Origin of the sequence: Lysobacter sp. CFH 32150 (assembly GCF_022758295.1) — a bacterium.
In the GTDB taxonomy this organism is placed as follows: domain Bacteria; phylum Pseudomonadota; class Gammaproteobacteria; order Xanthomonadales; family Xanthomonadaceae; genus CFH-32150.
Map to the genome: position 1 here is coordinate 113,562 of NZ_JALDWJ010000004.1, position 55,993 is coordinate 169,554.

Annotated in this window: 56 protein-coding genes (2 of these 56 only partly in view); 34 read left to right on the forward strand and 22 right to left on the reverse strand. The window is 65.2% G+C overall.

The window, feature by feature from the left end; genetic code table 11:
* From mnmE to rpmH, 4 genes are all read right to left on the reverse strand, one after another.
* On the reverse strand, positions 1-1,132 hold the 5' portion of the coding sequence (mnmE, locus tag MO486_RS08635) for a tRNA uridine-5-carboxymethylaminomethyl(34) synthesis GTPase MnmE (protein WP_242906703.1). 224 nt of this gene lie to the left of the window's left edge; the window shows 1,132 of its 1,356 coding nt (coding positions 1-1,132); its start codon is at positions 1,130-1,132; its stop codon lies beyond the left edge, outside the window.
* 69 nt (positions 1,133-1,201) lie between these two features.
* A complete protein-coding gene (yidC, locus tag MO486_RS08640) occupies positions 1,202-2,890 on the reverse strand; it encodes a membrane protein insertase YidC (RefSeq protein WP_242906301.1) in 1,689 nt (562 codons plus the stop codon).
* Between the two features lie 40 nt (positions 2,891-2,930).
* Complete coding sequence (rnpA, locus tag MO486_RS08645; protein WP_242906303.1) at positions 2,931-3,365, reverse strand: ribonuclease P protein component; 435 nt, start codon at positions 3,363-3,365, stop codon at positions 2,931-2,933.
* A gap of 25 nt (positions 3,366-3,390) precedes the next feature.
* Positions 3,391-3,531, reverse strand: a complete 141-nt coding sequence (rpmH, locus tag MO486_RS08650) for a 50S ribosomal protein L34 (protein ID WP_156640208.1) — start codon at positions 3,529-3,531, stop codon at positions 3,391-3,393.
* 228 nt (positions 3,532-3,759) lie between these two features.
* Here rpmH and dnaA point away from each other — a divergent pair, with 228 nt between their 5' ends.
* The 11 genes from dnaA (at position 3,760) to MO486_RS08705 (ending at position 15,456) form a co-directional block, all read left to right on the forward strand.
* Positions 3,760-5,085, forward strand: a complete 1,326-nt coding sequence (gene dnaA / locus MO486_RS08655; RefSeq protein ID WP_242906309.1) for a chromosomal replication initiator protein DnaA — start codon at positions 3,760-3,762, stop codon at positions 5,083-5,085.
* A 226-nt stretch (positions 5,086-5,311) separates the two neighbouring features.
* Positions 5,312-6,412 carry a DNA polymerase III subunit beta gene (gene dnaN, locus MO486_RS08660; RefSeq protein ID WP_242906314.1) on the forward strand — a complete coding sequence of 367 codons (1,101 nt, stop codon included), beginning with the start codon at positions 5,312-5,314 and terminating at the stop codon, positions 6,410-6,412.
* Between the two features lie 70 nt (positions 6,413-6,482).
* Positions 6,483-7,568: a DNA replication/repair protein RecF gene (recF, locus tag MO486_RS08665; protein WP_242906315.1), complete on the forward strand. Its 1,086-nt coding sequence runs from the start codon at positions 6,483-6,485 to the stop codon at positions 7,566-7,568.
* Between the two features lie 121 nt (positions 7,569-7,689).
* Positions 7,690-10,179 (forward strand): DNA topoisomerase (ATP-hydrolyzing) subunit B, encoded by a 2,490-nt coding sequence (gene gyrB, locus MO486_RS08670; RefSeq protein WP_242906316.1) that lies wholly within the window; start codon positions 7,690-7,692, stop codon positions 10,177-10,179.
* Between the two features lie 104 nt (positions 10,180-10,283).
* Positions 10,284-11,087, forward strand: coding sequence for a M48 family metallopeptidase (locus tag MO486_RS08675; protein ID WP_242906317.1), 804 nt, complete (start codon positions 10,284-10,286; stop codon positions 11,085-11,087).
* Positions 11,088-11,231: 144 nt separating this feature from the next.
* Positions 11,232-12,368 carry a tetratricopeptide repeat protein gene (locus MO486_RS08680; protein WP_242906319.1) on the forward strand — a complete coding sequence of 379 codons (1,137 nt, stop codon included), beginning with the start codon at positions 11,232-11,234 and terminating at the stop codon, positions 12,366-12,368.
* A 144-nt stretch (positions 12,369-12,512) separates the two neighbouring features.
* Positions 12,513-13,181, forward strand: a complete 669-nt coding sequence (locus tag MO486_RS08685; protein WP_242906321.1) for an energy transducer TonB — start codon at positions 12,513-12,515, stop codon at positions 13,179-13,181.
* Between the two features lie 82 nt (positions 13,182-13,263).
* Entirely contained in the window at positions 13,264-14,031 is a 768-nt protein-coding gene (locus MO486_RS08690; RefSeq protein ID WP_242906323.1) for a MotA/TolQ/ExbB proton channel family protein, read from the forward strand.
* A 27-nt stretch (positions 14,032-14,058) separates the two neighbouring features.
* Complete coding sequence (locus MO486_RS08695) at positions 14,059-14,487, forward strand: biopolymer transporter ExbD (protein ID WP_242906324.1); 429 nt, start codon at positions 14,059-14,061, stop codon at positions 14,485-14,487.
* Between the two features lie 15 nt (positions 14,488-14,502).
* The gene (locus MO486_RS08700) at positions 14,503-14,913 is read left to right on the forward strand and encodes a biopolymer transporter ExbD (RefSeq protein WP_242906326.1); all 411 of its coding nucleotides are present in this window, start codon (positions 14,503-14,505) and stop codon (positions 14,911-14,913) included.
* 144 nt (positions 14,914-15,057) lie between these two features.
* Positions 15,058-15,456, forward strand: coding sequence for a biopolymer transporter ExbD (locus tag MO486_RS08705; protein ID WP_242906328.1), 399 nt, complete (start codon positions 15,058-15,060; stop codon positions 15,454-15,456).
* 130 nt (positions 15,457-15,586) lie between these two features.
* On the opposite strand, the gene MO486_RS08710 is transcribed toward MO486_RS08705, so the two are convergent.
* The 3 genes from MO486_RS08710 to cls form a co-directional block, all read right to left on the reverse strand.
* Positions 15,587-16,366 (reverse strand): pyridoxine 5'-phosphate synthase, encoded by a 780-nt coding sequence (locus MO486_RS08710; RefSeq protein WP_242906332.1) that lies wholly within the window; start codon positions 16,364-16,366, stop codon positions 15,587-15,589.
* A gap of 100 nt (positions 16,367-16,466) precedes the next feature.
* The gene (locus tag MO486_RS08715) at positions 16,467-16,733 is read right to left on the reverse strand and encodes a hypothetical protein (RefSeq protein ID WP_242906334.1); all 267 of its coding nucleotides are present in this window, start codon (positions 16,731-16,733) and stop codon (positions 16,467-16,469) included.
* Between the two features lie 106 nt (positions 16,734-16,839).
* Complete coding sequence (gene cls, locus MO486_RS08720) at positions 16,840-18,273, reverse strand: cardiolipin synthase (protein WP_242906338.1); 1,434 nt, start codon at positions 18,271-18,273, stop codon at positions 16,840-16,842.
* 69 nt (positions 18,274-18,342) lie between these two features.
* Here cls and MO486_RS08725 point away from each other — a divergent pair, with 69 nt between their 5' ends.
* The 9 genes from MO486_RS08725 (at position 18,343) to MO486_RS08765 (ending at position 28,806) form a co-directional block, all read left to right on the forward strand.
* A complete protein-coding gene (locus tag MO486_RS08725) occupies positions 18,343-19,464 on the forward strand; it encodes a PA0069 family radical SAM protein (RefSeq protein ID WP_242906339.1) in 1,122 nt (373 codons plus the stop codon).
* Between the two features lie 213 nt (positions 19,465-19,677).
* Positions 19,678-19,827, forward strand: a complete 150-nt coding sequence (locus MO486_RS08730) for a hypothetical protein (protein ID WP_242906347.1) — start codon at positions 19,678-19,680, stop codon at positions 19,825-19,827.
* A gap of 251 nt (positions 19,828-20,078) precedes the next feature.
* Complete coding sequence (locus tag MO486_RS08735; protein ID WP_242906348.1) at positions 20,079-21,218, forward strand: cytochrome P450; 1,140 nt, start codon at positions 20,079-20,081, stop codon at positions 21,216-21,218.
* A gap of 284 nt (positions 21,219-21,502) precedes the next feature.
* Entirely contained in the window at positions 21,503-22,741 is a 1,239-nt protein-coding gene (locus MO486_RS08740; protein ID WP_242906349.1) for a cytochrome P450, read from the forward strand.
* Positions 22,742-22,749: 8 nt separating this feature from the next.
* On the forward strand, positions 22,750-24,126 hold the full coding sequence (locus tag MO486_RS08745; RefSeq protein WP_242906350.1) for an MATE family efflux transporter: 1,377 nt from the start codon (positions 22,750-22,752) through the stop codon (positions 24,124-24,126).
* Positions 24,127-24,160: 34 nt separating this feature from the next.
* The gene (locus MO486_RS08750; protein ID WP_242906351.1) at positions 24,161-25,528 is read left to right on the forward strand and encodes a pitrilysin family protein; all 1,368 of its coding nucleotides are present in this window, start codon (positions 24,161-24,163) and stop codon (positions 25,526-25,528) included.
* Complete coding sequence (locus MO486_RS08755) at positions 25,525-26,805, forward strand: pitrilysin family protein (protein WP_242906352.1); 1,281 nt, start codon at positions 25,525-25,527, stop codon at positions 26,803-26,805. The genes MO486_RS08750 and MO486_RS08755 overlap by 4 nt, the downstream gene beginning before the upstream one ends.
* Before the next feature lie 382 nt (positions 26,806-27,187).
* On the forward strand, positions 27,188-28,369 hold the full coding sequence (locus MO486_RS08760) for a PAS domain S-box protein (protein ID WP_242906353.1): 1,182 nt from the start codon (positions 27,188-27,190) through the stop codon (positions 28,367-28,369).
* Positions 28,369-28,806, forward strand: coding sequence for a response regulator (locus MO486_RS08765; protein WP_242906356.1), 438 nt, complete (start codon positions 28,369-28,371; stop codon positions 28,804-28,806). The genes MO486_RS08760 and MO486_RS08765 overlap by 1 nt, the downstream gene beginning before the upstream one ends.
* A gap of 27 nt (positions 28,807-28,833) precedes the next feature.
* Here the strand turns inward: MO486_RS08765 and MO486_RS08770 are convergent, their stop codons facing one another.
* The gene (locus MO486_RS08770) at positions 28,834-29,538 is read right to left on the reverse strand and encodes a 2OG-Fe(II) oxygenase (RefSeq protein ID WP_242906357.1); all 705 of its coding nucleotides are present in this window, start codon (positions 29,536-29,538) and stop codon (positions 28,834-28,836) included.
* Between the two features lie 10 nt (positions 29,539-29,548).
* Entirely contained in the window at positions 29,549-30,607 is a 1,059-nt protein-coding gene (locus tag MO486_RS08775; RefSeq protein ID WP_242906365.1) for a class 1 fructose-bisphosphatase, read from the reverse strand.
* A 113-nt stretch (positions 30,608-30,720) separates the two neighbouring features.
* Between MO486_RS08775 and MO486_RS08780 the strand changes: the two genes are divergently transcribed.
* The 6 genes from MO486_RS08780 (at position 30,721) to MO486_RS08805 (ending at position 34,623) form a co-directional block, all read left to right on the forward strand.
* Positions 30,721-31,554, forward strand: a complete 834-nt coding sequence (locus tag MO486_RS08780) for a hypothetical protein (RefSeq protein WP_242906366.1) — start codon at positions 30,721-30,723, stop codon at positions 31,552-31,554.
* 89 nt (positions 31,555-31,643) lie between these two features.
* Entirely contained in the window at positions 31,644-32,027 is a 384-nt protein-coding gene (locus MO486_RS08785; RefSeq protein ID WP_242906367.1) for a VOC family protein, read from the forward strand.
* A 63-nt stretch (positions 32,028-32,090) separates the two neighbouring features.
* Complete coding sequence (locus MO486_RS08790) at positions 32,091-32,789, forward strand: YafY family protein (RefSeq protein ID WP_242906368.1); 699 nt, start codon at positions 32,091-32,093, stop codon at positions 32,787-32,789.
* A gap of 123 nt (positions 32,790-32,912) precedes the next feature.
* On the forward strand, positions 32,913-33,389 hold the full coding sequence (locus tag MO486_RS08795; RefSeq protein ID WP_242906369.1) for an AAC(3)-I family aminoglycoside N-acetyltransferase: 477 nt from the start codon (positions 32,913-32,915) through the stop codon (positions 33,387-33,389).
* Between the two features lie 107 nt (positions 33,390-33,496).
* A complete protein-coding gene (locus MO486_RS08800; protein WP_242906371.1) occupies positions 33,497-33,895 on the forward strand; it encodes a GFA family protein in 399 nt (132 codons plus the stop codon).
* Between the two features lie 62 nt (positions 33,896-33,957).
* Positions 33,958-34,623 (forward strand): CPBP family intramembrane glutamic endopeptidase, encoded by a 666-nt coding sequence (locus MO486_RS08805; protein ID WP_242906373.1) that lies wholly within the window; start codon positions 33,958-33,960, stop codon positions 34,621-34,623.
* A 25-nt stretch (positions 34,624-34,648) separates the two neighbouring features.
* Here the strand turns inward: MO486_RS08805 and MO486_RS08810 are convergent, their stop codons facing one another.
* From MO486_RS08810 to MO486_RS08820, 3 genes are read right to left on the reverse strand one after another with little or no spacing between them, the layout of a single operon-like run.
* Entirely contained in the window at positions 34,649-35,005 is a 357-nt protein-coding gene (locus MO486_RS08810; protein ID WP_242906375.1) for a terminase, read from the reverse strand.
* Positions 35,006-35,051: 46 nt separating this feature from the next.
* Positions 35,052-35,690 (reverse strand): response regulator transcription factor, encoded by a 639-nt coding sequence (locus tag MO486_RS08815; RefSeq protein ID WP_242906377.1) that lies wholly within the window; start codon positions 35,688-35,690, stop codon positions 35,052-35,054.
* Positions 35,687-36,808 (reverse strand): histidine kinase, encoded by a 1,122-nt coding sequence (locus MO486_RS08820; RefSeq protein WP_242906379.1) that lies wholly within the window; start codon positions 36,806-36,808, stop codon positions 35,687-35,689. Before MO486_RS08820 ends, MO486_RS08815 begins: the two co-directional genes overlap by 4 nt.
* Before the next feature lie 199 nt (positions 36,809-37,007).
* Here MO486_RS08820 and MO486_RS08825 point away from each other — a divergent pair, with 199 nt between their 5' ends.
* Complete coding sequence (locus tag MO486_RS08825) at positions 37,008-37,721, forward strand: hypothetical protein (protein ID WP_242906381.1); 714 nt, start codon at positions 37,008-37,010, stop codon at positions 37,719-37,721.
* On the opposite strand, the gene phhA is transcribed toward MO486_RS08825, so the two are convergent.
* Positions 37,718-38,611, reverse strand: a complete 894-nt coding sequence (gene phhA / locus MO486_RS08830) for a phenylalanine 4-monooxygenase (RefSeq protein ID WP_242906383.1) — start codon at positions 38,609-38,611, stop codon at positions 37,718-37,720. The two genes, MO486_RS08825 and phhA, sit on opposite strands and share 4 nt — an antisense overlap.
* A 105-nt stretch (positions 38,612-38,716) precedes the next feature.
* Here phhA and MO486_RS08835 point away from each other — a divergent pair, with 105 nt between their 5' ends.
* From MO486_RS08835 to MO486_RS08845, 3 genes are all read left to right on the forward strand, one after another.
* Positions 38,717-39,196 carry an Lrp/AsnC family transcriptional regulator gene (locus MO486_RS08835; RefSeq protein ID WP_242906384.1) on the forward strand — a complete coding sequence of 160 codons (480 nt, stop codon included), beginning with the start codon at positions 38,717-38,719 and terminating at the stop codon, positions 39,194-39,196.
* 17 nt (positions 39,197-39,213) lie between these two features.
* On the forward strand, positions 39,214-39,846 hold the full coding sequence (locus MO486_RS08840; protein WP_242906386.1) for a DUF2238 domain-containing protein: 633 nt from the start codon (positions 39,214-39,216) through the stop codon (positions 39,844-39,846).
* Between the two features lie 100 nt (positions 39,847-39,946).
* Positions 39,947-42,268, forward strand: a complete 2,322-nt coding sequence (locus MO486_RS08845; protein ID WP_242906388.1) for a TonB-dependent receptor — start codon at positions 39,947-39,949, stop codon at positions 42,266-42,268.
* Between the two features lie 147 nt (positions 42,269-42,415).
* On the opposite strand, the gene MO486_RS08850 is transcribed toward MO486_RS08845, so the two are convergent.
* Together MO486_RS08850 and MO486_RS08855 are read right to left on the reverse strand one after the other, a co-directional pair.
* A complete protein-coding gene (locus tag MO486_RS08850) occupies positions 42,416-42,955 on the reverse strand; it encodes a porin family protein (RefSeq protein ID WP_242906406.1) in 540 nt (179 codons plus the stop codon).
* 84 nt (positions 42,956-43,039) lie between these two features.
* Entirely contained in the window at positions 43,040-43,816 is a 777-nt protein-coding gene (locus MO486_RS08855; RefSeq protein ID WP_242906408.1) for a rhomboid family intramembrane serine protease, read from the reverse strand.
* A gap of 263 nt (positions 43,817-44,079) precedes the next feature.
* Here MO486_RS08855 and MO486_RS08860 point away from each other — a divergent pair, with 263 nt between their 5' ends.
* Positions 44,080-45,249: a class I SAM-dependent rRNA methyltransferase gene (locus tag MO486_RS08860; RefSeq protein ID WP_242906410.1), complete on the forward strand. Its 1,170-nt coding sequence runs from the start codon at positions 44,080-44,082 to the stop codon at positions 45,247-45,249.
* A 123-nt stretch (positions 45,250-45,372) separates the two neighbouring features.
* Entirely contained in the window at positions 45,373-46,731 is a 1,359-nt protein-coding gene (rmuC, locus tag MO486_RS08865; RefSeq protein WP_242906412.1) for a DNA recombination protein RmuC, read from the forward strand.
* Between the two features lie 53 nt (positions 46,732-46,784).
* On the opposite strand, the gene MO486_RS08870 is transcribed toward rmuC, so the two are convergent.
* The 7 genes from MO486_RS08870 to MO486_RS08900 are packed head-to-tail and all read right to left on the reverse strand — an operon-like array spanning position 46,785 to position 51,532.
* Entirely contained in the window at positions 46,785-47,366 is a 582-nt protein-coding gene (locus MO486_RS08870; protein WP_242906414.1) for a hypothetical protein, read from the reverse strand.
* Positions 47,367-47,392: 26 nt separating this feature from the next.
* On the reverse strand, positions 47,393-48,472 hold the full coding sequence (locus tag MO486_RS08875; protein ID WP_242906416.1) for an MlaA family lipoprotein: 1,080 nt from the start codon (positions 48,470-48,472) through the stop codon (positions 47,393-47,395).
* Between the two features lie 17 nt (positions 48,473-48,489).
* On the reverse strand, positions 48,490-48,798 hold the full coding sequence (locus MO486_RS08880; RefSeq protein WP_242906418.1) for an STAS domain-containing protein: 309 nt from the start codon (positions 48,796-48,798) through the stop codon (positions 48,490-48,492).
* On the reverse strand, positions 48,782-49,456 hold the full coding sequence (locus tag MO486_RS08885; protein ID WP_242906420.1) for an ABC transporter substrate-binding protein: 675 nt from the start codon (positions 49,454-49,456) through the stop codon (positions 48,782-48,784). Before MO486_RS08885 ends, MO486_RS08880 begins: the two co-directional genes overlap by 17 nt.
* Positions 49,453-50,007 (reverse strand): outer membrane lipid asymmetry maintenance protein MlaD, encoded by a 555-nt coding sequence (gene mlaD / locus MO486_RS08890; protein WP_242906422.1) that lies wholly within the window; start codon positions 50,005-50,007, stop codon positions 49,453-49,455. Before mlaD ends, MO486_RS08885 begins: the two co-directional genes overlap by 4 nt.
* Before the next feature lie 5 nt (positions 50,008-50,012).
* A complete protein-coding gene (locus MO486_RS08895) occupies positions 50,013-50,765 on the reverse strand; it encodes an MlaE family lipid ABC transporter permease subunit (RefSeq protein WP_242906424.1) in 753 nt (250 codons plus the stop codon).
* Positions 50,765-51,532, reverse strand: coding sequence for an ATP-binding cassette domain-containing protein (locus MO486_RS08900; RefSeq protein WP_242906705.1), 768 nt, complete (start codon positions 51,530-51,532; stop codon positions 50,765-50,767). The genes MO486_RS08895 and MO486_RS08900 overlap by 1 nt, the downstream gene beginning before the upstream one ends.
* Positions 51,533-51,733: 201 nt before the next feature.
* Between MO486_RS08900 and recC the strand changes: the two genes are divergently transcribed.
* Both recC and MO486_RS08910 read left to right on the forward strand, forming a co-directional pair.
* Complete coding sequence (gene recC, locus MO486_RS08905; protein ID WP_242906426.1) at positions 51,734-55,093, forward strand: exodeoxyribonuclease V subunit gamma; 3,360 nt, start codon at positions 51,734-51,736, stop codon at positions 55,091-55,093.
* A protein-coding gene (locus MO486_RS08910) for an exodeoxyribonuclease V subunit beta (protein WP_242906429.1) crosses the window boundary here: on the forward strand, positions 55,090-55,993 show its 5' end (the start). The gene runs 2,705 nt beyond the window's last position; 904 of the gene's 3,609 nt are visible here — the first part of the coding sequence; it begins with the start codon at positions 55,090-55,092; the stop codon falls past the right edge of the window. Before recC ends, MO486_RS08910 begins: the two co-directional genes overlap by 4 nt.

Below are 55,993 nucleotides of genomic sequence, written 5' to 3' on the forward strand. Positions count from 1 at the left end.
CGCCGCCTTCACCCAGCGACAGCGCACGCAGGCGCGCATGCAGGGTTTCCAGTCCGGCGCCGGTGCGGGCGGAAACCAGCAGGCCATCGCCATCGACACTCGGGCCGGTTTCGAGCAGGTGCGCTTCGAGCAAGTCAGCCTTGTTGTGCAACCACAGCCGCTGCGGCACGGCGGCGATCGCCTCGGCAACCGCGGCGCGGCCACTGGCGGGATCGCGCGCATCGAGCACGACGATGGCGAGGTCGGCCCGCGCCAGCTCGGCGTGGGCGCGGCGCATGCCTTCACGCTCGATCACGTCGCCGCCGCTGCGCAGGCCGGCGGTGTCGACCAGGGTCAGTTCGACGCCGTCGAGGCGGATGGTCTCGCGCAACAGGTCGCGGGTCGTGCCGGCGATGTCGGTGACGATTGCGCGTTCGCTTCCGGCCAGCGCGTTGAGTAGCGAACTCTTGCCGGCGTTGGGCGGTCCCACGATGACTGCGTGCACGCCATCGCGCAGTTTCTGGCCGCGCTCGGCCTGCGCCAGCAGGGCGGCGAGCGCGGTACCGGTCGCGGCGAGGCGTTCGCGCAGGATCGGGCCGCCCAGGGTTTCGATCGACTCATCGGCGAAATCGATCGCCGCTTCGACATGCACGCGCAACGCCAGCAGTTCGGCCGCAAGCGCTTCGACCTGTTGCGAAAACACGCCGTCGAGCGCGCGCCGCGCCGCACGCGCGGCACGCGCGTCGGATGCCGCGATCAGGTCGGCAACCGCTTCGGCCTGGGCCAGGTCGAGTTTGCCGTTGACGAAGGCGCGTTCGCTGAACTCGCCCGGCCGCGCCATCCGTGCACCGAGCACGCAGCAGCGCGCCACGATTTCCTGCAGCACGATCGGGCTGCCGTGCGCCTGCAACTCGACCACGTCTTCACCGGTGTAGCTGGCCGGCGCGGCAAAATACAGTGCGATGCCGTCGTCGATGGTGTCGCCGTGTTCGTCCTGGAACCGCACGTAGTGCGCGTGCCGTGGCGTCAGTGCGTGTGCGCAGATGGTTTCGGCAATGACGCGACTGCGCGGACCCGAGAGGCGCGTCACGCCAACGCCGCCCGCGCCGGGCGCAGTGGCGATCGCGACGATGGTATCGGTGGCCGTCGGCAACATATCGTTATGGTCGCAGAAACACGAAGCCCGCCAACAGGCGGGCTTCGGTGCGTCATCAATCTCGCGTCAGGCCTTGGCAGGTGCCTCGCTGTAGCGTTTGGTATTCCACCATTGCTGCGCCAGCCCCAGCGCACCGTTGGTGACCCAATACAGCACCAGGCCGGCCGGGAAGAACGCGAACATCACGCCGAAGACCAGCGGCATCAACTGCATCATTTTTTGCTGCATCGGATCCATGCCCACCGCCGGCGTCAGCTTCTGCGTCGTCCACATCACCGCCATGTTGATGATCGGCAGGATGAAGTACGGATCGCGCGCGGTGAGGTTGTCGATCCAGCCCGGGATCCACATTGCCTGGCGCAATTCCACCGACTCCAGCAGCACCCAGTACAACGCGAGGAACACCGGCATCTGGATCAGCACCGGCAGGCAGCCGCCGACCGGATTGATCTTCTCCTTCTTGTACAGCTCCATCATCGCCATCTGGAACTTCTGCTTGTCGTCGCCGTAGCGCTCCTTGAGCTGCTGGATGCGCGGCTGGAACTTGCGCATCTTCGCCATCGACTTGTACTGCGCGGCCGACAACGGATACAGCGCGAGCTTGATCAACACGACCAGCAGCACGATCGCCCAGCCCCAGTTGTGGGTGATCTTGTGCAGCTGTGCGAGCAGCCAGTGGATCGGCTTCGACAGGAAGGTGAAGATGCCGTAGTCGAGGGTGAGGCCGAGGTTCGGAGCGACGCCGTCAAGACGGTCCTGCAGCTTTGGGCCCACCCACAGCCGCGCACTGCTTTCAGCGCGGGCGCCGGGTGCAACGTTCACGCCAGGGCCCATGGCCCGGACCAGGAAGTGGCTGCCACCGTCGGCTTTCGGCGTCGAGAGCGAGTACGTCGCTTGATCTTTTGCGCCTGGAATCCACGCAGCGAAGAAATAATGCTGCAGCAGGGCAACCCAGCCGCCGGTGACTTGCTTGTCGAGCGTGCCGTCATCCAGGAAATCGGCGTACTTGCGCTTTTCGTACTTGTCTTCCGGGCTGTACCACGCAGCGCCGGTGAAGCTGTAGGCCTCGGGGTTGGTCAGGCCACTCTTCTGCACGGGCGGGTTGCGCAGCAGCTGGCGATAGACATAACCCTGCCATGGCTTGCTGCCGGCATTGACGACTTCGTCGCGCACGCCGATGGTGTAATCGCCACGCTTGAAGGTATAGGTCCGTCGGATGGTGACGCCGTTGTTGCTGGTCCACACGAACGGCACACTGATTTCGCGTGCGCCCTGCGCGAGGGTGTAATCGCGCGCAGCTGTTTCTGGGACGAAGCCGGACTCGTGGCTCGGTGCTGCGCTGCCGCTGCTGACCCAACCACTCTGCGCGACGAAATACGACGCCGGGCGCTCGTCGAACAACTGCACCGGCGCACTGTTGCGCTCGGTGGTTTGCGGATATCGCAACAACTCCGCACTGCGGATGTTGCCGCCATCGAGGCGCAGGCGCAGCACATCGGTATTGACGGTGACGGTTTGCGCGCTGGTCGCAGGTGCCGCGGTTGTCTGCGGTGCGCTCGGCGTCGTGCCGGCGAGCGGCACGCTCGGCACCGTCGGCATGTTGGCGGTCGACGGGACCGTGCTGTCGCCGGTGCTGGTTGCTGCCGCGGTAGTCGCCGGCGTCTCCGGTGCCGCTTTGTCCTTGCCCCACTCCACCCACAACAGGCTCGCCACCATCAGCCAGGCGAAGATCAGGAACATGCGGGTTTGGTTCATGGGGTAAATGGCTCAGCCAGCGCGAACGGCCGGCGAAAGATCAAAGGAATGGGGGCGCATCGCCCGGCGGACAAGCGGGCGGCATTGTGCCGCCAGCGCCGGATGCGGGCAACGCACCGGCGCGACGCAATAATGAAACAAAGGTGTTACGCAATGTCGGCGTATCGACGCTTGCAGCGGCAGTGCGCGCCACCAGCACGTACGCACCCGGCGGCAATTCGCTACGCAGCTGGCGGAACTGTGCGCGCAGCACGCGCTTGATCCGGTTGCGGCCGACCGCATGCGGGTCGACCTTGCGCGAAACCGCAAGCCCCAAACGCGCAGGCACATCGTCGCGCAGCCAATGCAGGCTGAGCACGGGATCGGAGGTGCGGCGACCGCCCTGGAACACGCGGTCGAACTCGGCGCGTGCGCGGACCCGCGCGCTGCGCGGGAGACCCGCACCAGGAGCGGGCGTGTGCACGGCGAGTGACATCGTCGGCCGGTGCCGGCCGACGCAATCAGACGGTGAGGCGCCGACGGCCCTTGGCGCGGCGACGGGCGAGGACCTTGCGGCCATCGGCGGTCTTCATGCGGGCACGGAAGCCATGGTCGCGCTTGCGCTTCAGGTTGCTGGGTTGGTAAGTGCGCTTGGTGGCCATGTCAGGCTCGGCGTCTAGACGGCGGAAAAGAACCGCGAAGTCTAGCGGCCCGGCTGGGCACGGTCAACCAACCCGACACGACAGCGGCCATGCAACGGCCGGCGGCGTTTCCGCATTGGCGGCATCCCGGGGCGGTGGTAGGCTGCCCCGTTCCCACTTATCCACAGCGCGATGCCCCGCATCGTGCTGCTTGCCTGTCACCGGGCCTGTCGACGAGATCTGCATACCATGGATGCCTGGCCCCTCTGCCTGGAACGCCTCGAAGCCGAATTCCCCATCGAGGACGTGCACACCTGGCTGAAACCGCTGCAGGCCGGCATGCGCGAGGACGGGCTCGTGCTGTACGCGCCGAATGCGTTCGTCATGGAGGAGGTGCGGGCACGCTATCTCGGCCGTATCCGCGAGCTGTTGGCGCACTACGCCGGCAACGGCGAGGTCAGCCTCGAGATCGGGTCGCTCAAGCGCGTCGCCGCCGGCAACGGCACCACGCCTGCTTACGGCAATGGTCGCGGCGAAGTCGTCGAGGCCTTCCAGGGCAATCTCGACAACCACTACACCTTCGACAACTTCGTCGAGGGCCGCAGCAACCAACTCGGACGCGCCGCCGCCTGGCAGGCCGCGCAGAAGCCCGGCGACCGCGCCCACAACCCATTGCTGCTGTACGGCGGCACGGGCCTGGGCAAAACCCACCTGATGTTCGCCGCCGGCAACGCGATGCGCGCCAACAATCCGGGCACGCGGGTGATGTACCTGCGCAGCGAACAGTTCTTCAGCGCGATGATGAAGGCGCTGCAGGACAAGACCATGGATGCGTTCAAGCGCCACTTTCAGCAGGTCGATGCACTGTTGATCGACGATATCCAGTTCTTCGCTGGCAAGGACCGCACCCAGGAAGAGTTCTTCCACACGTTCAACGCACTGTTCGACGGCAAGCAGCAGATCATCCTGACTTGCGACCGTTATCCGCGCGAAGTCGAAGGCCTCGAACCACGGCTGAAATCACGCCTGGCCTGGGGCTTGAGCGTCGCGATCGAACCGCCGGATTTCGAAACCCGCGCGCAGATCGTGCTGTCCAAGGCCCGCGAGCGTGGGACCAACATCCCGGAAGACGTCGCGTTCCTCATCGCCAAGAAGATGCGCTCGAACGTGCGCGACCTCGAAGGCGCACTCAACACCCTGGCGGCACGCGCCAACTTCACCGGCCGTGCGATCACCGCGGAATTCGCCCAGGAAACCCTGCGCGATCTGCTGCGGGCGCAGCAGCAGGCGATCGGCATCCCCAATATCCAGAAGACCGTGGCAGACTACTACGGCCTGCAGATCAAGGACTTGTTGTCGAAGCGGCGGACGCGCTCGTTGGCCCGCCCGCGCCAGATGGCGATGGCGCTGGCGAAGGAGCTGACCGAGCACAGCCTGCCCGAGATCGGTGATGCCTTTGCCGGTCGCGATCACACGACCGTGCTGCACGCTTGCCGCCAAATCAAGAGCCTGCTCGAGACCGACGGCAAGATGCGTGAGGATTGGGATAAGTTGATCCGCAAACTCAGTGAGTGAGGCGCGGATAAGTTGTGGATAAGAAACACGGTGATTCGGAGGTCGTGAATTATCCACAGCTTGTCCGAACCCCAGGAAGCGGTTTATCCCAGAGGTTTCACCGACAATAAATTTATTAGAAACAAGGTGTTACTGCAGTTATCACCGGTTTTTTGAAACACCAAGCACCACCAATCTTTAGATTTATCCATCTTCGAAGCTAGGGCATTAGGGGCAAGGGGTCCGCATGCGTTTCAGTCTGCAACGCGAAGTCTTCCTGAAGCCGTTGGCGCAAGTCGTCAACGTCGTCGAACGCCGGCAAACCTTGCCGGTGCTGGCCAACCTGCTGGTCCAGGTCAAGGACGGGCAGCTGTCTCTGACCGGCACCGACCTTGAAGTCGAAATGATCGCGCGACATGCGGTTGACGACGCCCAGGACGGGGAAACCACGATCCCGGCGCGCAAGTTGTTCGAAATCGTGCGCGCCCTGCCCGACGGCAGCAAAGTCACCGTGTCGCAGACGGGCGACAAAGTCACGGTGCAGGCCGGGCGCAGCCGGTTCACCCTCGCCAGCCTGCCAGCCAACGATTTCCCGTCAGTGGACGAAGTCGAAGCCACCGAGCGCGTGCGCGTGCCGGAAGCGGCGTTGAAGGAGCTGATCGAACGCACCGCGTTCGCGATGGCCCAACAGGACGTGCGGTACTACCTCAACGGCCTGCTGTTCGACCTGCGCGACAAGACCCTGCGTTGCGTCGCCACCGACGGCCACCGCCTTGCGCTGTGCGAAGCACCGCTCAACGGTGGCGCGCAAACCAAGCGCCAGATCATCGTGCCGCGCAAAGGTGTGACCGAGCTGCAGCGGTTGCTGGAAGGCGGCGATCGCGAGTTGGAGCTGGAAGTGGGCCGCAACCACATCCGGGTCAAGCGCGACGATGTGACCTTCACGTCCAAACTGATCGATGGCCGCTTCCCCGACTATGAGGCCGTGATCCCGATCGGCGCCGACCGCGAGGTCAAGATCGATCGCGAGGTGTTGCGCGCGGCGCTGCAGCGTGCGGCGATCCTGTCCAACGAGAAATACCGCGGCGTCCGCGTCGAGGTCTCGCCCGGGCAACTCAAGATCAACGCCCACAACCCAGAACAGGAAGAGGCGCAGGAAGAAGTCGAGGCCGACACCCGTGTCGACGGTCTGGCGATCGGCTTCAACGTCAATTACCTCCTCGACGCCCTCTCTGCGCTGCGCGACGAGCATGTCGTGCTGCAACTGCGCGACGCCAACTCCTCAGCCCTGGTGCGAGAAGCCAGCAGCGAGAAGTGCCGGCATGTGGTGATGCCGCTGCGCCTGTGATCATTCATTTGTTCCACGTGGAACGCGAACGCCCGGCGCTGCCCGGGCGTTTTGCTTTGCGGGCACGGCGATGCGCATAACCCGTCTCGATGTGGCCGGCCTCCGCCGGTTTGAGCGGACCAGCTTCGCGCCTGGCCCCGGCTTGAATCTGGTCACCGGCGACAACGGCGCAGGCAAGACCAGCGTGCTTGAAGCCCTGCACTTGATGGCCTATGGGCGCAGCTTCCGCGGCCGGGTGCGCGACGGTTTGATCCGGCAAGGGACCGAGGCGGTCGAAGTCTTTGTCGAGTGGCTGGAGGAAGCCTCCTCGCGCCTCCGCCGAGCGGGCCTGCGTCATCGTGGGAGCGACTGGGAAGGACGGCTGGATGGGGTGTCCACGCCCCATATCGGTGAGCTGTGCGCCGCTTTGGCCGTGGTCACCTTTGAGCCGGGCAGCCATGCCTTGGTCACGGGCGGCGGTGAACCACGGAGACGGTTTGTGGATTGGGGGCTGTTCCACGTGGAACCTGACTTCCTGCCGATCTGGCGCCGATATGCCCGTGCCCTCAAGCAACGCAATGCCTTGCTGAAAGCGCGCGTACGCGACGGCCAGCTCGACGCCTGGGAGCATGAGTTGGCCCTCGCCGGCACCCTGCTTACCAGTCGTCGCCAGCGCTACCTCGAGCAGCTGCAGCCGCACCTGCAGGCGACCGTGACCGCCTTGTTGCCGGCTGCCGGCGCGAGCACCCTCGAATTCCTGCCAGGCTGGCGCCGCGACGAGTTATCCCTGGCCGATGCCCTGTTGCTGGCTCGGGAGCGCGATCTCGCCGCCGGATTCACGTCCATCGGCCCCCACCGCGCCGACTGGCGCATCGACTACACCGACCTCCCGGGGCGCGAAGCGCTCTCGCGCGGCCAAGCCAAGCTCACCGCCTTGTCCGTACTGCTGGCCCAGGCGGAACAACACGCTGCGCTGCGTGGCGAATGGCCCGTGATCGCCTTGGACGACCTCGCCTCCGAATTGGACCGTGCTCACCAGCACCGCGTCCTGCAACGCCTGGTAGCGAGCGGGACCCAGATCATCGTGACCGGCACCGAACCGCCCCCGGGATTATTGGAACTGGCTGCACCCGCCGCGCGGTTCCACGTGGAACAAGGACAGGTCCACGCGCTGTAATCAGGCCTTCCCAGCCGGCGAGGGCAGCGCTGGGTTGCTATACTTCGCGCATCCATAACTAGTGTGTCTCGGCGCGCGCGGACCCCCGTCCAGCACGCGCGTCGCGGGAGTCTGCAGCCGCATGTCGCAACACGAACACGCCGAGGGCCTGGCGCCTGGCTCCAACCAGAACACCCCTACCCAAAACGGCCCCACCCAGAACACGGCCTACGATTCCAGCAAGATCACCGTCCTGCGCGGGCTGGAAGCCGTGCGCAAGCGCCCGGGCATGTACATCGGCGACGTACACGATGGCACCGGCCTGCACCACATGGTGTTCGAGGTGGTCGACAACTCGATCGACGAGGCCCTCGCCGGCCACGCCAACGAAGTGACCGTCACCCTTTGCGAGGACGGCTCGGTCGCGGTCAGCGATAACGGTCGCGGCATTCCGGTCGACATCCACAAGGAAGAGGGTGTGTCGGCGGCTGAAGTCATCATGACGGTGCTGCACGCCGGCGGTAAGTTCGACGACAACAGCTACAAGGTGTCGGGTGGCCTGCACGGCGTCGGTGTCTCCGTTGTCAACGCGCTGTCGTCGCACCTGTGGCTCGACATCTGGCGCGACGGCTACCACTACCAGCAGGAATACGCGTTGGGCGAGCCGGTGTACCCGCTCAAGCAACTCGAGGCGTCGAACAAGCGCGGCACGCTGCTGCGTTTCAGGCCGGCGGCGGAAATCTTCACCGACGTCGAATTCCACTACGACATCCTGGCCAAGCGCCTGCGCGAGCTGTCCTTCCTCAACTCGGGTGTCCGCATCGTCCTCGCCGACGAGCGGGGCGAGGGCAAGCGCGACGTGTTCGAGTACGAGGGTGGCATCCGCTCTTTCGTCGAGCATCTCGCCCAGCTCAAGACTCCGCTGCACCCGAACGTGATCTCGGTGTCGGGTGAAATGAACGGCATCACCGTGGACGTCGCCCTGCAATGGACCGACGCCTACCAGGAAACGATGTTCTGCTTCACCAACAACATCCCGCAGAAGGACGGCGGCACCCACCTGATCGGTTTCCGCGCTGCGCTGACGCGCACGCTGTCGAATTACATCGAGCAGAGCGGCATCGCCAAGCAGGCCAAGATCACCCTGTCCGGCGACGACATGCGCGAAGGCATGATCGCGGTGCTGTCGGTCAAGGTGCCGGATCCGAGCTTCTCCAGTCAAACCAAGGAGAAGCTGGTCAGTTCCGAGGTCAGGCCGGTCGTTGAGAGCACGTTCGCTGCACGTTTGGAGGAGTTCCTGCAGGAACACCCCAACGAAGCGCGTGCCATCACCGGCAAGATCATCGACGCTGCCCGCGCCCGCGAGGCCGCGCGTAAGGCCCGCGACCTGACCCGCCGCAAGGGCGCGCTCGACATCGCCGGCTTGCCCGGCAAGCTCGCCGACTGCCAGGAAAAGGACCCGGCCAAGTCCGAACTGTTCATCGTCGAGGGCGACTCGGCCGGCGGCTCCGCGAAACAGGGCCGCAACCGCAAGACCCAGGCCATCCTGCCGCTCAAGGGCAAGATCCTCAATGTCGAACGCGCGCGCTTCGATCGCATGCTCGCCAGTGCCGAAGTCGGCACGCTGATCACCGCGCTCGGCACCGGCATCGGCAAGGACGAGTACAACCCGGACAAGCTGCGCTACCACCGCATCATCCTGATGACCGACGCTGACGTCGACGGCTCGCATATCCGCACGCTGTTGCTCACGTTCTTCTACCGGCAGATGCCGGAGTTGATCGAGCGCGGCCACATCTACATCGGCCTGCCGCCGCTGTACAAGATCAAGCAGGGCAAGACCGAGTTGTACCTGAAGGACGATGCCGCGCTCGATGCATACCTCGCCGGCAATGCGGTCGAAGGCGCTTCGCTGATTCCGGCCGAGGGCGAACCGCCGATCACCGGCGCGGCGCTGGAGAAACTGCTGCTCGCGTATGCGGGTGCGCGCGAAACCATCGCCCGCAACGCGCATCGTTACGATCCGAGCGTGCTGGAAGTGCTGATCGATTTCACTCCGCTCGATGTCGCCCACCTGGCGTCGAACATCGACGAGCGCCACGAACTCGACGCGCTCGAAGCACGCCTCAATCGCACCGGCCTCGGCAAGCCGCGCTACAAACTCGAGTTGCAGCACGCCAATGAACACCGCCAGGCCGCACTGCTGGTCAAGCGTACGCACATGGGCGAGGAGCATGTCCAGGTGCTGCCGTTGTCTGCGTTCGAGGGCGGTGAATTGCGTGCATTGCGCGAGGCGGCTTCGCTGCTGCACGGCCTGGTGCGCACCGGCGCGCAGATCGTGCGCGGCAACCGCGCGCAGCCGATCGCCAGCTTCGCCGAAGCGCAGGCATGGTTGCTGGAAGAAGCCAAGAAGGGTCGCCAGATCCAGCGCTTCAAGGGCCTTGGCGAAATGAACCCGGAACAGCTGTGGGACACCACGGTCAATCCAGAAACGCGCCGTTTGTTGCAGGTGCGGATCGAGGACGCCGTCGCTGCCGACCAGATCTTCTCGACCCTGATGGGTGATGTGGTCGAACCACGCCGCGAGTTCATCGAGGACAACGCGCTCAAGGTCGCCAACCTCGACGTTTGATCGGCGGCTCGCATCGCCGTGCTTCCGTTGACATCGCCTTCAGGCATGCTGGACTACAACCTCCACAAACCTGAATCCGCGAGGTCGCCGTGAACCCTGCATCCATGAAGCCATTGTTGCTCGGTCTCCTCATTGCCGGTGCGGTCGCCGCCTGCGCCACCACCACGTCACCGACCGGCCGCACCCAGGTCGTCGGCGCGGTCTCGCAGCAGCAGCTCGACCAGCTCGGCGCGCAGGCGTTCGCGCAGATGAAGACGCAGAAACCGCAAAGCAACGATGCGCGGTTGAATGCCACCATGCGCTGCGTGGTCAGCGCCGTGACGCGCCAGCTGCCGCCTACGTGGCGGGGCAACTGGGAGAGCGCGCTGTTCGTCGACAGCAACCCGAACGCGTTCGCGCTGCCGGGCGGCAAGGTCGGCCTCTACACCGGCATCTTTACCGTGGCGCGCAACCAGGACCAACTGTCCGCGGTGATCGCCCACGAGATCGGTCATGTGATCTCACGCCATCACGACGAGCGCATCACCCGCCAGGCCGGTGCTTCGGGCGCATTGCAGGTACTGGGTGCAATTCTCGGTTCGCGCTACGGGCAAGGGGTCGGCAATGCCGCGATGCAGGGTGGCAGCATCCTGGCCCAGGCGGGCTTCCTGTTGCCGGGCTCGCGTGCCCAGGAAACCGAGGCGGATGTGGTCGGCCAACGCCTAATGGCCGAAGCCGGCTTCGACCCCCGCCAGGCGGTCAATCTCTGGCAAAACATGATCGCCGCCAGCAGTGGAAGCCGTCCGCCGCAGTGGTTGTCCACCCACCCTGATCCGCAAAGCCGCATCCGCGAATTGCAGCAGCGCGCCGCCGATTTGGTGCCCGTGTACGACCAGGCGCGCGCCGCCGGGCGCCGCCCCAATTGTTGATGGCGCCGCGCCGATGACTTAATGGATGCCGACGTGCGCGAGCAATCCCGTGTCGCACGCACCCGTGTTTCTGTTAGCGTGGCCGCCCCCGGCCTTGCGCCCCCACTCGCAGCCCTAGCTGACCGCTGCCGTCGAGGTGACCCCATGAAGACCCCGCGCTCCAATTTCCGCCCGCTCACCCTCGCCGTCGTAGCCGTCATGCTGGGTGCGTTCGCCGCGCCTGTCTTCGCGCAGCAGCAGACAGGAACCGAAAGCCTGCGCGCGCAGCGCGCCAAGCGCTTGAAGGAACTCGGCAAGGACACCGAGGAAAAACAGGCCAAGGCCGTGGAAGAAGCGCCCTTGTATCCGAATGCGGCCCGGCAGTCGCCGGAAGCGAAGGCCAAGGGCAAAGGCTTGAAAGCGCTGCAGGACTTGCAGGCGCTGTACGAAAAACAGGACAACGCCGCCGTCGTGGCCAAGGCCGAGGCGATCGGTGCCGATGCCGATGCTGGCGCATATGAAAAAGCCTTCGCCTATCAGCTGGCGGGCAACGCCTCTGCCGACCTTGGCGACGAGGCCAAGTCGGCCGAGTATTTCCAGAAGGCGCTCGACGCCAACGGCCTCGACAACAACAGCCACTACACCGTGATGTACAACCTGGCGGTGGTCAAACTCGGGCAGGAAAAGCACGCGGAAGCCCTCGCCACGCTCGACCGTTTCCTCGCTGAAACCAAGTCCGACAAGCCGGAGCACCAGGGCCTGCGGGCCGGCCTCCTGGGCAACATGGGCCGTAACGACGAGGCGGCCAAGCTGTACCAGGAACTGCTCGCCAAGAATCCGAATGACAAGCGGTTGTTGTTGAACGCGGTTGCGAGCTACCAGCAGGCGGACCAGTTCGACAAAGGCAACGCACTGCTCGCTGATGCCTACAAGCGCGGTCTGCTTACGGAAGGCAAGGAGTTGCGCGCGTTGTACGTCGGTTACATGAACGCCGAGCAGATGAAGGAAGCGCTGGCGGTCATCAACGATGGCGTGGCCAAGGGCATCCTCACGCCGAGCCCCGAGCTCGCCAAGGACTACATGGTGTTGGCGCAGCACGCCTATTACAAAGGCAGCGACAGCGAGGCCATCGAGCTGTACCGGAAAGCTGCGCCGATGGCGGCCGATGGCGAGGCCTATCTGAACCTGGCCAAGATCCTGCGGGACCAGGGCAAGGCCGCCGAAGCCAAGGCGGCGGCACAGCAGGCATTGGACAAGGGTGTCAAGAAACCCGCCGAGGCCAAACAGATCGTCGGCAAGTAAAGCGTTCGTCACAATCCTGTGGATGGTCATTGGAACACGTCCACAGGATTGGTATATCCTTAGAGGTTCCCGCGGCCGCCTTCTGGCGGCGGTATTGCAAATCCGGTGCGCGCAGGCGCCCGCCCCCCACCCCGAGCGCAGCGCATGACGCAACACTTGCCGCACACCGACAAGAACGACGACCGCCAGGGTCTGAGTTGGCCGCGCATTGCCGGCTTCTCCTTTGTAATTGCGCTGCATGCTGCGGCGCTGCTATTGCTGTTGATGCCGGTGGCGCCCCCAGGCGCGGCCGTGGAGGAAGAGGAAGTGACGCTGGTCAACTTCATCAAGCCGCCACCGCCGCCGCCACCGCCGCCGCCGCCGCCGCCGGAACAGCCCAAGCCGATCCAGATCAAGCAGGACGTCGTGCCGAGGCCGACCCCCCTGCCGCCGCCGCCGGAAGAGCCGCCGGTGGTGTTCGACGAGCCGTCACCGGTCGACGTGCAGGCCGAGCCGGCGCCGCCGGCGCCGCCGCCGCCGGTCGCCGACATCGCTGGTGGCGAGGTGGACCCGTCGGTCCGCGCGCGCTTCCTGCCGCAATATCCCGCCACGGCCTTGCGTGCGCGTGCACAAGGCACCACAGTCGTCGCGATTACGTATGACGCCAGCGGCAATATCACGGCGGCCAGCATCTTCAAGAGCAGCGGTAATCGCGATCTGGACCGCGCTGCCGTTGCTGCTGTGAAGAAATGGAAAGTCAGCCCGGGCCGTAGAGGCGGGCTGGCGGTAGGTGGCGAAAACACCATTTCGGTGGTGTGGACGCTGCCCAATTAATAGTTTGACGATTTTGTTGTAACACCCGTTAGGCCACCAGGCCGTTTCTTTCATCCTTCCACGACTTCCAAAGGTAAGCGTCATGCTGCAGGAAACCACCACCACCGCTGCGACCGGAAGCAGTGCCGACGCGCTGAAGCAGATGGGCGTCGATCACCTTCTCACCGAAATGCTCGCCAGCCCAGGCGATTACATCGTCCAGTTGGCCGTCGCACTGACCCTGTTGGTCATGTCCGCGATGTCCTGGTACTGGATCGTGATCAACTTCATCAAGAACACGCGCCTGCGCGGTAACGCCGACCGCGTCGTCAGCACGTTCTGGGAAACCCCGAACGCGCAGGACGCGATCCGCTTCATGGAAGAGCAGGGCAAGAGCGAGCCGTTCTCCAAGATCGCGCTCGACGCCGCCCAGGCTGCCGCCCACCACCAGCGTCACGAAGGCTCGCGCCTGGTTGAATCGCTGAACCGCTCCGAGTTCGTCGACCGCGCGCTGCGCCAGGGCGTGACCCGCGAAAGCTCGCGTCTCGAGAACGGCCTGACCGTGCTCGCCACCGTCGGTTCGACCGCGCCGTTCGTCGGCCTGCTCGGTACCGTGTGGGGCATCTACGGCGCGCTGATCAAGATCGGTGCGACTGGCCAGGCTTCGATCGACGCCGTCGCCGGTCCGGTCGGTGAAGCGCTGATCATGACCGCGGTCGGTCTGTTCGTCGCCATCCCGGCGGTGCTTGCGTACAACTTCTTCGTGCGCCTGAACCGCGTTACCAACAGCAAGTTCGATACCTTCGCGCACGACCTGCACGACTTCTTCGCCACCGGTGCACGCGTGGGCGAGATCGGCGGCAAGCGTTAATAGTCGAATTGTTGACGGAGCCTGACCATGGCCTTCAGTTCTGGTACCGAAAGCGGCGGCCCGATGGCCGAGATCAACGTCACGCCCCTCGTGGACGTGATGTTGGTGCTGCTCATCATCTTCATGATCACCGCGCCGTTGATGTCGCATAAAGTCAAGGTCGAGCTGCCGCAGGCCACCCTGGACCAACTCGACCGTGACAAGGTGATTGTCGTCCAGCCGATCACCATCGCGGTGACCGAGGAAGGCAAGCTGTTCTGGAACGACCAGCCGATCACCCACGACCAGGTCGAGAGCCGGCTGTCGGTTGAGGCGCAGAAGACGCCGCAGCCGCCGCTCAACGTCCGTGGCGATAAGACCACCAAGTACCGGGTGATCGCCGACGTGGTGCGGATGGCGCAGGCCCAGGGCATGCGCAAGGTCGGCTTCGTCGCCGAGAAAGAACGGCCCAACTAACCGGAGACCACGACCATGGCTTTTGCTTCCAGCTCCGGCGGTGGCCCGATGGCCGACATCAACGTCACGCCGCTGGTCGACGTGATGCTGGTGCTGCTGATCATCTTCATGGTGACGGCACCGACCCTGTCCTACCCGATCGACATCAACCTGCCACAGAAGAGCACCACGCCGCCGCCGCCGACGCCGCCGAAGGAGCCGATCAAGCTCCGCATCGACGCCTCCGGCCAGGTGTACTGGAACGAGTCGGCACAGCCGATCTCCGCGCTGAAGAGCATGATGGAAGTCGAAGTCCAGCGCGATCCGAGCAACCAGCCGGCGCTCGAGATCGACACCAGCCCGGATGCCGATTACGGCGTCCTGGCCAAGGTCCTGGCCGCGGCCAAGAATGCCGACATGCAGAAAATCGGGTTCGTTTCGAACTGACGGACCGATCGCTTACCAAGCACCGCTTACCAAGTCGTTTCAACGCCGCCTCCGGGCGGCGTTTTTTTGTCCGCTTGCAAGGATGCGCGGCTCGGGCGTAGCGTGAAGTTGGGCATCCCGCCCATCCAAGGATGTGGAGTGCGTATGGCCGTCTCCGCGTTTTCCGATGCTCCTGCCGCAGACCGCGGCTTCGCCGACATCAACGTCACCCCGCTGGTCGACGTGATGCTGGTGCTGCTGATCATCTTCATGGTCGCTGCGCCGACGTTGACCCATGAGCTTCCGCTGCGCCTCGGCCGTGGCGACGGGACGCAAGCGTCACCATCGCGCTTGGGCCTGATCGTGCAGGCCGATGGCAGCCTGCAACTCGACGGACAACTGATCGGCCGCGACGACCTGCGCACGCAGCTGACGGCAATCGCGCAGCGCACGCCCAGCACCGTGCTCGAGATCCGGACGGATGCGGATGCGGATTACCAGGACTTCGCCGGCGCACTCGCCGTTGCACGCAATAGCGGCATTACCAATATCGCTACGCAGTAAGGCGTGCATCGACGCCTCGGGGCGTACACCGACGCTCGCATGGCGGGTCGAGACCCGCCATGACGAGTACTCGGCTTATGGCGGATGTCATTCGCCCGCGTTTGTCTGCATTCGAACAGCCAAGGCATGCTTATGAACGCGATGCGGCCGCGATGATCGCGAGATAAGTGCGCACGGTGGCCTCAAGTCCCGCGTACAACGCCTCGCCGATCAACGCGTGGCCTATGGAAACCTCAAGCACCTCGGGCACGCCGCGCAGGAAGTCACCGAGGTTGGCCTGGCTGAGGTCGTGGCCGGCGTTCACGCCGAGCCCGACCGCCTGTGCACGCCGCGCGCTGTCCGCGCACAACGCCAGCATCGCCGTGGCCCGCCCCGCGTCAGCGTCGCCGGCGGCATGGGCTGCTGCGAACGGGCCGGTGTACAACTCGATCCGATCCGCACCAACCACGGCGGCCTGTTCCACTAATGGATCGCCGGCATCGACGAACAGGCTGACTCGGCAGCCGAGTGCCTTGAGTTCGGCGATGCGCGGGGGCAACGCATGATGATCGCGGGCGAAGTCGAAGCCGTGGTCGGACGTCAGCTGTCCGTCGCTGTCGGGCACCAGCGTCGCCTGCGCCGGCCGCGCGAGCGCGCACAGATGCGCGAATCCCGGATAGCCCGCGCGCGGTGGTGCGAACGGATTGCCTTCCAGGTTGAACTCGACCGCGTACTCGCGGGTGAGTTCGGCTAGCGCCAGCACATCATCGGCACGGATATGGCGCGCGTCGGGACGCGGATGCACGGTGATGCCATGCGCGCCGGCATCGAGGCAGACGCGCGCGGCGCGCACGACGTCGGGTTCATCGCCACCACGCGAATTGCGCAGCACCGCGATCTTGTTGATGTTGACGCTGAGCTTGGTCGACATGCGCGAAGCTTAACGTGCGGCGGTTGGTTGTGAGCGAATCCGGCTCCGCTGCATCGTCGAATGCACGTGCCCGTGGAAACGGGCGGAGTCGAGCTGCCCGCTACTGCGTCGGTGGTTGTGACTGGGATTGCGACGCAGCCAGCTTGCGCGCTTCGGCCTGCTCGCGCAGGCGACGCAGTTCCGCCGGGTCGATCATGCTCGATTCGTCGCGGCTGCGGCTGCCAACACGGGCGGAATACAGGCCGAGGGCCCACAGCACTACCAGCACCAGCGCGGCCAACAGGCATACCGCCATCAGGCCGATCGAAGTGGTCTTCAGTGCGACGGCGAGCGCGCCGATCGCGAGCAACAAAAGCAACCAATGCATCGTCGAACCCCCTTGGTAGCGATGGCCGCAGTTTACGCCGATCGCTTCGTGCGGAAACCCCGCCTCGTGGCCCAGGACCGGCGGATGCCCCGAAGTGCCATGCGCCTCACAGCACCGGCGAGACCAGTCGCGCCAGCGCTTCGGGCAGGCGTGCACGCCATAGCGGCCGGTCGCGTTCGGCGTGGACCCGTGGGGCCAGGGTGAATTCGCCTTCGACCAGCCGCGCGAGTTCCGCGGCGATGCTGGCGTCGCGGAACAGCATCGACACTTCGAAGTTCAAGCGGAAACTGCGATGGTCGAAATTGGCGCTGCCGATCAGGGCGAGATCGTCGTCGACCAGCAGCGCCTTGGTGTGCAGCAGGCGCGGGCCGTACTCGTAGACCTTGACCCCGGCGTGGAGCAGATCGTCGAAATACGAACGCGCGGCGTAGGTGACGAGCCGAGAATCACTCATCTTCGGCACCAGCAGGCGCACATCCAGTCCGCCGAGTGCGGCCGAGGTCAGCGCCATCATTGCCGCCTCGCCGGGCACGAAGTACGGCGTCGCCAGCCACACCCGCTTTTGCGCGCTATGGATCGCGCCGACATGCAGGCGGTGGATCGCTTCCCAGGCCGAATCCGGACCCGAAGTCAGCGCCTGTACCGCGATCGGTCCGGGGTTCGGTGGCGGCGGTGGCGGCAGTCGCGGCGGTGCGCCGGTGGCGTAGGCCCAGTCCTCGACGAAGACTTGTTGCAAGGCGCGGACCACGTCGCCTTGCAGCCGTAGGTGCAGGTCGCGATAGGCGTCGGTGCGCAGCCGCTCGTCCTCGTCGTCGGTGACGTTGATGCCGCCGGTATAGGCGACGCGGTCGTCGATCACCACGATCTTGCGGTGGCTGCGCAGGTTCAGCCACGGACGCTTCCAGAACCAGCGCAATCGCATCGGATGGAACCAGGCGACTTCGCCACCAGCGTCGAGCAGGGGTTGCAGGAAGCGCTGATTGGTCTTGCCGGAACCGACGGCGTCCAGCAACAGGCGCACCCGCACGCCGGCGCGGGCGCGGTCGGCCAGGGCGTCGCGCACCGCCGTGCCGGTGCGATCGGGATAGAAGATGTAGTACTCGAGGTGGATCGACTCGCGCGCCGTCGCGATGTCGGCCAGCAGTGCGGTGTACTTGGCGCCTCCGTCGATCAGCAGGCGCACGCCAGTGGCGGTGGTCGGCGCCAGCCCGGTTGTGGCGAGCCCGATCCGGGCGAGCTCCAGCGCGGTGGGATCGGCGTGCAATACCGCTGGCGACGGCAGCGAGGCGCGACTGCGCGCGCGTCGCAGGCGCTGGCGCACGATCCGCTGCGGTCCCAGCCAGTGATAGATGATGAAGCCGAGGTAGGGCAGCAGGGCCAGGCCGAGCAGCCAGCTGATCGTCGCCGCCGGCTCGCGTTTCTGCAGCACGATCCAACCGCCGAGGCCGATCAGGTACAACGCCCAGCCGAGCGTCAGATACAGGCCCAGGTGCGGAATGGCCAGCAGCGCGGTCCAGGCATCGTGCAGGGCGTCGGGCATGCCGGCTTCCACAAAGGGACTTCACGTTCGTCGCGGGCGTTGCGACGAAGCGAGCGTAACCTAGGTTGCGTGGAAGACGCCCGAAAAGCACTAGCACCGATCAAGGGTCGCGGCGCGGCCTCGCACGTTACCGGCCGTTTCGAAAAAACCGTGCGCCGTGGCGAGGACGACGGCTGGGGCTCGGTTTACTGCACGACTGCTGACGGCAGCGCCATCGTCGAAGGCGACGACCTCGCGGTGCCGCGTCTGGACACGCAGGTGACCGAAGAGCGCGCGCGCTCGGTGATCAGCCGCAACGACTCGCCGGATATCGGCTTCAGCCATTCGGTGAATCCCTATCGCGGCTGCGAGCACGGTTGTGTCTATTGTTTCGCCCGCCCGTCGCACGCCTACCTCGACCTGTCGCCAGGCCTCGATTTCGAAACCAAGCTTTTCGCCAAGACCAATGCCGCCGAGCAACTGCGGTTGGAGCTGGCGAAGCCCTCATACCGCTGCTCTCCGATCGCGCTCGGGATCAACACCGACGCTTACCAACCGATCGAACGTCGCTACCAGGTCACGCGCTCGCTGCTGGAAGTGCTGGCCGAGTGCAAGCACCCGGTCAGCTTCATCACCAAGAGCGGGCTGATCGAACGCGATCTCGACCTGTTGACGACGATGGCGCGCGAGCGGCTGGTGACGGTGTACTTCTCCATCACTACCCTCGACAACAAACTCGCGGCGAAGATGGAGCCACGTGCCACCGCTCCGCACGGCAAGTTGCGGGCGATGCGTGCGCTGTTCGATGCCGGCGTGCCGGTCGGGGTCATGGTGGCGCCGGTGGTGCCGATGATCACCGATCGCGAACTGGAGCAGATCCTCGAAGCCGCGCATGCGCACGGCGCGCGCGCCGCCGGCTACGTGCTGCTGCGCCTTCCGCACGAATTGAAGGAAATCTGGCGCGAGTGGCTGCAGCTGCATTATCCCGATCGCGCCGCGCACGTGATGAGCCTGATCCGGCAGATGCGCGGCGGCAAGGATTACGACAGTACCTTCGGCAAGCGCATGCGTGGGGAAGGTCCGTTCGCCGAGTTGATCGCGCAGCGGTTTGCCAAGGCGCATGCGCGCCTGGGCTTTGGGCGCTTGCCGCCGTTGGATGCTTCGAGGTTCGTCGCGCCGCGCAAACCGTCGCCGCAGGGCGAACTGTTCTGAGATTGCTTGCTCGTCATCGCGCGAAGCGGATCCAGTTGAAGCAGATTTGGCGTGAGTGGCTGCAACTGCATTATCCGGAACCCGTCGCGCACGTGGATGAGCCTGATGCAACAGATGAGCGGTGGAAGGATTGCGGCAGTACGCTCGGAACACGGATGTGCGGGGCGCGGTCAGTGACGCGAATGGGCGAGGTGAAACGACGTCGCCGATGGAATGCGCAACCTGTCGACGCAGTTCCCGGGAGCGGGATTCGCACGAGAAATGGTCGCAGATGACGCCAAGATGTATGAAGCATTCGACGATCGTGCCTCCCTCGCCTTCCTGCATCTGCTGCTCGTACTGCGCGCGGACATTCTCAGATGAGAGGGAACAAATTCCTGTCGCGGCGACCTGCGTGATCGCTTACGAGTTCGGTTGACGTTGCATTCGTCCCGGGATTTGTACGGTTCGTCCCATGGCTCCTTCTGCACGTTGACACGACACAAATACCTCGGCGATATTCCAATCGCGGTTGACAGACCATTCGCGATCTGTCGTTGTGATTGTCGCTGCGCCATGCCTGAGAGTACGTGGCGGCAGAGTGGCTGTGTTCGTGATCCCAAGGAAGGGAAGATATGCTGAAAGGAAATATCGCAACCCGCTTTTATCAGGATCCTTTGACATTTCTGGACCAGGAATTTCCTGCGACCGGCGACGTCGTGCAAACCGGGCAAAACGAATACTGCCTGGGCAATCCTGTCGATGCTCGCGCCGTACTTCGCAACAACGAAGGGCGTTACCTCGAGCACTCGGATTTCTTCCATACACGGCACGGTCTCTTTGGCCCCCGGTCGGCACAGCTGAAGATCCGGCGCGCGTCGCGTGCGTTATTGCGCAACTATCTGGACACCCCGGGGCAGGGAGAATTGCCCGCCTTTCTCAAGGCCAACCTACCGTTGGTGAGCGAATGGCCGGATTCAGGCAATCGATTGGTCTATCGCTATTTGTTGCCGGTGCTGCTCGCGCCGGACAGTCCACCGAAGCTGCGGCTATTGCTTGAGCGAATTGTCGAAACCGCCGTGCTGGCCAACGCCAAGTCGCGCCAGCCGCGCTGGCGGCGGATGATCCTGCAATTCAAAACGACGTTGCTATTGTCTCGGGCGATCGAGGCACGCCAGGCGCTGGCGCGTCCGAGTCCGATTGATTTGCTTGACGTGGTGGCTTGTTCGGCCGAGCCCGGACAGAAGGTCGATGAATTGGCCGAAGTCTTCCTGTCTTTTGTTTTCGCCATCGCCGGATCCGTCGGTTTTGTCCTGGGCTGGTCCATCTTTTTATCGGGTACTCATCCGGATCGCGAGGCACCGCCGGAATGGGTGGTGCAAGAAGCCCTGCGTCTGTGGCCGGTAGCTTGGCAGTTGGGGCGGCATCCGGCGAAGGAGCACCAAGTGTCGGGTGTGAATGTGAGTACGGCCGACGAAGTCGTGGTGTGTCCTTACCTGGTGCATCGAAACCCGGAGTACTGGCCGGAGCCCGCGGCATACCAACCCGAGCGTTGGTCGAATCCGGAAGCCTGGCGCAACCCGGCCTTCATTCCGTTCGGCTACGGACCGCATCGCTGTGTCGCGGCGGATCTGTCATCGCAGTTGGTCAGCGAAATGCTCGGCATCATCGCGCGTTCGAACACCTTGACGGTTGCTGCGCGCGACACGCGCCCGACCGTCGCGGCGGCGATGGCGCCGCCACCTTTTCAGCTAACGCTTCACCCACGGAATTGAGCGACCGCATTGCAGTCGCTGCAAAGGCGCACCAAGGGCTTGCGGAGCACTCATCCGTGGCCTTGGCGTGAACGTAGTAAATATCCATCCATCCAATAAGGAATTGATATGAAGAAGCTCTTCTCGGCTGTGAAATCGGCTTTTGGTGTTCGTGGCTGCGGCGGCCCGAATTCCCCGCTCGGCTGGCGCTGGGTGATGTACCACAACATCTAAGTCTCAAGCTGCCGGGGAAGCGGTTTCGATCGCCTCCCCGGCATTTGGCCGCGCATAGTTGGAGCACATCGATGCAAGACCCGACGGTGGTGGAGGTAGAGTTCATGCGGAAGTTTCGGGACCGCCGTCGAGAGAAAGGCCCGATATTCCTGACCGAAGAAAATATCCTGGCGGTTTTCGACGCGCGGGTCGCGCAGAGGCTTGAAGCCGCAAACTATGCCGACCTGACCATGCTCGATGGTTGGAGCGACGTCATCCGCGGCTGTCCCAGCGAGCCTGTCACCTGGAATCAGCTGCGCTCGGGCTGGTCCGGACAAATGCGGACTCTGACCGGCGTTGACAGCCTGCGACAACTCGCGCAACGCATGGACCACCTGCTCAGTGCGGAGGCGGGCCGCCAACAAGACTTGGTCTGGCTGGCCGAACGGGTATCCATCGAATCGTTGGTGCCGGCAATCATTGGCGGGTTGAAGCCCGCAGCGCATCGTCGCGTGGTCCGGGAAGTTTTAACCAAGGTCGCGTTTGTCCTGTCGGACATTGACGCGCACCGGAACCCGCGCTGGCACAAATGGACCATGGTGGCGTGCCAGGTAATAGCGGGAATCGAAGTCAGGCGCGAGCTGAAAGGCCGAGCCAGCGGAAAGCGGGCGCGGCAACCGGATCTTACCGACGCCGTCGTTGACCTGATCCCTACGCTGGGCATCGGCCGGGCAGTGGATGCCGTCACCGCGCTACTCACGGCCATCACCGGATCGCCCGGTGCCGCCGCCGCCTGCCTGCTTTACGAATTGAATCGGCAGCATGAATGGCGAGCGCGCCTGGAAGCAGAGCTCGCTGCCGTATCGCTGGAGCAGTTGTGCGAATCGCCGATGCGCGTTGCGCCGTTGACCGGTCGATTCGTCAAAGAAATCCTGAGGATGTGGGGTTCGCCCATCATGATCCGGACGGTGCGCACCGATATCGATCAAGATCAGATCTCATTGAAGGCCGGTCAGGCATATGCGATCAGCCCGTTCCTGGTTCATCACGACGATACCGACTGGTCGGACCCTGAAACATTCGATCCGGACCGGTGGTTGGCCGACGGTCGCCGCGCGCAGTGCCCACACGGCAGCTATGTGCCGTTCGGCTGGGCACCAAAATCCTGCATCGGCGCCAATCTGGGTATGGCACAGCTGGTCCTGCTGGCCCACTTGATGTGCACGCGCTATCGATTGCAGGTGCCTGAGCCGGAACGCGCGAAGATGGCGGTGGCGTCGGTGGTCAGGCCGATGGATTTCAACGGTGCAGTCCTGCACCGCTCGCAATAGGGATTTGAATGCAGGATCTGACGCAAGGCTCTATCAAGCAGCAGCTGCTGACGATGTCCGGGGCATTTCTGCTCAATCTGCTCGCCGGCACGGTGTTCTCGCTGGTGAATATATTCTGGCTCGGACGGCTCGGGTCTTCTGCGCAGGCGGCAGTGACCCTCGCCGCCATTCCGATGATGTTCTTGCTCACGCTGATGCCGATCATCAGCGTCGGATCGGGGATCCGGATCTCGCATGCGGTCGGCGCCAAGGATCGCGAGCGCGCCAACCAGATCTTCAACGAGGTATTCGGTGCTTCGTTGCTCGTCATCGCGTTTATTGGCTGCGTTGCCTGGATCAATCGCGAAGCATTCGGTTTCCTGCTGACCTCCAACCCCGAGACCGCCGCGTTGATCGCTGCGTACTCGCGTTGGTTCATTCCTTCGATCGTGGTTCAAATACCGGTGTTCGTGTTGGCGGGCGCATTGGAGTTCACCGGTAATGTACGAGCCGGGACCATTGCCCAGTCCGGGACCGTCGTCCTGAACGCTATCCTGGCACCGGTGCTGATGTTCGGCTGGCTCGGCCTGCCGCCGCTTGGAGTCGATGGCGCCGGGCTGGCGTCGTTCCTCGCCTGCAGTGCGAGCATGCTTGGTCTGCTCGTCTACTGCGCCAGAGAAAGCGCTTACCTCACCATGCGCCCCTCCATCTGGCTGGCGCGGCCGAAGGAACTCTGGGGCGCACTGAAGGTCGGCTTGCCAACCGGGATGGAAAGCGGCGTGATGGCCGTTTATCTGCTGGCAATCGCACTACTGCTGCGTCCATTCGGTCCAGCCGAACAGGCGGCCTTCGGCATCGGCCAGCGGATATTCCAGGCAGGCTTCATGCCATTGATGGCCTTGAGCAGCGCTACCTGCGTGCTGGTTGGCCAATGCTACGGCGCGGGGCTGACCGGCCGGTTGCGCGAAACGCTGAGGATCAGCCTGCTATTCGGATTCGTCGGCGCACCGGTGCTCTCGCTATTCCTCGAGGTCTTTGCCCCGTGGATTTGCAGCAATTTTTCCAGTGACCCGGCGGTCATCGCGGCGGGTACGCTGTTCCTGCGCATTGCCAGCCTGAGTTTGATTCCGGCAAGTGCTGCCTACGCGGTATTCGCCGTGCTCTCTGGAATGGGTAATACCAAGGCGAGTCTGTACACGCAGCTGATCTACGCCGCGCTTGTAATCGTACCGGCCTGTGCCTTGTCGCAACTTCCTGGATTCAAACCGAGTTGGTTGTGGACGGTCATGGTGGTTGCCGGCGTAGTGCAGGCACTGATGGCATGGCATTTCCTTCGCAATGAATTTCGCAAAGGGGTCGATCGACCGCATGTCATTCCAGCCATCGAGCTGACGGCCGCACAGTAACGGCCGAATGCCTCAGTCCAAAGGAAGCACAGGGATGCATCATTCGCCCACTCATACCATTGGCGGCGATAGCGGCCGATCGAATTTCCGCTTCATTCGCAGCGCAGGCGGCATCGAGGAGTATCGCCTTGCCACCAACGGCCTGAGGTTGCTGACCATGGACGCCCCTGCGTTTCCGGTGGCGCTGCTGATGGTGACCTACGAGGTGGGCAGCTGCCACGAAACCAGCGGATTCAACGGCGCCAGCCACATGCTCGAACACATGATGTTCAAGGGTAGCGCCCGCTTCAACAAGCAGCTGGGAACTTCAATCTATGACCTGCTGCAGCCGGTGGGCACCCTGATCAATGCAACCACCTGGCTTGATCGCACCAACTATTTCAGCCTGGCCCCGACCAGCCATCTGGAGCTTGTCGCCGAAATCGAGGCGGACCGGATGCGCAAACTCCGGATTGACCTGCGCGATCTGGAAGCGGAGAGGACGGTCGTGCTCAACGAGCACGATCAGCACGCCGGAAATCCGCTGGAGAAACTCTACCAATCGGTGTGGAGCACGGCGTTCGCCAGCCACCCCTATGGCGCGCCGGTGCTCGGCACCCGCGAGGACATACAAGGCTTTACCCGCGACAGCTTGCTTCAGCATTACAACAGCTACTACTGGCCCAACAACGCTACCGTTACCGTCATTGGCGACGTTCGGCGCGAGCATGTCCTGGAGGTTGTCGGCCGACACTTCGCGCACGTGCCGGCGGCCGATAACCTGCCTGATGCAGGTCATGAGGCCGAACCCGAGCAGCGCAGCGAACGCCGGGTCGTGGTCGAGCAGTCGTGCCAACCAGGCTGGATCATGCTCGCCTACAAGACAAGCACTGGCCTGAGTCGAGACGCGGATGCACTGGAGTTGCTGGGCAGCATACTGGCCGGCAGCAAGCTGTCGAGGTTGTATCGGCAACTGGTCATCACCCAACTAGCCGCTGGTGCATGGTCGAGCTCACCGAGGTTGAAGCATCCTGGGCTGTTCCTGGTGCAGGCGCTGCTTGGCGCGAGCCAGGATCATCATCGAGTGGAGCAGCTTATCCGCGACGCCATCGGCGACATCCGCAACCACGGCGTGTCGCACGAAGAGTTGGAGCGAGCCAAGGGCCAGGCAAGTGGCAGCCTGCTGACCTCGCGCGACGGTCCCTTGGTTATCGCCATGCAGCTCAACGAAGCCATCGCCGCTGGCGACTGGACGTCATACTCGACGGCAGTCGATCGGTACGGCGCGGTATCAACTGCCGACGTGCAGCGAGTCGCCCGCCAGTACCTGACCGATGAACGGCTGACTGTTGGCTACCTCGTCCAAGCCACCGATGAACCTCGGGCTGCGTCCTCCGCTGGCGACTCGGCGCAGCTGCAATGACGGCGATCGTGCAACTGCGGAAACAAGAGGCTGTTGTCGGCCTGCCGCTGACGCACGGTCGCTTCTTTGGGCTTCGCGCGGCCACGCCTTCCTTGGTCGCGCTGACCGGCTCGTTCCAAACCGAGCCGGCTGGCGACCGCGGTGAACTGCTGCTGCAACAGTTGGTCGCTGCGTTGGTGACCTGCGGAAGCCGGCAGCGCAATCAATTCGAGATCGCGCATCTGCTGGAAAGCCGTGGCGCTTCGCTGTCGGTAGAGTCCGAGATGCGGCGTGTAACGTTTTCCGCCCGAGCCTGTGCCGGGGATCTGCCCCTGGTAACGGAACTGCTTTCGGAGTGCCTGCGCGAGCCGAGGTTCGACGCAGAAGGCTTCGCTACCGAACAGGCGCGCCTGATCGCAGAACTGCAATACCGCGCGACCGACCCAGCCGTCCTGGCGGCGGATGCCCTTTCGCGCATCCTCTACCCAGCGCAGCATCCGCGGCACCAAACCGAGCTTGCCGGGCAGGTCTCGCACATCCAACAGCTGACTGTCGACGACGTGCGCAGATACCACCGCGAGCACTTCGCTGCGAACAATCTCTGTGTCGTGGCCGTTGGCGACATCGATCCGTTGGCGACTGCTGCGGAAATTGACCGGCACTTGGCCCCGTGGTCGCCGCGACCAGGGCGCGTGAGCAGCGAACTAGGCGTGCTCGCAAACTCGGCGACGGTGGTCGAGATACCTGTGCCAGGGCGCGAAAATTTCGATGTCGCGCTTGGGCACGGGCTGACCGTCCGCTGCGACCATCCGGATTACCTGGCGCTATGGATGGCCAATCATGTTCTCGGGGCCGCATTTACTTCCCGCCTGTCCACTGCCGTGCGCGAGGAACAGGGGCTTACTTACGCCATTCGCTCCGAGTTGGCCAAGCCGGACTGCGAGTTCGATGGCCACTGGCAGATCGACCTGTCGCTGAGCCCGGACAAGCTCGATGCCGGGCTGGCGGCGACCCATGCGGAAATCAGCCGTTTCGTTGACGAGGGCGTTACCGCGCAGGAGCTTGCCGCCAAGCGACTCGAAGCCATCGGCGTGTTTCATATCAGCCTGGCAACGCTTTCCGGGCTGAGCGAAACCATCCTGTTTGGCGCGGAGCTGGGCTGGGGACCGAACTTCATTCACGAGTTCGCCGACAAGCTTGGCGCGATAACCACCGCTCAGCTCAACCGCACCGTCAGAGAGCACCTGCGCCCAGCAGAACTGCACACAGCTGTTGCCGGCCCGTTTGCCGGCGCCTAGTGCTTCGTCAATATTGAACCAGCATCTCGTATTGTGGCCCGACTCATCCCTTCCGCCGCGGACGATGCACGATGAAACTTTCTGGTCTGGAGAACAGGGGAGAAGTACCACGAGAAATGCCATCCTCGGTTACCTCGCTCAGTCGACCAAATGAGATTGGTCTGGGCGCTTCTAGAATCGTCGTGCCGCGGAAAACGTCGCCTCAGGGTGAATTGTCTGATGCCGCCGTAGTGCGGCTTCTGCGGGCTTTTGCTCGTCATTCCTGCGAAAGCAAGGGACTTTGGCTTTCGCAGCTTCCCGCTTCCATTGATTCGAGCGGCCTCAACGCCACCTACACAAGCCGCGCACATACACTCTGACGAGTCCACCACCCAAATCACCCGTGCTCGCCAGCGACGCCTACGCCGATCCTTCTTCCGATGCCCGCTTCCGGCTGGCCATGGCCTCGTCCGGGATCGGCATGGCGATCGTGTCGCTCGACGGCGCATGGCTGAACGTCAATCCGGCGCTGTGCAGCTTGCTGGGTTATGCGCGTGAAGCATTACTCGGCCACAACATGCGCGAGGTCGTCCATCCGGACGATCTCGGCGAAGCGGATGCCGCGTTCAGCGACCTGGTGCATGGCCGTATCGACACCATCGACGCAGAGAGACTTTATCTGCACAGCGACGGCCATGCCCTCTGGGTGCAGGTCAACACCGCGCTGATGCGCGATGCGGAAAGTCGGCCGCAATACCTGATCTCGCAACTGCGCGATATCTCCGCGCAACGCGAAGCCGAGCGCGCACTGCGCGAGCTCAACGACACCCTCGAGCTGCGCGTGCAGGCGCGCACCGCCGACCTGCAGGCGCTGAACCGGCAGCTGGAACTGTTCGCGTTCGGCGTCTCCCACGACTTGCGCGCGCCGCTGCGCGCGATCGACAGCTTTTCCTGGCTGCTGGAACAACACAGCCACGACCAGCTCGATGAACTCGGCCGCGAACACCTGCAGCGCATCCGCGGCGCCGCCACCAAGATGGCGAGCATGATCGATGGCCTGCTGGAGCTCTCCCGTGCCACCCGCGCCGAACTGCGACCGGCGCCGGTCGATCTCAGCCTGCTCGCCGACTGGGTCGGGGCCGAATTGCAGGACGCCCATCCCGGCCGCTTGGCCGAGGTGGTGGTACAGCCGGACCTGCACACGATCGGCGACGAGCGCCTGTTGAAGACGATGCTCGGCCAGTTGATGGACAACGCCTGGAAATTCTCGAGCGAGCGCGAATGCACCCGGATCGAAGTCGGTGGCAACAGCGCCGGCGCCGACCTGGAACTATGGGTGCGAGACCAGGGCAGCGGTTTCGACATGACGTATGCGGACAAGCTCGGCGAACCCTTCCAGCGCTTGCACGGGCCGGAACAGGGCGGTGGCAACGGCTTGGGCCTGGCGATCGCCAAACGCGTGATCGAACGGCATGGCGGACAGCTACGGATCGAGTCGATCGTGGGAGTCGGCACCACCGTCCGCGTCCTCCTCCCGGAAACGCGCTCGCTGGGACCACGCTCGCCGGAGGCACGAGCGGCGTAATGGCGCAAAAAACCATCCTGCTGGTCGAGGACAATCCTGACGACATCGAGCTGACGCGCCTTGCCTTCGCCGAGGCGAACATCGCCTATCCGCTGACGGTAGTCCGCGATGGTGCCGAAGCGCTGGATTGGCTGTTCGCGCGCGGGCGACACGCCGGCCGCGACCGCCACAATCTGCCGGTGTTGATCCTGCTCGACCTCAACCTGCCCAAGCTCGACGGCCGCGACGTGGTGCAGGCGATCCGCGCCGACCCCACCACCCGCGCCGTGCCGGTGGTGGCGCTGACCAGCAGCGTCGAGCCGCCTGACATCGATACCTGCTACGCGCTGGGCGTGAACAGCTATCTGCAGAAGCCGGCCGATTTCGCCCAGTTCGTATGGGCGGTGAAACAGCTGGGAATGTATTGGCTGGAACTGAACCAGCCGACCACGGAATAGCCTTTCCTCTCCGGGATCGGCGAGAAATCACTTCGCCGGAAACAGCATCTCCGCCCGCTGGAACAGGATCCAACTCGTCGCGATGAACTTGTCGCCGCCCTGTGGCCGATTGCCGCGATGGGTATGCGTGAACGCGGTTGGCGCGATCAGCAGGCTGCCGGCGCGCGGCGCGATCTTGCGCTGCTGGAACAGGAATTCGGTTTCGCCTTCGGCGAACTCCTCGTTCAAGTAGATCGTCCACAACAGGTGCCGGTGCAGGGTTTCCGCACTCGCATCGCGCGGATACAACTCGCAATGCCAATACGGATAACCGCCCTGGCCCGCCGTATACCACTGCAGGTTGATGGCGCCGGGGCGCAGGCAGGTGCTGAGCAGCGGCGAGAGTGCGGCATCGTCCATCGCCGCCAAGCTTTCGGCGCTCAGGCGTTGCAATGCGCCGCTGGCGTCCGGTTGTTGCAGCATCAGCGGTGCGATCAGGGCCTGCGGATAGCGGCGGACATAACGCAGCAGGCCGCTGAACACAGCGCGATTCAAGGCACCCTCGACATCGGCCCATTCCGGCTTGCCCTGCAGCGACAAATCGCGACTGTGCTTCAACTCCGGGAACACGCCGCCGCCGACGCGGCCCGGCTGCAGGCCGGCGCTGGCGCGCACGCGCGCGACGATCGCGGCGCAACTGGCGCGATCGAGCGCGTCCTCGGTGACTTCGATGAAATCGGCGGCGTTCGTCATGTCGCGACTGTCATGCCGGGACCGCGGCGTCGTGCTCGACGTGGTAACGCACCGCCGCTTCCACCTCGCGCTTGCTGCCGAGGAACACCGGCACGCGCTGGTGCAGGTGGTGCGGTTGCACTTCCATCATCCGCGCGCGGCCGGTGCTCGCGGCGCCGCCGGCCTGCTCGACGAGGAAGCTCATCGGATTGGCTTCGTACATCAGCCGCAGCTTGCCGCCCTTGTCGATGCACTTGGCATCGAGCGGATAACTGAAGATGCCGCCGCGGGTGAGGATGCGGTGCACGTCGGCGACCATGCTCGCGACCCAGCGCATGTTGAAGTCCTTGCCGCGCGGACCTTCCTTGCCGGCCAGCAGGTCGCCGATGTAGCGCTGCATCGGCGGTTGCCAATAGCGCTGGTTGGATACGTTGACTGCGAACTCCTTGGTCTCTTCCGGGATCATCATGCCCCGTGTGGTCAGCACGAAGCCGCCGACCTCGCGATCGAGCGTGAATGCATGCGTGCCGTTGCCGACCGTGAGCACCAGCATCGTGCTCGGCCCGTAAGTGCAGTAGCCGGCCGCGACCTGGGCTGTGCCCGGCTGCAGGTAATGCTCGTCGCCGGGCGTGGTCACGCCGTCGGGGCAACGCAGCACCGAGAAGATCGTGCCGACCGAAATGTTGACGTCGATATTCGACGAACCATCGAGCGGATCGAACAGCAGCAGGTAGTTGCCGCGCGGAGACCCGTCGGGGGCCAAGTCGGAAATGGGCTGCGAATGATCCATCTCCTCCGACGCGAGGCCGGCGAGGTGGCCGCCCCAGGCATTGGCTTCGAGCAGCACGTCGTTGGCGATCACATCGAGTTTCTTCTGCGCCTCGCCCTGGATGTTGCCTGTCCCAGCGTCGCCCAACACGCCGCCGAGCGCGCCCTTGCCGACCGCGATCGAGATCGTCTTGCACGCGCGTGCAACCACTTCGATCAGCAAGCGCAGGTCGGCGCTGATGCGGCCGCCGCGCTGTTCCTCGATCAGGTAACGGGTGAGGGATATGGCGCTGGGGGCGGGATTTGGAGCGGGCTGCGACATGACGATGGCGGGCGGACGGCGGGGTCGCTATTGTCGCCGAAGCCCGCCGCGCTTGCCGGCCGTATGCCGTCCACGCCGCGCCATCCATATAGCGAATCCTGCGGAGAATAACGATGCGATCTGTCTGCCTGATCCTGGGACTTGGCTTGCTGTCGGCGTGTCAGCCCGCGGCGTCCGATGTTGCGGCGTCGAGCGTGTCACCGGCGCAAGCACCCGGCGTTGCGAGTGCGTCGCCAGCGCCGGATGGCGGAAAACGATTACGCACGATCCTGACCTGTCGCGACCCCGACGCGCTGAAACAGGGGCGGGCTTTCTTCGAAGCGCAATTCCGCCAGGATCCGAAGGTGACGTGCGACAACGCGGGCTATCCGATGCGATGCGCCATCGCCCCGCCGTTGGCGTTCGGCAGTGCGACAGTTGGCTGGTTCAGCGTGGAATCGATTGAGGGCAACCGCGCGACCATCCTGCTGCCGGCACCTGCCGACATCGTGCGGGCGACGTTGCCAGCAACCGGCGCGCAACTGGCCGCTGCGTCCGATCTCGGCGATACCGCGGTGCTGTGTGCGCTGGCGCAGGGCGCGCTCGATGACGGTGCGATCGCTGGCGCGTTGAGCTATCCCGGCGAATCCTTGCCGCCGATGCGCGTCTGTGCCTTCGAACTGGCCAACGGCACGCCGTATTGCACGTCGACTTCCAAAGACGAAGCCAGTTACCGCATCGATGCCGTACCGCGCGGCGACTATCTCGTCGTCGCCTTCCCGAAGGAAGACGGGGCAACGCCGGGCGGTTACAGCGAATGCGTCCCGGAACTCGACGCGGCTTGCACCGACCACGCGCTGCGCGTGGTCGTGGTGAAGCCGGGTGCGGCGACGTCAGGCATCGATCCAGCGGACTTTTATGCCGACGAACCCGACCGGGCCGACTGGCCGCAGGCACCAGCGCCCTGAACTGCCGCGCGGGCATTGCTGACACCAGGTTGGCAGCAGCCCCCGGGCATCCTGTCGGCGTGCACCCTGCACGCCACAGGAGACGCGTCATGCTCAAGCCCAATGTTCCCGCCTGGTTCGAAATCCCAGCCCGCGACCTCGACCGCGCGCAGGCGTTCTACCAGACCCTGCTTGGCGTCGCGCTCAAGCGCGAACGCTTCAGCGAAGACATCGACCAGGCGATCTTCCCCGCTGGCGACAAGCCCAATGCCGCCGGCGCGCTGGTGCGCTGGGACGAAGTGTATGCGCCCTCCGAAAGCGGTGGCTCGATCGTCTACCTCAACGTCGACGACATCCGTCCGCTGCTGCAGCGCGCACCGGAACTCGGTGGCGCGGTGCTGCTGCCGCTGACCGAATTGCACGACAACATTGGTGTGTTCGCACACATTCGCGACAGCGAAGGGAATCGCGTCGGCCTGTTTTCACCACATTGATGTCGCCGCATTGATCACGCGCCTCGATTGAACGAAGGCACGGCGTAAGGCGATCATGCCGTCATGCGCCGCGCCGACCGACTGTTCCTCATCATCCATGCCCTGCGTGGCCGCCGTTCCGCCTTGCCCGCGCGTAGCCTCGCCGAGACGCTCGGCGTCTCCCTGCGCACGGTGTATCGCGATGTCGCGGACCTGCAGTTGTCGGGCGTGCCGATCGAAGGCGAGGCCGGCGTCGGCTACATGCTGCGCAAGGGCAGCGATATCCCGCCGCTGATGTTCAACGCCGACGAACTCGAAGCCCTGGTGGTCGGCACGCGCTTCGTGCGTGCCTTCGGCGGCGAACGCCTTGGCCGCAGCGCCACCGCGGCGTTGCTGAAGATCGAGGCGGTGCTGCCACCGGAACTTCGCGAGCGTAGCGGGCGCACCCGCATCTTCGCGCCGACGCTGTCGGCGCGGGCCGAAGCCAACCGCCTGGTCGAACAGTTGCATGCGGCGATCGAGGCGCAGGCCGTGTTGCGCCTGGACTATCGCGACGATCGCCAGGCCGCCAGCGCGCGCGAAGTCGAACCCTTGTGCCTGGCGTTCTGGGGCGGCAGCTGGACGCTGGGGGCGTGGTGCCGGTTGCGTCGCGACTTTCGCAACTTCCGTCCCGACCGCATCGTTGAGTTCGCGACCACTGGCGAGATCTTCGCCGACGATCCGGCGCGCGGCTTCACGGCTTATCTGCGCGCGATGGACGTGGCGTCGGAGACCGTCGGCTGAGTTGTGTTTTTTGCGCAACGGGCTGCCTTGACGCCCTGCCAACGCCACATGAACATGCCGTGCATATCCCGCACGACGCTGACAGTCTGTCGCGCGATGAGGATAGGCCCTTGGAGTTTCCACATGTCTCCTACTCCGTTCTCCATCCATGCTCTTGGCAGAAGCGATGCTCCGATGATGAGAGCGGTGCTGGCTATGTTCGGTACGGCCTTTGAAGACAAGGAGACTTACATTAGCTCTCAACCAAGCACGACCTACCTGGAGCGCCTGCTTGAGAGCGACACTTTCATTGCGCTTGCTGCCCTCAAGGACGACGAGGTTGTCGGAGCCATTGCGGCTTATGTACTACCCAAGTTCGAACAAGAGCGTAGTGAGATTTACATCTACGACCTGGCAGTGGCCGATGCGCACAGGAGGCAAGGTATTGCCACCGCATTGATCATGGAGCTCAAGGACATTGCGTCTTTGCGCGGCGCCTACGTGATCTTCGTGCAGGCAGACTTGGTTGATGACCCCGCCATCGCGCTGTATACAAAGCTTGGCACTCGTGAGGGTGTCCTGCACTTTGATATTGCGAGTGGCGGCTCGGGTGCCGCATAGCAATCCATTCAAGCCCAAGCCGCTGCCGCGCGACCAGATTCAGGCGCCAGGCGGCGACGCTTTCGTACCGATAGGAAAAAGCATGGAACAGCCCATGAGGAGCATCAATGCACACGGGTAGCTGTCTTTGTGGTGCGGTGAAGTACGAGATTCGCGGCGAGTTGGGACCGGCCTTCTACTGCCATTGCTCGCGTTGCCGCAAGGCCAGCGGATCGGCATTCGCCTCGAATGTCGTCGTCGCCGCTGGGGACTTCGTCATCGTCCAGGGCGAGGAATCGCTCGGCAGTTTCAGTTCCAGCGAAAACATGCAGCGCAGTTTCTGCCTGCGCTGCGGGTCTCCGATCATGAGCCGCCGCGGCAACCTTCCGCAGGTTCGCGTCCGGCTGGGTACGCTCGACACGCCGTTATCGGAAGGCCCTGGTGCGCATATCTTCGTGGCGTCGAAAGCCGACTGGTTCGATATCCACGACGCGTTGCCACAACATCCTGAGCGACCGCAGGGCTAACCAACCAACTGAGCCGCAGCTGCGTCGCGGCCGGTTTGATCCCGGAGTTGCATTAGATGCGAATGGATACGCAAGTCCACGGGGAAGCGGCTGGGCGCAGCCGCCTGCTGGCGGCGCTGTCACCCTTGGTGCTGATGGCCGTGTGCATACCGGCGCAGCATGTCGCGGGAGCCAGGCTGGGGGTGTGGGCATGGGTGCCCACGATGTTGTTGTTCTGGACGACGATCGCCATCGCGGTCAACTGGTTTGGCGGTCGCCGTGCCCTTGCCCGGTGGTTGCAGCCGGCGCAGGGCGCGATGTTATGGGGTGCGCTGGGTGTCGGCGTCGGGTTGCTCTCGCTTCCTGGGTTCCTTGCGCACTGGCAGATCGTCCGCGAGCCATCGATCCTGGTTTTCTGGCTTGCCTTCGGCCTGATCAATCCGTGGTTCGAGGAAGCGTACTGGCGCGGCATGCTGATGGATGCGACCGCGTCATGGGGCGGCTTGCTCAGCGTGGTCTACTCCGCCGCGTGGTTCGCACTCAGCCATCCGCTGATCTGGGGCGTGCATGCCACGGCCATGCGCCAATGGCCGGTGATTGCTGCGCTGTTCTTCGTTGGCGTGATCTGGGCGGTCGTCTATCGCCGCAGCAAGAGCATCCGCTGGACCATCGCCGGACACATGCTGGCGAACCTGTTGGGCATGGCGGTCCCGGTGCTGCTCAACCTGTATGACCCGGCGGCGCGCTGAGGCTAACGCCTGTTGAATGAATTGGTCAGCGAGCGGATGCATGACGCAACGCATTCAACCACCCACCAGACAGCACGAATCTGGGGAAGGTAAGCCATTGCTCCAGGAAGATGCGTGATATTGCATTTGCAGCGCTGGTGAAAGGCTCTGGCGGTACCGCCTCATCGCGATGCCCGCGGCCTTGCAGTGCAATGGATGCCATCATTGCAAGAACTGCAACGGGGGCCACGAGCCACGAACCTTGAATCAAGCCAATGACGAGCGAAAGATTGGCGAAAAGAAACAAGGGAACGAGCACGATGTGGAGCAGCAGATTGCGCCGGGAGCGGTGATAGCGCGGATAGCCTTCCCACTGCCATCGCAGCAATTCAGAGATGTTCATTTCAGCTCCAATTTCGTGCCAACAATTCAAGGAAGCACATGTCGCTCTAGATCACCCGCAGCGTGATCGCCTTCAGCACTGCCCGGGTGCGATCGCGGGTGTCGAGCTTCTCCAGGATCACCGATACGTAGTTCTTCACCGTGCCTTCGGCCAGGAACATCGCACGCGCGATCTCCTTGTTGGAGTAGCCACCGGCGAGCAGGCGCAGGATCGCGACTTCGCGTTCGCTGAAGGCTTCGCGTGGGGCGTGGGCGGCGTGGTACTGATAGCGCGCGCGCACCGGTTCGGTACTCACCGGCTGCAGCAGGGTTTCGCCGCGGGCGACGCGAGTGATCGCGTCGCGCAGGTCTTCCGGCGCGGCATCTTTCAGCAGAAAGCCCTGCGCGCCGGCCTCGGTCGCGCGCAATAGCAAGTCGCTGTCGTCGAAGGTGGTCAGCAGCAACACCGGCGTGCTGTCGCCGCGTGCGCGCAGCGCCTGCAAGGCGGCGATGCCGTCGACACCGGGCATGCGGATATCGCTGAGCACCACGTCGACCGGTTGCTGCGCGAGTTGGGCGAGCAGCGCTTCGCCGCCGTCGGCCTCGAACACGATGGCAATGCCTTGACGTTCCAACAGCGCGCGCAAACCCGCGCGCACCAGCGCCTGGTCGTCGGCCAAGGCGATACGGATGGCTGCACTGTTCATGCGGGCGATGCGCCTGCAGGAAGCTGTGCTTCGATGCGCAGCGAACCGGCGGGCGCCAGCATGAAGTGCACGGCGCCTCCATAGGCCTCGATCCGCTCGCGCATGCCGGTGAGGCCATTGCCGGGTTGCCAGGCGCCACGCACGCGGCCGTCATCGTCGATGGTGAGTTGCAACGCATCGGCGTTGCGCGTGAGTGACACATGCAACGTGTTGGCACCGGCATGGCGGGCGGCATTGGTCAGCGCTTCCTGCACGATCCGCAGGATGGTTTCCGCCAGCGCCGGATCGTCGACGCGGACATCCCCGGCCATGCGCAGCTGCAACACCGGTTTCGGCATCGGCGCGGCCAGCGCGCGCAGCGCGGTGGCGAGGTCGAGGCCGCGTTCGCGCCGCAATGCATCCACCACGCCGCGGATATCGCCGAGTAGTTCGCTGGACAGTTGTTGCGCGAGCACGACTTCGTGCCGCTGCGCGAACGCGGGTTCCTGCGCCAGCGCGCGCAGGTTCAAGGTGAGCGCTGTCAACTTGTGGCCAGCGACATCGTGCAATTCACGCGCCACGCGCAGGCGTTCGCTATCGCGTGCGCTATCGGCGAGCAGCGCGCGCGTCGCCAGCAGATCGGCGTTGACCAGCAGCAACTGGTCGCGCGCCTGTTCCGCGCGGCGTGCGTAGTGCGCGCACAAGCCGGCGAAGAGCTGGAAACCGGCGTTGACGGTGACGACCAGCATGGGCGTGCCGTGGCCGGATTCGCGCACGATGCAGTAGTACACCAGGTCCGCCGCCAGCACCGCGAGCAGCGCCGTGCGCAGCGGCCAGATCATCGCCAGCTGTGCGGCCCAGATCACCAGCAGGATCTGCGCCGTGCCGGGGCGCGGATAGAGCCAGATCAGCGTCAGTGCCAGCAATCCTTCGAGCAGCAGCAATGCTGTGCAGAGCCGCACCCGATGCTCGGGCAGGACGCGCAGGGCGATGAACGCCAGCAGGAACGCAATCAACAACCCCCACGCCAACGGCGCGTTCGGCGGCGTGATCAAACGCAGCGACAGGCCGATCGCCACCCAGGTGATCAACGCAGCCCAGCTCATCGGGTCGACGGCGGCACGCCAACGTTCGTTCATGCCGCCATGCTGCGGCTGCCGCCGCGTGCTGGCAATGCATGTGGCGCAGAAAGTGACTTTCGGCAGGACGATCCGCAGGTTGCGTCGCAGCGCCACGGACGGCAACGAATGACTTCCGGCAGGGTGAAGCGATGACGACGGGCACTGCGCTGCCGCGTGCCGCGCGCGGAAGCTGTACGCAACCGCTGAGGAGGCCCACATGAGCACCTATTCGACGATCGTCGCGATCCACGGCAGCATCGGCGCATTCGCCCTGCTCACGTTCTGGCTCGCCGCGTTCCTGCGCAAGGGCAGCCCGCTGCATCGCCGCGTCGGCCAGGCCTACCTGTTGGCGATGACGGGCATCATCGCCACCGCGACGCCGATGGCATGGCACGCCTACAGCATTGGAAAACCGGTGATGGCGGCATTCCTGGGCTACCTGGTGGTGATCACTGCGACGGGTGTGTGGGGCGCATGGCGCGCGATCCGCGACAAGCACGACGTGGTGCGTTTCACCGGCCCGATCTATGTGGCTTTGGGTGTGCTGTCACTGCTGTCGGGCTTGGGTGTGCTCGCGCTCGGCTATCGCGTCGGCTCGCCGCTGCTGATGGGCTTCTCGGCGGTCGGCCTGTTCGCCGCGTATCAGACCTTCGACCGGCGCCTGCACCGTGCGCGTCTCGCCGCGCAGCCGCGCTGGTGGCTCGAAGCGCACTACACCGGCATGCTCGGCAACGGCATCGCGACGCATATTGCCTTCCTCGCGATCGGCTTGCCGCGGCTGATGCCGTCGATCAGCGGCAGTACGCTGAACTACGTCGCGTGGTTCGGGCCGGTGCTGGTGGCGGTGATCGCCAAGATCCTGATCGATCGGCGTTGGAAACCGAAGCCGAAGTCGAAACCCGTCGCGCCGTTGCTCGCGACGGCGAACTAAACGTCGCCGTCGCTCGCCCAGCCTTCGCCCGTGCCGCGGTGATGCACGACATCGGTCGGCAATACCATGCCGGCCGGATACGACTCCAGCTGCGCCAGGCGCTCATAGATCGGGCGGAAGTCCGGCGTCGTCGCTTCCATCAACTGCTCGTAGCTGTCGATGACGAAGTAGGTCTTCTGGTAGGTGTCGATGCGATAGCGCGTGCGCATGATCCGTTCGAGGTCGAAGCCGATGCGGTTCGGCGCGGCGCTGTCGAGGCAGTAGATCGATTCGCCCTTGGACGAGACGATGCCGCTGCCGTAGATGCGCAGCCCGTCGGCCTGCTTGATCAGGCCGAATTCGACGGTGTACCAGTACAGGCGGGTGAGGTTGACCAGCGCTTCCGGGCCAATGCCGTGCGCCTTGACGCCGCCGCGGCCGTAGGCCTGCATGTAGTCGGCGAACACCGGGTTCATCAGCAGCGGCACATGGCCGAACAGGTCGTGGAACAGGTCGGGCTCGGCCAGGTAATCGAGCTGCTCGGGTTTGCGGATCCACCACGTCACCGGGAAACGGCGATTGGCGAGGTGGTCGAAGAACGTAAGTTCCGGCAGCAGGCCTTCGACGCCGACCAGTTCCCAGCCGGTGGCAGCGCGCAGCCGCTGGTTGAGGTCGTCGAATTTCGGGATCTGCTGCGGCGACATCCCCATCGCCGCCTGCGTGCGCAGGAATTCGTCGCTGGCGCGGCCGACCAGGATTTCGCGCTGGCGCTTGAACAACGTCGCCCAGACCTCATGGTCGGTCGCCGTGTAACTCGCCCATGGTTGCTCGACCACGGCAGTGGTGTAGACCGGGACATAGCCCTTGTCGGTGAGCTGGTGTTCGACGCGGTTGGGGGAGGCAGTGTTCATAAGAAGCACTGTAACCGCCGATCTGCGCAATAGTCTTGCGTTGTTGCGCGTATGATTGCGATTGGCGCATGATTCTTGCGGAAATTGCATGAAAGGCGCACGAACATGCCAGCCGTCGAACTCGACCGTACCGACCTGCTGCTCCTGGCCGAGCTGCAACGCCAGGGCCGGCTGACCAATGCCGAGCTGGCCGAGCGCGTGCATCTCTCGGCCTCGGCTTGCCTGCGCCGCGTACAGCGGCTGGAACGCGAGGGCGTGATCGCCGGCTACCGCGCGGAAGTTGATCCCGAACGGCTGGGCCTCGGCCTGCAGGCGTTCGTGCGCGTGCAGCTCAATCGCCACGACAGCGCCGCGATCACCGCCTTCAGTGATTTCGTCAACAGCTGGGATGAAGTCGTCGCCTGCCATGCACTCACCGGCGACATGGACTACCTGCTGCAAGTCGTCGTGCACGACCTCGAGCACTTCTCGCGTTTCCTGCTCGACCGTCTGTTGAATCAAGCCGGCGTCGCCGACGTCAATTCCAGTTTCGTGTTGCGCACGGTGAAGGTCTTCCGCGGTCTGCCTTTGTCGGCACGTTCATAGTCACCACGGGATCTGCCATGACCGACCACCGCAACGTCATCGCGCAGCCGCCTGCTCGCTTCGAGGCGTGGTTGCTGATCATTCTTGTCGCCGGTGCGCTGCTGTGGTCCGGGCTCGCGCCAACCGATCGCATGACCTGGTTCCTGGAAGTGGTGTGGGTGATCGTCGCGCTGCCGTTGGTGATGGCGAACTGGCAGCGCTTCCCACTGACGCGCCTGTTGTGCTGGTTGCTGGCCACCCACGCGCTGGTGTTGATCTATGGCGGCGCCTACACCTATGCGGAAACGCCGCTGGGTTTCCAGTTGCGCGATCTAGTTGGTTTCGAGCGTAATCCGTGGGATCGCGTCGGCCACTTCATGCAGGGTTTCGTGCCGGCGATCCTGGCGCGCGAACTGCTGCTGCGCTGCACGCCGCTGCAACGCGGCGGTTGGCTCCATTACCTGGTGCTGGCCGCGGCGCTGAGTTTCAGCGCGTTGTTCGAATTGATCGAATGGTGGGCAGCGCTCGCCTTCGGCGCCGACGCGGACGCGTTCCTCGCGACCCAGGGCGACCAGTGGGATACGCAGTGGGACATGTTCCTGTGCCTGTGCGGCGCGGCGCTGTCGCTGCTCCTGTGGTCGCGGTTGCACGACCGGCAACTGGGACGCTGAACGCGACGCGTCCATACCGCCCCGTTTGCTGTGGCTGTCATCGTGTAGCAACATCAACGGTTGACGGGCGCCGGGGGTGCCCACACGCCAAGGGGACACCATGAGCATGAACCGCCGTCCGTCGCCGTGCGCGTTGGCACTCGCCATCGCCACTCTGCTACCACTGGGCAACACGCTGGCCCAGGAGCAGGGGGCCACCGCACCGCAGGCCGCCAGCACCGAGCAGAAGCCCGCCACGCTGGACACGGTGACGGTCACTGCACAGCGCCGCGTGGAGGACGTGCAGGACGTGCCGATGGCGATCACCACCGTCGATGGCGAGAAGCTCGAGGTGCTCGTGTCCGGTGGCGAAGACGTCCGTCTGCTGTCCGGTCGCCTGCCCAGCCTCAACATCGAGTCCTCGTTCGGCCGCGCGTTCCCGCGCTTCTACATCCGCGGCCTCGGCAACACCGACTTCGACCTCAACGCTTCGCAACCCGTTTCGCTGGTCTATGACGATGTCGTGCAGGAAAACCCCATCCTCAAGGGCTTTCCGATGTTCGACATGGCACAGGTCGAGATGTACCGCGGTCCGCAGGGCACGCTGTTCGGGCGCAATTCGCCGGCCGGCGTGATCAAGTTCTCGTCGGCGCGGCCGGAAGAGGTGTTCGGCGGCTACGGCAAGATTTCCTACGGCTCGTACGGCACCATGAACCTGGAAGGCGCCATCACCGGACCGCTTGCCAAGGGCGTGTCGGCGCGGCTGTCGGTCCTGCACCAGCGTCGCGACGACTGGGTCGACAACGTCAACAATGGTCCCGGCGATGATCTCGAGGGTTACGAGGAAACCGCCGCGCGGCTGCAGGTGCTGTTCGCGCCGAGCGACGATTTCGAGGCGCTGGCCAACGTGCACATGCGCAAGCTCGACGGCACCGCGCGCCTGTTCCGCGCCAACATCATCCAGCCCGGCACCAACGATTTCGTCCCCGGCTACGAGCGCGACAAGATCTACATCGATGGCACCAACGTGCAGGACCTCGACCAGGTCGGCGCCAACCTGCGCATGCGCTGGGATTTCGGTCGTACCACGCTGCATTCGATCACCGGTTACGAGAGCGTCGAAGTCTTCAGCCGCGGCGACATCGACGGCGGCTCGGTCTACACGTTCGATTTCTTCACGGGTGACGGCGCCGACATCGGCCCGCCGCTGACGGGCGCGCGTTTCAACGCGCAGTCGGCCGACGGCCTGCCGGAACACCGCCAGCTGAGCCAGGAATTCCGCCTCGAATCCAACGAGTGGGGCCGCTTCGACTGGCAGGCCGGCCTGTTCTGGTTCGACGAAGAGATCGATGTCGACACGTTCAACTACGACGACTTCGCGCCGGGCCAGCCGCAGAACGGCCACGCCAGCCAGCAGCAGGACAACACCGCGTGGGCGGTGTTCGCATCGGCCGACTTCGACGTCACCGACCGCTTCATCCTGCGCGGCGGCCTGCGCTACACCCGCGACGAAAAGGACTTCACCGCGGCGCGCGACCAGCCGACACCGTTCAATCCACCGGTGATCGCACCCATCTCGATCAGCACCGCAGACTCCGACATCAGCTGGGATCTCAGCGCCGTGTACGAGCTGAGCGAAGCGACCAACCTCTACACGCGCGTCGCCAAGGGCTTCCGCGCGCCGTCGATCCAGGGCCGCCTGCTGTTCGCCGACCTCATCTTCACGCCTGCGACCGGCGCGGACTACGTGACCGTCGCCGATACGGAGACGGTGATCTCGTGGGAAGCGGGCATCAAGACGCAGGTGTGGGACAACCGCCTGCGCATGGGCCTTGCGGTGTTCCATTACCAAGTCGATGACCAGCAGCTCACCGCGGTCGGCGGCGACGCCAACATCGCGCGCTTGGTCAACGCCGACCGGATGGTCGGCCAGGGCGCCGAGTTCGACCTCGAGGCCTTCCTGACACCGAACCTGCTGGTGACCTTCGGCGCCAGCTACAACGACACCGAGATCCAGGACAGCGACCTCAGCGTGTTCCCGTGCGCGGCCTGCACCGTGCTCGATCCGGCGGATCCGAATCGTCCGGGCGCGGTGCTGATCGATGGCAACTCGCTGCCGCAGGCGCCGAAGCACGTCTACAACGTGACCGCACGCTATGGCGTGCCGGTCGGCAACGGCGAGTTCTTCGCCTTTACCGACTGGGCCTATCGCAGCGAGGTCAATTTCTTCCTCTACGACTCGGTGGAGTTCATCGGCAAGTCGAAGGTGGAAGGCGGCCTGCGCCTGGGCTACAACTGGAGCAACGGCGCCTACGAGGTCGCGGTGTTCGGCCGCAACATCACCGACGAGGACGTGATCGTCGCCGGCATCGACTTCAACAACCTCACCGGCATGGTCAACGAGCCGCGCACCTGGGGTGCGCAGTTCACCGCGAAGTTCTGACCGACGCGCCTTGCGGCATGGAACGCCCCGCACACGCGGGGCGTTTTGTTGCATGGCCAGGCCGTGTTACGCGATCGGGGATATGAATCGCCCAAAAAGAACGGCCGTCGATGACGGCCGTTCGGGTGTCGCGGTGTCGCGTGATGCTTAGAAGCGGAACTCGAGGCCTGCGGTCAGCGTGTTCGCATCGATGCTGACATCGAAGGCTTCCGCCTTGTTGATGTCGTAGTTGAGGCTCAGGCCGAAGTTGCGGTTGAAGTCGTAGCCGGCGCCAACGCCGAAATACGCCTTGTTCGAGCTGTCATCGACGCTGCCGACGCCAGCGACGCTCAGCTCGGTGGTGATGCGGGCGATGCCGGCGCGGCCATTGATGAAGAAGCCGGTGTTGTCCGGGCCAAAATTCTTCTTGCCGACCACGCCGACGCCGAAGCCGTCGAGCTTGGCCGAGATGCCGTCGCTGGAGTCCTCGCCATAGTTGGCATAGAAGGCTTCGAACGCGAAATTCGGGGTGAAGTAGTAGCCGCCGCGGACGTTGAACGCGGTTTCATCGGAAGACGTATCTTCGATTTCGATCTCGCTATTGCCCGCTTCGAGGCGGACATAACCCTGGCCGGCTTCGACTGCGAACGCCGAGGTCGACAGACCAGCCAGAACCAGCGCGGTGGAGAGCGCCAAAATCTTCTTCATGTTGCGGAATTCCCTGTTTGATATGAATTGCCCGGCACGGGCCGGGCAAGTTTCCGCATTGCATTCAGCAATGTCAAATATTCGTTAATCCGACCTTTTCGGCGGAAATGGCAGCACCACGCCAGTGGGCTCGGAGGGCCGCTGCCATAGCACCGGCACGTCGCGCGGGCTGACCGGTTCGAACTGCTCTCGTTCCGCGCGTGCGGCTTCGGCCGCGAGCTCTTCCTCGAGCTCCCAGCTGTAGCGTTTGCGCGGCGGCAGCGGATCGCTGCGACGGAACAACCAGGCCGCGACGAGGCCGGCAAGCGCGCCGCCGAGATGCGACTGCCACGACACGCCTGGCTCCTGCGGCAGCACCGTCAGCAGCATGCCGCCGTAGAGGAAGAACGCGATCATCGCCGCGGCGATCGCCGGGCGGTCGCGGCGCAGCAGGCCGAGGGTGAACACCAGGAACATCAGCCCGTGGGTCACGCCGCTGGCGCCGAGGTGGTGCGTGCCGGGCTCGCCGAGCAGCCACGCGCCGAGACCGGACCCCAGCCACAGCAACGGCAACGCGCGCAGTGTCGCCCGCGGATACACGCTGCCGGCGAGGGTGCCGAGCAGCAGCAACGCCACCGCATTCGCGGTCACATGCGCGAACGAGCCGTGCAGCACTGGCCCGGTCAGCAGGCCGATCAGGCCTTCGACCGCGTGTGGCGTGACCGCCCACGCGCCAGCGTCGAAACCCTTTTGCGCGGTGAACACCGCGGCGAGCAGCAGGACGAAGGCGAGGCTGGCGTTGAACGCACGCAGCACGCGGCGGCGGTCGTGCATGCGCTGGGCGTGCGGGTCGGGCGGATCGTCGTGGACGGGCAGGTGCATGGCTTGAGGATGGCGACGGCCAGCGCGGATGCAAGGGCTCAACTCCTCCCCTTGCGCGCAGCGCAGGGGGAGGTTGGGAGGGGGTGCTCTTTGCGCGCAGCAGCAACGGCGAAAGCAAAAAGCACCCCACCCCAACCCGTCCGGCCCGCCGGCATAGCCGTCGGGCGTTCGTCGGGCCGCGAGCCAGTGGCTCGCAAGCGGCCCTCCTCACCCCTTCGCCTCCGGCGAAAGGGAGGGAGTAGGACGCCGCGTAGAATGGCGCGATGAATAGCGAATTGCCCGTAGTCAGGCTCAAGAACGCCTGGCGTTCGACCCATCCGTGGATCTTCCAAAAGCTGGTCGAAAAGCCGGCAATTAAGCCCAAGCCGGGCAGCATCGTCGACATCGTCGGCGTCGATGGCGTGTGGATCGGCCGCGGTTTCTACAACGGCCATTCGCGGATCGCGCTGCGCATCCTCGAAACCGATCCGGACATCGCGGTCGATGCCGGCTGGTTCGCGCGCAAGATCGCCGCGGCGGTGTCGTTGCGTCGCGACGTGCTCAAGCTCGACGCGGTGAGCGACGCCTGGCGCGTGGTGCACAGCGAAGGCGATGGCCTCAGCGGGCTCGTCGCCGATCGCTACGGCGACCTGCTCGTGGTCGAATACTTCAGCGCCGGCATGTTCCGCCATCGCGAATGGATCTACGACGCGTTGCGCGCGCAGTTCCCCGGCTGCCGCTTCCATGCCTTCGCCGACGAGCACATCCAGAAGCAGGAAAGTTTCGATTTCCGCGGCAGCGAGCCGGCCGCGCCCGCGATCATCAGTGAGCACGGCATCCGCTTCCGCGCCGACCCCGCCGGCGCGCACAAGACCGGTTTCTTCGCCGACCAGCGCGACAATCGCGAATGGCTGTCGCAGCAGGTCGCCGGTCAGCGCGTGCTCGACCTGTGCTGCAACACCGGCGGCTTCGGCGTCTACGCCGCCGCGCGTGGCGCCAGCGAAGTGGTCGGGATCGATATCGATGAGGACGTGCTGGCAATCGCCAAAGGCAACGCCAAGCTCAATAATGCGCACGTCAAGTTCGTGCAGGCCGACATCTTTCCGTGGCTGCGCGACGCCGGCAATCGCGGCGATCTGTTCGACGTCGTCATCCTCGACCCGGCGAAGATGACCCGCGACCGCGAACAGGTGATCCCGGCGCTGAAGAAGTACCTCGACATGAACAAGCTCGCGCTCGGCGTGGTCAAGCCAGGCGGCCTGTTCGCGACGTTCTCGTGCACCGGCCTGGTCAGCGAGGAACAGTTCCTCGACATGCTGCGCCGCGCCGCGTTCTACGCCGGGCGCACCGTGCAGGTGCTGAAAGTGAGCGGTGCCGGCGCCGATCATCCGTGGCTGGCGCAGGTGCAGGAGTCGCGCTATCTCAAGGCGGTGTTCTGCCGCGTGCTCGACTGACGCGATCGTGGCTTGCGGATGGCGGGTGAAGCCGCGCTGCCCAGGTAAGCGAATGGGCATCGCAATCGTCACCGCGGGCAGTGGATTCGCAGCCGTTGAGACCGCCCCCGCTACACTGTCGCCATGCCTGAGACCACCATGCTGCTCGTCGTCCTGCTGGTCGCGCTCGTCATCGCGATCGCGTTGCTGTTCGCCTTGCTGTTGCGCAAACCCGACACGCGCCTGGAACAGGCCCTGCGCGACGAGCAACGCGAGGGCCGCGGTGAATTACGACAGCAGCTCGACAGCCTGTCGGCGCAGCAGGAGCAGCGGATCGGCGGTTTTGCCGGGCAGCTCAACGACGCGGCGCTGCGCACCGACCAGCGCCTGGAAGACCTGCGCGAAGCCCTGACCGAGGACGCGCGCAAGGCGCGTACGGAGGCAGCGGTGGCGCTGCGCGACTTCGCCGTTGCGCTGGATGCCAGCATCGGCGAACTCACCCGCAACAACGAAGCCCGCCTCGGCGAAATGCGCGCGACGCTGGAAGGCCGTCTGCGCGAGTTGCAGACCGGCAATGAGGCCAAGCTCGAACAGATGCGCGCCACCGTGGACGAGAAGCTGCATGCGACGTTGGAAACGCGTCTGACCGAGAGCTTCGGCAACGTCACCACCATGCTGGCGCAGGTGCACCAGGGCCTGGGTGACATGAACAAGCTCGCCGCCGATGTCGGCGGCCTGCAACGCGTGCTGACCAATGTGAAGTCGCGCGGCGTGTTCGGCGAAGTGCAGCTGGCGGGTTTGCTGGAGCAGGTATTCGCGCCCGATCAGTACGCCGCCAACGTGGCGACGGTGCCGGGTAGCGGCGAGCGGGTCGAGTTCGCGGTGCGCTTCCCCGGCTCGAGCGGCGAGGCACCGGTGTGGTTGCCGATCGACGCCAAGTTCCCGCGCGAGGATTACGAGCGGCTGCTGGATGCGCAGGAACGCGCCGATCTCGAAGCCGCGCGCGCGGCAGGCGATGCGCTGGAACGACGCGTGCGCCTGGAGGCGCAGCGCATCCGCGATAAGTACGTCGCCGCGCCGCATACGACCGAGTTCGCGATCCTGTTCCTGCCGACCGAAGGCCTGTATGCGGAAGTGCTGCGCCGGCCGGGCCTGGTCGATGCACTACAACGCGACCAGCGCATCGCGGTCGCCGGGCCGACGACGCTGCTGGCACTGATGACCAGTTTCCAGATGGGGTTCCGCACACTCGCGATCCAGGAACGTTCGAGCGAAGTCTGGCGCACGCTGGGCGCGGTCAAGACCGAGTTCGCCAAGTTCGGCGTGGTGCTCGACGGCGTGAAGAAGAAGCTCGACGAAGCCAGCAACAAGATCGAGGAAACCGGCCGCCGCTCACGCATGCTGTCGCGAAAATTGCGCGAAGTGGAAGCCTTGCCGGCCGACGAGAGCCGGCGTTTGCTGGGCACGGAACTGGAAAGCGATGACGAAACGGCGCGCGAATAGGCCCGCGCCCGCCGTAACGCCTAGAAGAACGCCTGGAACAATGCCTACAGCCGCTAGCGTTCGTAGTGGGTCAGGCTGCCGTCCTTCTCGCGCAGATTGAAGCTCCCGGAGTCAGCGTCGCGGATCGGGTTGATGTCCGGCGGCCACACCTGGCCTTCGTCGTACAACCACACGAAGTGCTCATCGACCACGCTCCACACGCCGGTGAGCGACCTGGACCCGTTCGCTGTCGTCGGGCCTTCGAGCTGCGCGGCGTAAAACGTGCCGTCGCCATTCAAGTCGACGCGCCAGCGACTTCCGGGCCGCGTAGCGATCCACGTACCGTGGTATTCGGGCGGCGTCAGGGGCATTGGTTCGACGAAACGGCTGGTGGACTTCAGCGTCATGCCATCGAGCAGGCCGGCCCGGTCCTGCAGGCAGCGCAGGAATCCGCGCGTGCGGTCCAGGGCGCTGCCGTCGATGCGCGACCCCTGCGCTTCGCAGGCCGGATAGTCGTTGGCGCGCTTCATGCCTGCAGCGAAGGAACCGACCAGGTAGATCAGTCCCAGCGCGCCGAGCCAGCCGAAGGTGCGCAACATGCCCGTGAACCATGCCGGCAGCGGTTCCTTCCACCGGTTGTAGGGGTCGTGGCGCATGAACTACGCGTGCTGCAGGCCAGCGATCAGTTCACGTCCGTCGGCATCACCGGCATCGCATCGGCCGGCACGATCGGGTTCTCGTCTTCTTCGCGCAGGTAGTCGGGCAGGTTCTCGTCGCCTTCGAGTTGGCGGTCGCCAAAGATCTGGTAGTTGCGGCGTTGCATCCAGGCGTCGCGGAGCAGCGCGTAATCATCGGTAGCGCCTTCGCGCATGCTGTCGACCGACAGCAGCTGCGTGCGCACGTCGACCAATTGCAGGCCCTGCAGGAACACGCGCGCCTTGTCTTCCTCGATACCGCGGATCGGCGCCAGCGGCGCGTCGCCGACCATGCCGAACACATCGCGCACGGTGCGCGGGCCAAACAGCGGCAGCTCGACGTAGCGCGAGCGCTTCCAGCCCCACACGCCCAGGGTCTGACCGAAGTCCTCGCTGCGATGCGGCAGCTTGGCGTCGGTGGCCGGATCGAAGATGCCGGCGAGACCGAGGGTGCTGTTGAGCGCGAACCGCCCAAACGCCTGCGCGGCCCGTTTCGGCTTGCCCTGCAACAGGCTGTTCAGGGCACTGACCGGCTGGCCGAGATTGCTGAAGAAATTGCTGACGCCCAGTCGCACCGGACGCGGCACCGTCGCGACGTAGGCCTTGGCCAGCGGCTTGGCGATGCGACGATCGACCACGTCGTTGAAGCGATGCATGCGGCGGTTGAAGCCTTCCCACGGATCGTAGGAGGTGGGCAATTCCGCCGGCGTCGGCAGGCCGACGATCTGCTCGTCCTGGTCGCCGTAAAGCGCCTGGTCATCCTGTTCGACTGCGGCCTGTTCGACAGCGGCCTGTTCGACAGCGGCCTGTTCGGCCGTGGTCGGCGTGTCCGACGCATGGGGCGTCGGCGCGACCTCGTCCTGCGGCGGCGCTTCTGTCACCTCCGCCTGCGGTGCGTCGCTGCCCGCATTCACAGGCGCGGGCTCGGTCACGGGCGGCGTTTGTGGATCCGTTCGTGGATCCTCGCTCGTGATCGGTGTTGGCGTTTCGACCGGGGCGGTCGTGGTTTGGGCATTGGCGCTGCCGATGATGAGCAGCAGCGCCAGGAACAGGCGTGGGGGCGTCATGCCCACAGTTTAACGGCTCAGGTGGCGAAGCCGAGCGACGGGTCGAGGCGATACGCCGTGCGCAATGCGGCGAGGCCGGCAGGCTCGCCGTCGATGGCGATGCTGTCAAAGGCGATGCCACCGCCGGCGCGCGCCGCCAATTCGCCCAGCAATGCCAGCCCGGCGCTGTCGACCTGACTCACGTCGCGCAGGTCGAAGCGCGCGACACCGGCCAGTACAGCCAGTGCCTGCGGCCACAACACCGCGACCGCGGCGCGCTCGAGCGCGCCGGTGAAACGCAGCGTTTCGCCCTCGCGACGCAGGTTGGCGTCAGTTGGTGCTGGCATCGGCCTGCAACTTGCCGGCGCGGATGTCGGCGGCGACCTGCGGGATGGTCTTGCGCGACAGCGGTGCGTCGAACTGACTGCGGAAGGTCTGCACGAAGGACACGCCTTCGACCATCACGTCGAACACCTTCCAGTTGCTGCCGGTCTTGCGCATCAGGTAGTCGACTGGGATCGGCTCGCCGGCGGTGCGTACGAACTCGCTCGCGACCTTGACGATGGCGCCGCCGCGCAGCGAGGTTTCCGATTTCACCCGGACTTTCAAGCCGCTGTCGAAGTCGAGCAGCGCGCCGCCGTAACGCGACATCAGGCTGTCGGCCAGCGCGTCGCCGAACACTTTGACGTCGGCGTCGGAGGCACCGCGGCCATGCCGGCCCAGGACCAGACGGCCGGCGTATTCGCGGTCGAACATCGCGTTGAATTCGCCGGCGATGAACTTGTCCAGCGCGGCGCGGTTCTGCTTGAACTCGGCGCGGCGCTTCTCGAGCGTGGCGACGATGCGGGTGGCGTTGCTCAGCACCAGCTGGCTCGGCACGCCCTGCGTGGTGGCGGCGGCGGGTTTGGCGGCCGCCGGTGCCTGCGTGCCTTGTGCAAGCACGAGCGCCGGCGCTGCGGTCAGCAGCGTCGAGGCAATGACGATGGCAAAGAAGTTGCGCTTCATGGGGTCTCTTCCGTGGGGGCGGAGTCGGATTCGGATTGGGGTTCGGTGGCAGTGGCGGCGTCGGCGGGTGCGGCTTCGGCTTCGACTTCGACCGGCTTGCCGCCGCCGCTGAACATGTATTTGCCGACCAGCTGCATCAGGTCGACGGCGGATTGGGTCAGTGCGATCTCGTCGCCGGGCTTCAGCGTTTCCGGATCGCCGCCCGGGCTCAAGCCGACATAGCTTTCGCCGAGCAGCCCGCTGGTGAAAATGCCGGCCGCGGTATCGGCAGGCAGGTCCTTGAACTTGTCGTCGATGGCGAGCGTGACCACGGAGTCGAACTTGACCGGGTCCAGCTGAATGTCGGCTACCTGGCCGACCACGACCCCGCCGATCTTCACCGGCGCCGACGCACGCAGCTGGCCGATGGTGGAGAAGCGCGCGGTCAGCGGATAGCTGTCGCCACCGATGCCCAGCTTGCCGTTGGTGGAGGCGATCGCCAGCACCAGCAGCGAGGCCAAGGCCAGCAGCAGGAAGGCGCCGACGGCGAATTCGAGACGAGGACCACGCATGGTCGTTAACTCCTGAACAGCAAAGCGGAAAGAACGAAATTGAACATCAGCACCAGAAGCGATGCGTTCACCACCGCGCGCGTGGTCGCCACCGACGTGCCTTCGATGGTCGGCTCGGCGTGGTAGCCGACGTAGGACGCGACCAGCGCCGAGACGCCGCCGAACACCGCCGCCTTCTCAAACGCGACGAGGAAATCGTGGCGGAAATCGACCGCATCCTTCAGCACTTGCCAGAACGTGCCGGCATCGATGCCGATCACGTGCACGGCTTCGAAGTAGCTGGCGCTGATGCCGAGGCTGCAGAAGAAACCGACCAGCAACGGCATGCACAGCACCGCCGCCCAGAAGCGCGGCGCGACGACTTTCGCGACCGGATCGATGGCCATCAGGCCAAGCGCGGTGATCTGGTCGGTGGCGCGCATCAGCCCGAGTTCGGCGGCGATCGAGCTGCCTGCGCGGCCGATGAACAGCAACGCGGTCAGCACCGGTGCCAGTTCGCGGTACAGGCCGAGGCCGACCAGCGCGCTGATCTGGTTGCTGGCGCCGTAGGTATCGAGCGCGCGATAACCGAGCAGGGTGACCGACAGGCCGACGAAGGCGCCGCCGACGGCGATGATCGGCAACGAACGCGCGCCGACCTTGTAGATCTCGCGAACGAGTTCGCGCCAGAAATCAGCGGTCGGTTTCGACGCGCGCAGCACCGACAACGTGAACAGGCCGGCGGCGCCGACCGCGCGGGTGGCGGCAACGAAAGGCATTACGCAGCCTCCATGGCGCGCGCGGCGGTATCGAACGCGATCGGGCCATCGGGTTCGCCATTCAAGAACTGCTTCACCAATGGATCCTGGGTCGACTGCAATTCCGCCGGCGTGCCGGAAAACACGATGCGGCCGTTGGCGATCACCACCGCGTGGTCCGCAACCGGCATGGTTTCGTGCACGTGGTGGGTGACGATGATGCTGGTCAGGCCGAGCGTGTCGTTGAGGCGACGGACCAGGTCCATGACGACGCCGCTGGCGATCGGGTCGAGCCCGGTCAGCGGTTCGTCGTAGATCATCAGCGGCGGGTCCAGCGCCAGCGCGCGCGCCAGGGCGACACGTCGGGCCATGCCGCCGGAGAGTTCACGTGGATACAGATCCGCGGCGGCGCGCAGGCCGACGCCGTGCAGTTTCATCAGCACCAGGCGGCGGACCACCGCGTCGGGCAGATCGGTGTGCGCGCGCAGCGGCAGTGCCACGTTCTCGGCCACGGTCAGGTCGGTGAGCAGGCCGTTGCCCTGCAACAGCACGCCAATGCCCTTGCGCATCTCCAGCAAGGGTCGCTTGCTGCGCGGCACCGGTTGTCCGAACACCTCGACCGTCCCCGCCGCCGGCACCAGTTCACCGGTCAGCGCGGCCAGCAACGTCGACTTGCCGCTGCCCGACGGCCCCAGCACCGCTGTCACGCTGCCGCGAGGCACCGACAGTGCGATGTCGCGCAGCACCGCGCGTCCGCCACGGTCGAGGCGGACGTCGGTCAGGCGCACGGCGGGAAGGTCGGCGTTGATCGGCACGGAAGATCCGGGGGAAGGTGAATACGAAAAACGGCGCAGCTTGGCGGCTGACCGCTGAATGGCAGCGTAGCGCGGGCCGTGGGCTATTGTCGCAGCTCGCCGGTCTCGGCGGATGCGACCGCGCTCCGGCATCATGCTTTTCATGAATCCGCGTCTTTCGTGAACCAGGCCCGCATGCAGCGACGCCCGGACTTCCGCCTTTACCACTCCAATGCGCTGGACGTGCTGGCGGGCCTGCTTGCCAAGCAGGTCGCGCAGCTGCCGGCCGATGGCGATTGGCTGCGGCCCGACGTGGTGCTGGTGCCGCAGTTCTCGATGCGGCGCTGGCTGCAGCAGGCGCTGGCCGAACACAGCGGGATCTGCGCCAACCTGCGCTTCCTGACCCCGGGCGAATTCGTCGATCTCGCGCTCGACGCCAACCTCGCGCCGGCGACTGCGGGCGACCGCCTCGCACCCGAGGTGCTGCGTTGGCACCTGCTGCGCGAATTGCAAACGGCGCCACCCTCGCGCCTGGCCGGTTTCAGCGCGGATCCGATGCGGACCTGGACGCTGACCGGTGCCCTCGCCGACACCTACGAGAAATACCAGGCTTGGCGCCGCGACCTGTTGCAGCGCTGGGAGCGCGGCGCCGACGCCGATGACTGGCAGGCCACGCTGTGGCGTCGCATCGCGCGCAACCGCCAGCATCGCGCGCGACGCATCGGCGAGTACCTCCAGCGGTTCGGTGCCGAGTCCGCCGGCGTTCCGGACGGCCTGCCGCCACGGTTGTTCGTGTTCGCCTGCCAGAACGTCTCGCCCGATGTGCTGCAGTTGATCGCCAGCCAGGCGCGCATCGGCGAACAGCATTTCTATCTGCACACGCCGGCCCGCGCGTTCTGGGGCGACCTCGGTCGCTGGGCCGCCGATTACCAGCCGGCCGACGACGACCATTTCCTCGGTGGCATCGAGGGGGAAAGCGGACCCAATCCCTTGCTCGCCGCGTGGGGCCAGGCGGGTCGCGACTTCATCGCCACGCTCGGCAGTGGCGAAGCGGTGGCGGCGAGTTTCGAGGCTGCCGGTTTCGCCGAGCCACCGCACGGCACCTTGCTCGGTCGCCTGCAGGCCGACGTGCTCGACAACCGTGCGCCGCTGGCGACCAACCGCGACGGTGCATGGCCACGTGCGCAGGTCGATCGCGTCGACAGTTCGCTGCAATTCCACGCCTGCCACACCCGGCTGCGCGAAGTGCAGGTGCTGCACGACCAGTTGCGCGCGTTGCTGGAAATGCCGGGCACCGACGCGCAGCCAGCATTGCAGCCGCGCGACATCGCCGTGCTCGCGCCCGACATCGATCTGTATGCACCGCATATCGAAGCGGTGTTCGGCGGCGCGCTCGGGACGCCGCGCGAACTGCCCTACACCATCGCCGACGCCAGTCCGCTGGCGAGTGCGCCGCTGGCCGAGGCCTTCGCGCGTCTGCTGGAACTGCCGCTGCGTCCGCTCACCGTGGGCGATGCCGTGGATTTGCTGGCGGTGCCGGCGATCGCCGCGCGTTTCGACATCGACGACAGCGACCGCGGCGCGTTGCAGGGCTGGCTCGAGGAAGCCGGTGCGCGTTGGGGCCTGGATGGCGCCGATCGCGCGCGCCACGGCGCGCGCGACGACAACGCGTATACCTTCGAATTCGCACTCGATCGCCTGTTGCTGGGCTACGCCTCGGGCGCCGACGACGACATTGCCGGCGTCGCGCCATGGCCCGATCTCGAAGGCCAGTCTGCCACCGCGCTCGATGCCCTGCTGCGCTTCCTCGCGATGCTGCGCGACGGCGCCGCGCGGCTCGCCGGTCCGCATCCTCCGGTGACCTGGGCGCGCGAACTCGAACGCCTGCTCGACGCCGCCTTCGCCACCGAACGCGACAGCGCCGATGCCGCGGTACTCAAGCGCCTGCGCGAATGCACCACGGGCTTCGCGCGCAACGCCGCCCTCGCCGACTACAGCGCGCCGGTCGAACATGCCGTCGTGCTCGAGCACGTTCGCGAAGAACTCACGCGCAGCGACGCGCGCGCGCCGTTCCTGTCGGGCGGCATCTGCTTCGGCCGCATGGTGCCGATGCGGCTGATTCCGTTCCAGGTGATCTGCTTGCTTGGGCTCGACGACGGCGCATTCCCGGCGCGCGACGGCCGCGATCCGCTCAATCGCATCTCCCAGAAACTCGATACGCGCGAACGCCGCGTCGGCGATCCCTCGCGACGCGACGCCGACCGCTATCTGTTCCTGCAGCTGTTCGCGAGCGCCGGCCGTGTGCTGTACCTGAGCTGGTGCGGCATGGATCCGCGCGACGGCAGCGAACGCGAACCGTCGACGTTGGTATCGGAACTGCTCGATGCCGCGGTGGAGTATCACGCCGCCACGGACGTCGATACGCGCGACGCCGTACGCAAGGCGCTGGTGGTGCGGCATGCGCTGCAGCCTTTCTCGCCCGCGGCGTTCGGCGCGCCGCAAATGGATGAGGATGCGGTCGAGCCGCGCCGCTTCAGTTTCGATGCCCGCTGGCACGCGGCCGCGGAGGAAGGATCGGGCAACGCCGCGGTGCCGGTGTTCGCACCTTTGCCGTTGCCGCGCGATGTGGACACCAGCGCGATTCTTTCGATCGAGCGGCTGCGCAGCGCACTGAACAAGCCACATGTTGCCTACTTGCGCGACGGCCTGGGCCTGCGCCTGCCGGAAGAAGAACCGCCGCTGGCCGAGCACGAACCGTTCGGTGCGCCGGAGCCGTTGCCGCGGCATGCGTTGCGCAGCACGATCTTCGATGTCTGGCTGCGCGCCGGCAGCCGACCCGATGCGCGCGCCTTGCACGCGCACCTGCTGGCACGGGCGCTGCTCGCGCCGGGCGCGGACGGTCGCGCGACTGTGGAGCAAGTGCTGGACGATGTTGCTCCGTTCGCGCAGTGCGCGCTCGGCGCAGGGTTCGGCGCCGCATCGCAATCGCGCAGCATCGAACAGGCCGCGGGTCCGCGCATCTTGCAGGGCATGCTGCCCGGCGTGCAGCGCGGCGGCGTGCTGCGGGTGGCGTTGCGTCCCGAGGGTCGCCATGGCGGGCAGGCGTTGCGCCACGGACTGGACTGGCTGCTGGGGTCGCTGCACGAGTTGCCGCTGTACGAGATCGCGAGCGTCGACGAGAAGGGCGACCCCGTTCTGAACACGCATCCGCCGTTGTCGCGCGAAGGCGCCATCAGCAGCCTGCAGGCACTGGTCGCGTTGCGCGACGAGGCACTGCAGGTGCCGCTGCCGTTCCTGCCGCGCACCGGCTTCACCTATTTCCGCCGGCTGCTGGAAAAAGGCGAGGAGTCGGCGCTGGAGAAGGCCGCGGAGGAATGGCGCGGCAACGACCGCCAGCGCGGCGACGCCGGCCCCGCCACGCGACTGGCGCTGCGCGGGCGCGATCCCTTCATCGACAACGATTCCGCTCAGCGTGATCGCTTCGCACGCATCGCGACGGCGTTGTTCGGCGCGTTCGAGAACCACACGCCGGTGCGCCTCGAGGATCTGGCATGAGCGACGCCGTCCTCGCCACCGACCTGCGCGGCCGCAGCCTGCTCGAGGCCAGCGCCGGCACCGGCAAGACCTATGCGCTGGCGGGCCTCTTCGCGCGCGCGGTGATCGTCGACCGCCTGCGCGTGCCGCAGGTGCTCGCGGTCACCTACACCATCGCCGCCACACAGGAACTACACGCTCGCGTGCGTGCGCGCCTGCAACGCGCCGCCGAACTTGCCGCGCAATGGAGTGAAGGCGATTTGGAGACGTGCGCGGGCGACCAGCCTGACACCGCCCTGCTCCGGCTGCTGCTGCACACCGCCCTGCACACGGACGTGTGCGAGGGCGGGCGCGAATCGTTGCCCGCGCTGCGCCTGCGCCTGAGGCGTGCCGTGCGCGAGATGGACCTCGCCGCGATCACCACCATCCACGGCTTCTGCAAACGCCTGCTGGCCGAGCATGCGCTCGATGCAGATCAACCGTTGCTCGCAACCGAACTGCAACCGGACAACCGCGCCTCGCGGCGCGCGCTGGCGGTGGAGTTGTGGCGCGAGTTCAGCACGGACGCACTGGGCAGCGATTTCCTGCGTCGCGCCTTCGGCGACATCCAGGGCCTCGCGGACGTGATGGTGCAGCTCGTCGCTCCGGAGGAACTGCTGCCGCCGCCTCCCGCCACGCTGCCGGACGATCCGCGCCCAGCCCGCGAGGCAGCGTGGCAGGCGCTGCGCGCGGCGTTCGAGACGCATGGCGACGAGGCGCGCGCCGCGGTGCTGGCAGCGATCGCGGGCAAGACGCTGAGCAACGCCCAGTACAAGCCCGATCACGTCGCCGGCGTGTGGGCATGGCTGGCGCAATGCAGTCGCGCGACGCGCACGCCCACGCAGTGGCACGCCAAGTGCGCGAAATACACGCCCGACGCCC

Excerpts from the sequence above, each read along its gene's own strand:
- yidC (WP_242906301.1), bottom strand. The coding sequence starts at position 2,890 with ATGAACCAAACCCGCATGTTCCTGATCTTCGCCTGGCTGATGGTGGCG.
- rnpA (WP_242906303.1), bottom strand. The coding sequence starts at position 3,365 with ATGTCACTCGCCGTGCACACGCCCGCTCCTGGTGCGGGTCTCCCGCGC.
- rpmH (WP_156640208.1), bottom strand. The coding sequence starts at position 3,531 with ATGGCCACCAAGCGCACTTACCAACCCAGCAACCTGAAGCGCAAGCGC.
- dnaA (WP_242906309.1), top strand. The coding sequence starts at position 3,760 with ATGGATGCCTGGCCCCTCTGCCTGGAACGCCTCGAAGCCGAATTCCCC.
- dnaN (WP_242906314.1), top strand. The coding sequence starts at position 5,312 with ATGCGTTTCAGTCTGCAACGCGAAGTCTTCCTGAAGCCGTTGGCGCAA.
- recF (WP_242906315.1), top strand. The coding sequence starts at position 6,483 with ATGCGCATAACCCGTCTCGATGTGGCCGGCCTCCGCCGGTTTGAGCGG.
- gyrB (WP_242906316.1), top strand. The coding sequence starts at position 7,690 with ATGTCGCAACACGAACACGCCGAGGGCCTGGCGCCTGGCTCCAACCAG.
- MO486_RS08675 (WP_242906317.1), top strand. The coding sequence starts at position 10,284 with ATGAAGCCATTGTTGCTCGGTCTCCTCATTGCCGGTGCGGTCGCCGCC.
- MO486_RS08680 (WP_242906319.1), top strand. The coding sequence starts at position 11,232 with ATGAAGACCCCGCGCTCCAATTTCCGCCCGCTCACCCTCGCCGTCGTA.
- MO486_RS08685 (WP_242906321.1), top strand. The coding sequence starts at position 12,513 with ATGACGCAACACTTGCCGCACACCGACAAGAACGACGACCGCCAGGGT.
- MO486_RS08690 (WP_242906323.1), top strand. The coding sequence starts at position 13,264 with ATGCTGCAGGAAACCACCACCACCGCTGCGACCGGAAGCAGTGCCGAC.
- MO486_RS08695 (WP_242906324.1), top strand. The coding sequence starts at position 14,059 with ATGGCCTTCAGTTCTGGTACCGAAAGCGGCGGCCCGATGGCCGAGATC.
- MO486_RS08700 (WP_242906326.1), top strand. The coding sequence starts at position 14,503 with ATGGCTTTTGCTTCCAGCTCCGGCGGTGGCCCGATGGCCGACATCAAC.
- MO486_RS08705 (WP_242906328.1), top strand. The coding sequence starts at position 15,058 with ATGGCCGTCTCCGCGTTTTCCGATGCTCCTGCCGCAGACCGCGGCTTC.
- MO486_RS08710 (WP_242906332.1), bottom strand. The coding sequence starts at position 16,366 with ATGTCGACCAAGCTCAGCGTCAACATCAACAAGATCGCGGTGCTGCGC.
- MO486_RS08715 (WP_242906334.1), bottom strand. The coding sequence starts at position 16,733 with ATGCATTGGTTGCTTTTGTTGCTCGCGATCGGCGCGCTCGCCGTCGCA.
- cls (WP_242906338.1), bottom strand. The coding sequence starts at position 18,273 with ATGCCCGACGCCCTGCACGATGCCTGGACCGCGCTGCTGGCCATTCCG.
- MO486_RS08730 (WP_242906347.1), top strand. The coding sequence starts at position 19,678 with ATGCGCAACCTGTCGACGCAGTTCCCGGGAGCGGGATTCGCACGAGAA.
- MO486_RS08735 (WP_242906348.1), top strand. The coding sequence starts at position 20,079 with ATGCTGAAAGGAAATATCGCAACCCGCTTTTATCAGGATCCTTTGACA.
- MO486_RS08740 (WP_242906349.1), top strand. The coding sequence starts at position 21,503 with ATGCAAGACCCGACGGTGGTGGAGGTAGAGTTCATGCGGAAGTTTCGG.
- MO486_RS08745 (WP_242906350.1), top strand. The coding sequence starts at position 22,750 with ATGCAGGATCTGACGCAAGGCTCTATCAAGCAGCAGCTGCTGACGATG.
- MO486_RS08750 (WP_242906351.1), top strand. The coding sequence starts at position 24,161 with ATGCATCATTCGCCCACTCATACCATTGGCGGCGATAGCGGCCGATCG.
- MO486_RS08755 (WP_242906352.1), top strand. The coding sequence starts at position 25,525 with ATGACGGCGATCGTGCAACTGCGGAAACAAGAGGCTGTTGTCGGCCTG.
- MO486_RS08765 (WP_242906356.1), top strand. The coding sequence starts at position 28,369 with ATGGCGCAAAAAACCATCCTGCTGGTCGAGGACAATCCTGACGACATC.
- MO486_RS08770 (WP_242906357.1), bottom strand. The coding sequence starts at position 29,538 with ATGACGAACGCCGCCGATTTCATCGAAGTCACCGAGGACGCGCTCGAT.
- MO486_RS08775 (WP_242906365.1), bottom strand. The coding sequence starts at position 30,607 with ATGTCGCAGCCCGCTCCAAATCCCGCCCCCAGCGCCATATCCCTCACC.
- MO486_RS08780 (WP_242906366.1), top strand. The coding sequence starts at position 30,721 with ATGCGATCTGTCTGCCTGATCCTGGGACTTGGCTTGCTGTCGGCGTGT.
- MO486_RS08785 (WP_242906367.1), top strand. The coding sequence starts at position 31,644 with ATGCTCAAGCCCAATGTTCCCGCCTGGTTCGAAATCCCAGCCCGCGAC.
- MO486_RS08790 (WP_242906368.1), top strand. The coding sequence starts at position 32,091 with ATGCGCCGCGCCGACCGACTGTTCCTCATCATCCATGCCCTGCGTGGC.
- MO486_RS08795 (WP_242906369.1), top strand. The coding sequence starts at position 32,913 with ATGTCTCCTACTCCGTTCTCCATCCATGCTCTTGGCAGAAGCGATGCT.
- MO486_RS08800 (WP_242906371.1), top strand. The coding sequence starts at position 33,497 with ATGCACACGGGTAGCTGTCTTTGTGGTGCGGTGAAGTACGAGATTCGC.
- MO486_RS08805 (WP_242906373.1), top strand. The coding sequence starts at position 33,958 with ATGGATACGCAAGTCCACGGGGAAGCGGCTGGGCGCAGCCGCCTGCTG.
- MO486_RS08810 (WP_242906375.1), bottom strand. The coding sequence starts at position 35,005 with ATGAACATCTCTGAATTGCTGCGATGGCAGTGGGAAGGCTATCCGCGC.
- MO486_RS08815 (WP_242906377.1), bottom strand. The coding sequence starts at position 35,690 with ATGAACAGTGCAGCCATCCGTATCGCCTTGGCCGACGACCAGGCGCTG.
- MO486_RS08820 (WP_242906379.1), bottom strand. The coding sequence starts at position 36,808 with ATGAACGAACGTTGGCGTGCCGCCGTCGACCCGATGAGCTGGGCTGCG.
- MO486_RS08825 (WP_242906381.1), top strand. The coding sequence starts at position 37,008 with ATGAGCACCTATTCGACGATCGTCGCGATCCACGGCAGCATCGGCGCA.
- phhA (WP_242906383.1), bottom strand. The coding sequence starts at position 38,611 with ATGAACACTGCCTCCCCCAACCGCGTCGAACACCAGCTCACCGACAAG.
- MO486_RS08835 (WP_242906384.1), top strand. The coding sequence starts at position 38,717 with ATGCCAGCCGTCGAACTCGACCGTACCGACCTGCTGCTCCTGGCCGAG.
- MO486_RS08840 (WP_242906386.1), top strand. The coding sequence starts at position 39,214 with ATGACCGACCACCGCAACGTCATCGCGCAGCCGCCTGCTCGCTTCGAG.
- MO486_RS08845 (WP_242906388.1), top strand. The coding sequence starts at position 39,947 with ATGAGCATGAACCGCCGTCCGTCGCCGTGCGCGTTGGCACTCGCCATC.
- MO486_RS08850 (WP_242906406.1), bottom strand. The coding sequence starts at position 42,955 with ATGAAGAAGATTTTGGCGCTCTCCACCGCGCTGGTTCTGGCTGGTCTG.
- MO486_RS08855 (WP_242906408.1), bottom strand. The coding sequence starts at position 43,816 with ATGCACCTGCCCGTCCACGACGATCCGCCCGACCCGCACGCCCAGCGC.
- MO486_RS08860 (WP_242906410.1), top strand. The coding sequence starts at position 44,080 with ATGAATAGCGAATTGCCCGTAGTCAGGCTCAAGAACGCCTGGCGTTCG.
- rmuC (WP_242906412.1), top strand. The coding sequence starts at position 45,373 with ATGCCTGAGACCACCATGCTGCTCGTCGTCCTGCTGGTCGCGCTCGTC.
- MO486_RS08870 (WP_242906414.1), bottom strand. The coding sequence starts at position 47,366 with ATGCGCCACGACCCCTACAACCGGTGGAAGGAACCGCTGCCGGCATGG.
- MO486_RS08875 (WP_242906416.1), bottom strand. The coding sequence starts at position 48,472 with ATGACGCCCCCACGCCTGTTCCTGGCGCTGCTGCTCATCATCGGCAGC.
- MO486_RS08880 (WP_242906418.1), bottom strand. The coding sequence starts at position 48,798 with ATGCCAGCACCAACTGACGCCAACCTGCGTCGCGAGGGCGAAACGCTG.
- MO486_RS08885 (WP_242906420.1), bottom strand. The coding sequence starts at position 49,456 with ATGAAGCGCAACTTCTTTGCCATCGTCATTGCCTCGACGCTGCTGACC.
- mlaD (WP_242906422.1), bottom strand. The coding sequence starts at position 50,007 with ATGCGTGGTCCTCGTCTCGAATTCGCCGTCGGCGCCTTCCTGCTGCTG.
- MO486_RS08895 (WP_242906424.1), bottom strand. The coding sequence starts at position 50,765 with ATGCCTTTCGTTGCCGCCACCCGCGCGGTCGGCGCCGCCGGCCTGTTC.
- recC (WP_242906426.1), top strand. The coding sequence starts at position 51,734 with ATGCAGCGACGCCCGGACTTCCGCCTTTACCACTCCAATGCGCTGGAC.